This is a genomic window from Singulisphaera rosea (assembly GCF_054877945.1).
Genome location: NZ_JBTYIP020000002.1, coordinates 1 through 57,671, shown reverse-complemented (window position 1 = coordinate 57,671; position 57,671 = coordinate 1). Strand labels below are relative to the sequence as shown.

Sequence of the window (57,671 nt, the reverse complement as noted above, 5' to 3'; positions counted from 1 at the left end):
CGTCGGCATCGGCCGCCGCCTTGCGGAACAGGTCGAGCTCGGCCGCGGGGATCAATCCCCGATTCGAGCGCTCCAAGGCGATCGATAACCGGTTCCTCGCCCCTTCCGCAATCACCTCGAAGTAGCGGATCCGGGCCTTGTGATACTCGGCCTTCAGTCGCTCGTATTCGGCCGTGTCGTAGGACTTTTCGCCACGACGAGACGCCAGTTCCAGGACGACCTGGGCCTGCCTGGACTGGCTAAGGGCGACGCTGGCCTTGGATGTGTTCTTGCTGAGCTCGCTGTCCTCGACCTCCTGACGACTAATCGCCCGGCGTTGGTAGAGCTTGCGATCCTGCTCGAGGCTATATTCGCGGTAATCGAGGTCGACCTTGGCCATCGCTTCCTGCTTCTTCAGCCAGTCGAGCAGAAGCGAGTAGGCCTTCACTTCATCGGGCGAGATGGCGTGCCCCATGACGTCACGCTCGTACACCTTCAGGGCACGATAGGCCATGGTCTCGGCCTCGTGGGCTTCGGCATAGCGCAACGCGGTCCCGTCCCGCTCGAGGTCGGCGCGGCTGAGCATCCCGCGCTGGGCCAGCCGCTGGCTGCTGGCATACATGCCTCGCTTGAGCATTATCGTGTCATGCAAACGCTGGAGTTCGCGATCGAGGTCGTCGACCTCCATGCTTCGGTGGAGTGCCAGGGGGAACTGGTCGGGGTCAGCCTTGGCCTGGGCGAAGAGCGTCAACGCGAGCAGCAAGGCGGTAGGCATGGTTCGGGCCTCCCAAGGGATCGGCGATCCCTGATCTTTCATTCGGGGTCGAGCGCCTTCAGGTCTTCGGGGAGGAATTGGCCATCGATGCGGATCGGGACGCCGTCGAAGGCGATCGTCCCCCCGCCGTATTCCGGGCGTTGGATCTGCACGAGATCCCAGTGGATCTTCGAGCGATTGCCGTTGTCCGCCTCGTCGTAGGCGTTGCCCGGAGTCAGATGAAAGCTTCCGGCGATCTTCTCGTCGAAGAGGATGTCGCGCATCGGATTCAAGATCCGCGGGTTACACCCGATCGACCACTCGCCGGTGTAGGCAGCTCCCTCGTCGGTCTCGAAGATCCTCCGGAGCTTCTTGACATCCCCCCCCGCGCATTCCGCGTTCACGATCTGTCCGTCGCGGAAATCGAGGCGAATGCCATCGAAGGACGAGCCCTGATAGATCGTCGGCGTGTTGAATCGGACGTGCCCGTTCACGGAGTCGCGCACGGGAGAGGTGAAGACCTCGCCGTCGGGGATGTTCATTTCGCCCGAGCACGGGATCACCGGAATTCCCTCGATCGAGAAATGCAGGTCCGTCTCAGGCCCCGTGATCTGCACCTCGCGTGCCGCCGACATTCGATCCACCAGCGGTCGGAGGGCCTTGGAGAGTCGGGGGTAGTCGAGGTTGCAGACGTCGAAATAGAAGTTCTCGAACGCCTCGGTGCTCATACCGGCCTGCTGCGCCATGCTCGCGTTGGGCAGACGCAAGACACACCACCGGGTCTGCTTGATTCGGCACTCGAAATGGACCGGCTTCAAGAAGTGAGTCGTATAAAGATTCATCTTCTCACCGGGGACGTCGGCCATCTCATTGATGTTCCGAGCGCCCCGCAACGCGATGTAGGCGTTGACCCGCTGCATCCGCTGGAGCTCGTACTCGCCGAGGGCCTGCATCTGGCCCTCGGAGGCGTTCCGGACCAACTCGCGAAGGATCCGAGTGTCCTTGGTCTCGACGAGGGGATAGGCCCCTTTCCGGGCCGCCTTCTGCACCAACAGTCGAGGAAGTGTCGTGTCGTCGAGGTCGAAGCACTCAACGAGGAGGGTTTCCCCGGCCTGGACTCGCGTCGAGTGGTTGATCAGGATCTCGGCGAGCGTGTCCCAGCGTGGGTCGGGCATCCAGACGGCCTCCCTGCAATCCTGTCGGATGGGGTTTCGCAAGAACGAGGCCGCCGGCGCGGCATCGGTTTCGTCGATCTCCTCATTGTAACACCGGAAGGCTCGGGCGGAGTCGAGGTTCTTCACAATACTGACTGAGTGAGGGCATGGCTCTTTCGATAGGTTTCCCCCTCTCAAACGACGAAACGGTCCGACGACCTTAGGAGGTCGTCGGACCGTTGTAGGGTCGGGCTGAGAATGGCCCGAGTATTCGGCTTGGTCAGGGCTTTTTCGTCGGAGCGATCGACGCGGCGATTTCGACCGTCAGTCCGGTCGTCAGCGGAAATCGGAAGACGATCGGCTTGATCGAGGACCAGAGAAGTCGAGCCGCGGCGTCAGTGATCAGGGTTTCCTTCAATTCGATGGGGAGAGGGAAACCCGCCGGGAGGCTGGCGCGGATCGAAGCCGGGTCGAAGGTCCTTGCCTGCGGTCCACGCACCGGTGCTTCGGGAGCGGGAGTGGGAGTAGGTGTGGGAGCAGGAGTCTGGAGCCGGTTCGGAGCCTGGGGTGTGGCGCAAGGGTCCGAGGAATTCGGCAACGTCGACGGAGGAACGGCCTCATCAGGAAGCGGCGGGAGCGGGACGAGGGTCCCGTCACCGGTCCTGGCCTGGGGGAGTGACCGACTCGGCAACGACGGCACGGCCATAGCTCCTTCGCCCGCGGCTGGGCGAGGAGGCAGTGTATAGCTGAAAGCGCGGCCCGTCCCCTTGTCCGTCGTGAAGCTCGCCTGCCGGATGGCGGACTGGGCCTCGACCAACATCAATCGTTCGCGGACCAAGGCCTTCCCCTGGCCGTCGTCGACCGTGTGGGCGCCGAGACTGATGACCAAGGCCCCTCCATTCGGGATCAGCCACTCGCCTTGAGCGGTCGACTTGACGACCTCGGGGATTTCGAGCTGAGGGGTCAACTTGCTCGGTTCGGCATCCTTCTCTTTCGCGGGAATCGACTCCGAGAGCATGACCTTATGGATGGCCGCGATCCGCGTGTCGTCCACCACGACCTTGGCCAGCACGCCCTGATCGAGCTTGCGGCCGGAGATCGTGAACTGGCAGCCATCACGGACATCTTCCTGTTCGGGGGTATAAGCGACGGCGATGGCCTGATCGACGGGTCCGTCGGCATGTCGGGTCAGTTGGGCAGTCACCTTGTGGGTAACGAGTTGCGAGACGTGGGCGAGCGACTCCGGGGCCGCCGTGACTCGAGGAGCCATCACCACGCGAGCGGCTCGCCCGGCCAGCGCCGCGACCACCGCGCCATCCCCCGTCCAGACCGTCGCATTGCCTTGTCGGGCGGCCGGCTGGAGCCTCGAGTAGAGGGTTTCTCGCCATCCGAGCCCGTCCATCTCCAGGACGCGGACCTGGTACTGCATGACCGGGCCGCTGGCCCCTCGAGTATCGTCCGCTCCCAAGAGAGCCAGGCTCAGTAGACCCATCGTGATGTTCATGTGACGACCTCCATTCCGTCAAGACACTGAGGCACGGTCCGTGCCCCCCGGACATGAGCGCGGGGATGTTACGCTCCGGGGCGGGATCGGTCAACCGCACCTTGTCGGCTTACTACGGCATGACCTTGAAGGTTTTTCGACCTAAAACGACAGGTTCCTGAGGATGGCGAAGGTCCTCTCCTTCTCGTAATTTTCGGGGGTCACCGGGGTCGTCCTGATCCCCAAGACTCCTCGGATGACCAGACGAGCCGCGCGACACAAGTGATCGAACAGACTTGGGTTTATAGAATACTAGACGTGATGCTCGGAGCGACTCCGACCGAACTTCATCCCGGACGGAATTCGGTGGAACGGCATCTCGACAGGTGTTCCAATGGGTGCGACTCGGCCGACCCGACGATGGGGCCAACAGGGGCTTGGACCGGTTGAGTCGGAACAGAACACTCAGGATCGTGATGTCGATGAACCCACGCACCCTCGCCGTCCTCGTGACCATCGGGTTCAGCATACTCGGGGTCGTGGGCGACTACTTCCTCAAGCTCGCGAGTGCCAGCGAGACTCCACTCCGATCGCGTTGGTTCGTGATCGGATTCGTCGTGTATGCGTCGACGGCCTTCGGCTGGGTCTTCGTCATGAAGCATCTCAAGCTCGGGACGATCGGGGTCGTTTACTCCGTCTCCCTGATCGTGCTGTTGACGACAGTCGGCGTCGTCTTCTTCCGTGAGTCGCTCAACGCGTCCGAAGTCGCGGGACTCCTGATGGCGATCGCGTCGCTCTTCCTCTTGGTCCGATTCGCGTAGGTGCCTACGAAGGTTAGCCTCATTGAGCGGTCGCGAAACCCGATTCCTTTTTAAAAGGCGGGCCGAAGCACAAGTCTCAGCTTTTGAGCGAATTCCAGAAATAAAGAGATGCCACCGTTCGGAGAGGCCGCCACGATTCTCCCAGGGCAAGCAATTGTTTCGGGTTCGGCACCTCTCCCAACTCGTAGATCTCCCCAACGACTCGACGGAGCGCATAGTCGTCGGCGGGCAGGACATCCATTCGGCCGAGGTGGAATATGAGCAGCATTTCGACGGTCCACCGCCCGACGCCACGGATCGAGACGAGTCGCTTGACGATCTCTTCGTCGGAAAGCGACTGAATCTCTTGCGAGGACGGGACCGTTCCGTCGAAGGTTTTGGCGGCGAGATCCTTTAAAGATGCCGTCTTGGCACCCGATAGGCCTGCGGCCCTCAAGGATTCGTCCGGAGTTTCGAGGAGTTCCTGGGGGCCGGGAATTCCCTCGTCAGGGTAGAGCGACTTGACCCTGCCCAGGATCGTCGAGGCGGCTTTGGGCGAGAGTTGCTGGTGGACGACCGCCGAGAACAAGCAGGCGTAGGGGGACTCGCCCCCCTTCCTCTTGAAGACGATCGGTCGGGCCAGGCAGGCCGTGAGCCTCGAGTCTCGGGCGACGAGTGAGGGAGCGAGGCGTCGCAGATCCTTTTCCGAATTGAGGGTTGCCGGCGCCCCCATCGGAGCACCTTCGACGGCCAGCATCCAGGCTTTGGTCGATCGTCCCCCGTGCGCGGAGAAGCCTCCTGGCTTGCCCCCCGCGGCGAGTATCCTGTGGCACGGGATGATGAGCGCGATCGGATTTTTACCGAGCGCCTGCCCGACGGCCCGAGCCGCGGCCGGTCGGCCCACACCTTTCGCGAGGTCGCCGTAGCTCCGCGTCTGCCCGGAGGGGATCTCTCGTGCCGCCTCGTAGACCTCTCGAGCGAAGCTCGCCGCGCCGTCCAAATCCAGCGCGACATCCCGAAAGTCCTGAGCGGCTCCCAGAAAGTGCTTCCCGACCCTCGCGATGATCTCGGCAACCTTCGGCGGAGGTGTCGAGGCGATCGTCAGGCCTGAATCCCGCGCGAGCTTCGACTCGGTCAAACCGTAGGTTGCTTCCGGAAGTTGAAATCGAAACAGGACGGGGGTCGCCGATTCCGATTCCCGCCAGGCGATTCCGCACGCTCCTATCGGGGTCTCGAACAGGCAGTATCCCGCGGATTTCACGAGTTCCACTCCTCAACGGAACGAGGAGGCCGATCCGGCCAACTCGGTCCGTCGACCTTCCTGGCGAATCTGCGCGACCTCGGCAACGCGTGGGATCGCGATCTCGACCTTCACCAACCTTGTTGCGAGGCTTCATCAAGCCCAAGCAGGGCGACGCTAACATCGCGAATGTCCCTGTCTCGAGGCACTGACCTATTTCTCGAACATCTCAGCGACCGGGACTACCTTCACCTTCACATCGTTCAGAGGAAAATCGGCGATGATCTTATCCTCGGCGAGGATCGAGTCGAGCGTCCCTTGTGTGTCATAGGTGATCGGCGTCGGTTTGCCGGAGAGAAGGATATCACGGAGCGCGGACGCCTCCTGAGCAACGATGGCGACCTTCATCCCCGGCCGTTTCAGGTGTCGACGCACCGCGTCATTCACCTGGGCGGCGGTCAGGCGGGGGAGTCGACGGGTCAGTTCGGTGACCAGATCGTCCCGGCCGTAAAAGGCGCCATCCATTGCATAGCCGAGCCTTCGCGATAAGGTCTGCACCCAGAGCTTGCTGTAGTTCAGGAGGAAGGACCGAGTCGCTTCGAAGTCGGCCTCGCTCATCCCTTCGTTGATGAGCCGATCGAGTTCCCAGAGCGCTCCCCGGAGTGCAAAGGCCGCTTTCTCCTTCGGGACGGGTCGGAGCCAGATCGTGAACGCCTGCTGACGTCGGGGATTGTTCGGGACCGGGAAGGTGCTCATCCCTTCCTGGATGAAGTCTTCGAGGTACGAATAATCGCCGTAGTTGAGCCCGCGCTTGCCGCGGAGATCCTGCATCAGCTTGCCATTGAACGTCCGGTGCTCGCCGAGATACGAGTTGGCGACGGCCAGGGCGTAGAAGTCGTCATCTTGCCGCGTGACCTGGATCGGGAACCCGAGCGAGATCGCCGACGAGTCGGCCGGCTTCTCCACAATCGTCACCTCGAGCCCCTTGGGAATCTCAGGACGGGGCAGGGGAGGCGGTGAGAGCGTCGGAGGTGGCAGGGATAAGTCCTTCTCGAAGCGAGCGAGGAAGGCCTGGTCGGTCCCCCCGGCAACTCCGACCTCGAGGTTCCCCCTCGTGTAGTGCGCACGATAGAATGCTTTCACATCGTCCAGGGTGATCGACTTCAGTCCCTGGACGGTCCCCTGATCGACATGGCCGTAAGGGTGTCCCTTGTACAACGCGAGTTGCAAGGCCCATTTCCCAAGCTCTTCGTCGTTCCCACCGCGCAGGGTCTTCGTGAGGTAGTCCAGGGCGTCGTTTCGGAGTCGGTCGAAGTCCTCCGGGGCGAAACGCGGCGTGGTCAGCATCGCGGTCGCCAGGGTTTCGTAGGCGGCGAGGTTGTCGCGATGGACCTCGCCTGCGAAGACCGTGGCCTCTTTGTGACAGGATCCGGAGAGGGACGCGGCCATCGGGTAGAACTTTTCGAGGATCTGATCATAGGACAGATCCTTGGTCCCACCTTCCGCGATGAGAGACGCGGTCAACGCGGCGAGTCCCTCCTTGCCGGGCGGGTCGTCCTGCGTGCCGACGCGGAAGACAAACCGTAAGGCGACGAGCGGCGTCGATTTCGACGGCAACAGGAGTGCCCCCGGCCGAGAGGTCCTGCTCTTAACGGGAGCCTCGGGCTCGGCCGGCAAAGCGGGAGATCCCAGCCAGAGAAGAGCGAGGGCCGCGGCCATCGAGTAGCGGAGACGACTCGGCACGATCATTTCGAGGTCTCCGATTCGAGGTTTACGACGGTTCCATTCGACCGGGAGAAATAGCGACCGGCGACGCGACGAAGGTCGTCCGGGGTGAGGCGGTCGTAGGCCGCGTATAGGTCGTTCATGGAGTCGGGGCGGCCGGTCGCGGAGATCGCGTAGCTCACCGCGAGCGCCACGGCGTCCGGGCTGTCGAGCGAGCCGGCGAACGCATAGCGTAAGTGGGATTTGATCGCATCGAGGCGACCGGAGTCGATCGGCGTCTTGGCGGCCTCGGCGAGTGCGGCCTCGATCCGAGTGCGGACGCCGGCGACTTCTTCCGGCTTGCGGACCTGAGCCACGATGGTTAAGAGGCCGGGGTCGCGTTTCGATTCCGCGTCGGCGGCGAGGAGGGTTACACGTTGTTCCTCGAGCACCAAGGACTTGTACAGGGGGCTCGTCTCGCCGAAGACGGCCTGGGCCAGGGCACTCAGAGCTGCGGTGTCGGGATTCCTTGGTTCCCCGGCAGGGATGTGGAAACCGAGGTAGAGGATGGGGAGCGTGGGGAGGGGCCAGCCCAGGCGGGCCGAGCGTTCCGAGGTCTGTTCGGGCTCGACCGGGATCGTCACCGAGGACCGGCCCTTTTCCCAACTCCCGTAGTCCTTGCGAACCAACCGGACGAGTCGGTCGTGGTCGACGTCGCCCGCGACGACGATCGTGCAGTTCTCCGGCCGATACCAGCGATCGAAGAAGGTCTTGCTGTAGGCGAACTGGTTCGGCATATCCTTGATGTCGGCCAGGAACCCGATCGTCGTGTGCTTATAGGTGTGCGCCGTGTACGCCTTGTCCTGCATCGTCTCGTTCAGGATCAGGAACGGCGAGGACGCGCTCTTGTTGTATTCCCCAAGGACGGCCCGCGCTTCCTTCTGGAAGTCGGCCTGGTCGTATTTGAGGTTCCGGAAGCGATCCGCCTCGATCTCGACGATGGTCGCGAGTGCCGAAGAAGGGGCGGTCATGTGATAGCACGTCAGATCATCGGACGTGAACGCATTCGCGTCCGCGCCGAGCGACTTTACGACGTCGTTGTACTTATCCTGCGAGTATTTCTCGGTCCCGCGGAACATCATGTGTTCAAAGAAGTGGGCAAATCCGGAGAGTCCTTTCTCGACCTCGTTCCGCGAGCCCGTCCGGACGACCGTGTAGTAGGCGATGATCCCCGGCGAGTCGAAGGGCACCGACATGACCGTCAGGCCGTTGTCGAGTGCGGTCGTCTTGATCGGGAACGGGAAGATCTTCTCGGTCTCGCCAGTCCCTCCCGGCGCGGCCCCTACACCGATCCCAAGGACCGCCAAGGTCCAGACCCATCGCCGCATCGCTCGCTCCTTTTTCCTCTGCGACCGCGCGACCCGCGAAGCCGCCGAACGTGATCCTCGCAGGGCAATCGCGACCGCCTCGTCCCTCGCTCCATCGATACGGTCGAACGGGTCGTCCGTTGACTCTTGAACACTGTATCCGAAACGGTGAGGCCGTCAATCGTCCGGTGATCGCTCGAAGGCACGACGATGGGGCGCTCGCAACGATCCAGGACGTTGCGTCTCGACGGTGCATCGAATACCGAACCGACGTTTCAATCCTTGCCGTTGGGGCGCCCGATCTCGTCGTAGAATCCCGGCCGACGATCGGCCATGCGATCGATCTCGTGCAGCCCGGGGACTCGGACCCGACGCTTCGTGCGGGCGCGTTCGCAGTCGATTTCGGCATAAATGATCTCTTCCGCGTCGACGCTCGCGAGCGCAAGCGCCTCGCCGTCGGGCCCGTAGATCGAGCTCCGGCCGATGAAGCGGAAACCCCGCTCCTCGCCGACCCGGTTCGCGGCCAGCATGTAGACCACGTTTTCCATCGCCCGGCAGGGGATCATGTGCTCCGCCGCGCACTCGGCATGCCTCGGCCAGTTGGTGGGCAGGACCAGGAGGTCGGCCCCCAGCAGGCTCAACACCCGTCCCGACTCGGGGAAGGAGCCGTCGTAACAGATGTGCATGCCCACTCGGAGCCCGCCCACGTCATGAACGGCAAAAGGCCGGTCCCCCGGATCTGCAAAACGATCCACGCCGAGATAGGGAAGATGCACCTTACGATACGAGCCGACCAGGCCTTCCGGCCCGACCAACACGCACGCGTTGAACAGACGATCCCCATCGCGTTCGAGCATCCCGAAGGCGGCGGCGACCTGAAGCCGGGCGCAGTGTTCTTCGACTTCACGGATGCTCGGTCCGGGGACGGCCTCGGCAAACGACATCGCCTCGGCTTTGCTTTCGAAACCGTACCCGGACAGGGCACATTCCGGAAACACAACGAGCTTCGCATCGTCCTCGGCCGCCTCATGCAGCCTTGCCAGGATCTTCGCCCGATTCTCGGCGACCTTGCCGAGCTCCGGATCCATTTGCACCGCGGCGACTCGGTAGACGTGGGACGAATTCGACACGAAGCTAGCCTCCCGATAGCGATCGGAGCTTCGGCCTCCAGGCCGAATCGATCTCGCCACTGTATCAGGCCGGTCGCTCCCTCATAAGGAGGAGACGATATCAGGGCATACGCCCGATTCGTCCTCGGATGAGGAGTCGCTTGGAGCATGGACTGGAATTGATCGTTGTGCCCGACCCTATGACCGTCAAAAGGCCACTCGGCCGAGTGTCGACCTCCCCTGCGGAAGAGAGGTGGACATCGGCCGAGTTGAGTCGAAACGAGACGAAACGCGCTGCGTCCTGCGATCAGCCCACCATCTCCGGGTGGAGGTCGAAGGTGGCGGGGGCCGGGGCGCTGGGGGGCTGGTCGTCGAAGAAGAGGGCGACTCGGGCAGGGTTGGGTGGGGGTGAAAGCCAACTGCCGATCAGCCCGGCGAGGAGCGATCCCGACAGGCTCCAGATGCACGGGTCGAGGCCGCAGAGATAATAGGGGCGGAAGGTGCTCTTGGCCCCGATGTCGGGGTTGGGAGGCAGGAGGCCGGCGAGGCCGATCTTACCGAGGTCGATCATGCCGAGGAGGTACAATCCGAGGGTGATCGTGGTCCCTGTCGCCATCGCCGCGATGGCACCGGTCGCGGTGGACCGCCGCCAGAAGGCGCCGAGGAGGGCGGGCATCAGGAACGCAGCCGCCATCCCCGTGCTCGAGAACACGACGATCAACTGGAGGTACGTGGGCGGATTGATGGCCGCGACCGCGGCGATCAGGCCGACGGCGATCGTCGCCAGGTAGCTCGCCCTGGCGATCTCATGCTCCGAGGCCGTGGGCTTCAGGAACCGCTGATAGATGTCGCGGACCATCCCCGACGAGACGATCAGGAGCCAGCCGCTGACGGTACTCAGGACCGCTCCATACGGGGCCGCGAGGATCAGGCCGGCGACGTACGGGTTCGCCAAGGCGATCACGAGGCTGGGCATGACGTCGTCCGACGAGGCGAGGTTCGGCAGGATGCTCCGCGCAGCGACGAAGATGAAAACGAGCGGGATGTAGATCGCCAGGTTGTAGACGGTCAGGTACAGGATCGAGTACCGGAGCGTCTTCGAGTCTCGGAAGGCCATCAGGCGGACCATCGTCGAGGGTTGGCCCATGCCGGTGATCGCCCACATGAAGAAGAACGAGACCGCGAGTCCGAAGGGATGGAAAGTCCGACCGGCTCCCGGCCCGAAGGCGAAACTATTGCCGGCCTGCGCCATGCCCGCGACCGTGGCCTGATGGAGTCCGCCCGAGGCTTTCATCGCGAGCGGGAAGAGGAGGAGCACCCCGACGGCCATCACCAAGCTCTGGAAGACGTCGGTCCAGATCGCGGCGAGGAACCCACCGTAGGTCGTGTACGCGACGACCGTCGCGGCGAAGATGGCCAGGCCAAGGTAATAACCGCCCATCGCCTGGTCGCTGTGGGCGATCCCCGCGAACCAGTCGGCCGCCTCGAGGGGCAGGACAATCCGCAGGATGACCGCTCCTGCCTTGAACTGCGGGATCAGGTTGCAGATCAGGAAGAACATCACGAGGATGCTCGTCAAGAGCCCAAGAGCCGGGCTGCCGAACCGCTCGCGGAGGAGGTCGGGGAGCGTGATCGCGCCTGTTTTCCTCGAAATCTGGCCGATACGCTTCCCGAGGACGCCCAGGATGGTAATAGGCATGACCATGTAGGAGGCGATCCAGAGACCGACGACCCACCCGAAGCTGTAGACCATCGACGGGAATCCGACGAACGTCCCGCCGCTCATGACCGCCGCGGTCAGGGCGACCGCGAAGGCGCCGAGTGAGCGATTGCCGAGGAAGTATTTTTCGAGGAAATTCCCCTTACGGCCCGCGAAATTGGCGACGACGCCAAGGCCGAGGGAGATGAGGGTGAACAGGATGAGGGCGACCAGAGTCTGCCACTCGGCGTGGACCACTTTGGCATTAATCATGGAGGCCCCCTTCGCGGATGTCGGCCTCGAGCTCGCTCGTACGGTCCTTGCCGAGATCGTCGTCGGACATGTAGAAGCCGGCGAACCAGAAGATGAAGATCGAGCAGGCAAGCCAGGGGACGATCACGCCCCAGAAGATCCACGAGGGCATCCCGAAGATCGGATGCACGTCGTCGGGTCCGAGCGTCTGGCCGGGTCGATCGTATCCGGCCCAGTACGAGTAGACGCAGCAGTAGATCGTCGACACGACCCAGACCGCGCCGATGATGATCGCCTCGCGTCGGGAGTTCTTGAGTACGGAGTCGGTGTCTCGGGACACGGCGACGGGTCTCCGAATTCGTTGGCGGTGGAGGGGACGGGACACGTTGCAGTCGGACGGCGCCTGGCGGTCGGGGAGAGCGGTTCGGCGGGCCCTTGCCTTTTTCGCACGTCCGGCCCCCGAACGCAACCCTTGACTCCCCACAATGATCGAGTGGCCAGGATGTGTCGCGACGAAGCCTCATCGAGCGGGCGTCGTCTCCGAATCTCGTCGGAGACGACGGATCCGCATCGCATGCTCAAATCTTGATTGATTCTCCGCGTCTCCTCCCGTCCTCCGGACCGATCAACGTCGCCGAGCCGAGTCGACATGCAGTCACGAGAGGCGAGCGTGACGCGTGGCTCGATCGTACACGACGTCCCGAGAGACGCCCACTACTTCCCGAGGGCCAGCGACTTCTCGAAGAAGGAACCCATCCGCTCCGCGACATATTTTCGATCGGCTTCCCGTCGGGAGGAGTGCCTCTCGTCGGGCAGGGGGAGGAGCGAGAACGGTTTCGAGGCGGTGATCATCGCCGTCGTCAGCCGCGCGGTGTGGCGGAAGTGGACGTTCTCGTCGAGCATCCCGTGGATCACCAGAAGCTCGCCGCGGAACGTCCCGGTGTGCGTCAGAACGGAAGAGTCGCGGTATCCGTCCGGGTTGTTGGCGGGCGTCCCCATGTAACGCTCGGTGTAGCAGGTGTCGTAGCCGTCCCAGTCGGTCACCGGGGCGACCGAAACGCCCGCCTTGAAGACGTCCGGGACGAGGGCCATGGCCAGGAGGGTCATATAACCTCCGTAGCTGCCCCCCGTGATGCCGACTCGGCTCGTGTCGACTTCGGGCCAACGACTGGCGACGAACCGGACGCCGTCGACCTGGTCGCGGACCTCGACGCCCCCCATGTGCCGGTTCAATGCGGCTTCGAAGGCATGGCCGCGACGCGAGGAGCCGCGGTTGTCCGTCTTCCAGACGGCGAAGCCGAGCCCGGAGAGATACTGCGCCGTGAGGTCGGCGGAGATCGTCCACGACTCCGTCACCGTCTGGACGTGGGGTCCGCCATAGACCATGACGACGAGCGGAGCCCGATCGCCCAAGGCTTTCGACCGAGGCGCGTAGTAGGCACCGTAGAGCGTGCCGCCGTCGCGGTTCTGGTACTCGACGAGTTCCGGTGGGGTGAGCGCCAGCTCCCCGATCCGAGGGTCGGAGGCGGCGTCGTCGATCGTCTTGAGAATCTTCCCCGAACGGTCTCGGAGCGTCGTGACCGGAGGACGATTGCGACTCGACGCCACGTCGACGTAATGCTCACCATCGCGAGCGACCGCAACGCGATGGACCCCGGGCTCGTTGGTGACCTTTTCGACCGCGCCGCCGTCGAGGGACACGCGATAAAGGTGGGCTTCGAGCGGGGTCTCGCGGCCGGCGGTGAACCAAACTTCCCGCCGTCGCGAGTCGAGCGTGACCACCGAGTCAACCGGCCAATCTCCCGAGGTCAAGGTCCGGATGTGGGCACCGTCCGCCGATCGAAGCTCGAGGTGGCGGAAGCCCGACCGTTCCGAAGACCAGAGGAACTCCCCGGTCGCCTCGATCACATGGAGATCTTGGTGGAGGTTGACCCAGGTCTCGGAAACATCTTCGAGGAGCAGGACCGGTCGCCCTGACCGGGCATCGACTTTGATCAATCGCAAGGACTTCTGGTCCCTCGAGAGCCTCTGGACCAGGAGTGTTTCGGGTGATTGCCAGTTCACTCGGGCGAGATAGCTGTCCCTCTGGGCGTCCTCGAAGTCGATCCAGCGAGTTTCGCCCCCCGAAACGTCGACGACGCCTAGCCGGACCTTCGCGTTGGCGGCGCCGGCGAAGGGATAGCGGTGGGTCTCGACCGAGTAGCTCTCGCCCCCCTGGTGGACGATCGAGTAGAGCGGGATGTGCCGTTCATCGGTCTCTTGATAGGCGATCCGCCCGCCATCGGGCGACCACCAGAAGCCCGAGAACCGATCCATCTCCTCCTGCGCGATGAACTCGGCGAGGCCGTGAGTGACCCCGTCGCGGGCACCTCGAGTCAGTCGAGTCTCTTTCTTCGTGGCCAGGTCGATGACATGGAGTTCATCATCCCGAACGAAGGCCACCTTCGTCCCGTCGCGATTCAACTTGGGGTCGATCTCGGGACTGGGGGTCTCGGTGATCCGCTCCAGGGCCTCGGTGCGGCGTTGGAGGTAGAGATCACCGCCGAGCGGGATGATCGCGACGTCGGCCTCCTCGGCGCGAATGACCTGGGTGATGCCGGTCTCGCGAAGTCGTTGCCGTTCCCGACGGAGCTTCTCGGCCGCGGAGAGGCTCGCCTCGGTGTCGCCGCTCCCGGGGGGGCGGGCGACGACTCGAGGCTCGCCGGCATCGACACCCACACGCCAAAGGACCCGGCTCAGGCTCGACGATTCCGACTTCAGGAATCCGAGAGACTTCCCGTCGGGGGTGAACTCGAGGGCACCCGGGACAACCGTCCCCGGCGCGGGGAGCTTCGCGACCGCCCCGGCGTCGACCGGTCGCCGAGCCGTCGAATCCTTTCCAGGAGGTCCGGCATGGGCTGAGTTCGACATCAGGCCTCCCAGAATCACGACCGCGACCGTCGAGCGGAGGAGCGTCATGAGAATCTCATAATGAAATCAAATCATGAAATTTAAAAACACTTTATGGGCGATGTGACGAGCGCGACGCTCGGGGCTGGCAGGCTCGGGGGAAAATCGGTCGCCACCAGGTTGCCGCAATCGAAGGAGGGCAGCCGGGGGCGAGCAAGGCGGTAGTTCCTCTCGAAGTGTCCGAGCGGACGCCTTCGAGAGGAGGAGGAAACGCGGGCTTACTTCGCCCGGAGCTCGTACAGGCGCGGCTTCGGCAAGGCGGCGGCACGCTGCTCCTTGACGACCTCGGCTTCGAGCTCGTCGAGCTCGGAGAGGGCCTTGTCGACGTGCGGCGACTCGAAGCCCTGGAAGTGGAATTCGACGTTGCGCCAGCGTCGGAAATGGATCTCGTTGTGCTTGAGCGTGAGCTCGTGGACGAACTTGGCCTGCTCGACCATGGGCGTGTCGAGGACCGCGAGGTTGACCCCTTCGGCCAGTTGGGCCTTGGAGAGCTGTCCCACCGACTTGCCATCGATCGTGAGGGTATACTCGCCGGCCTCGAGGCCGTCGACCTGGAGGATCTGCTGGTCGAGTTGGGGGACGACGTCCGATGACTTGATCGCCAGGGCGGTCACGGGATCGGCCAGGTTGATGGGGAAGGGGAGGGCCTCGTCGAACTGGGTCCAGCAGATCGACGAGCCGTCGCGGTGGAGCTCGGCGAGCGCAGTCTTTTCCACCTCGCTCGAGAGTTGTCCCGAAGCGAGCTTGATCTTCACCTTGCTCACGATTGCGGGCGCGTGCCAGGCATCGAGCAAGGCCGCAGCCATCAGGAGCTGGCCACCGGGGCCGGGGTGGACGCGATCCTGATTGAGCTGGGGAGCGAGCTTGGCATCGAGATCTTTCGCCTTCTTGGTGGCGGCGACGACCGAGGTATTCAGGTCCGCGAGGTCGACGTGCGACTTCGCCGCGAGTTCCTTGAGGTAGTCGCCGTAACGCACCAGGACGGCGTTGTATCCTCCCTCGAATCCAGGAGGACGGGTCACATCGTCATAGGGAGAGGGACGAATCAAGGTCAACCGGATGTTCGGGAAGGCCCCTTTGACCTGGTCGACGATGCGTTTCATCCCGTCGGCGTAGGTCTTGAAGACCCCTTCGTCGAAGAGTCGATAGCTCGCGTCGTTCATCCCGAGCATGATCGTCATGACGGTCGGCCTGTAGGCGAAGACGTCGCGCCTGAGTCGGAGGTCGATCGGACCGCCGCCGCCGCCGGTGACGCGATCGCCACCCCAGCCCGAGTGGACGAACGTCACATTCATCTTCGGGAAGCGAGTGACGACGTAGGTCTCGGTAAATGTCGTGTAGAGGCGTTGATCGGTGATGCTGTCGCCGTAGAACACGACACGATCGCCATCCTTGAGGTAGAACGGCTCGGCCGCGGGGACGACGGAGGGAATTGAGAACAACAGCAGGGCGAAGACGATGGGCCGTCTCATGCGTGGTTCCTCTCGGCGGTCTTGCGCACGGGGATATCGGATCCCTCTCGTAGGCGTGGTTCGGCTTGACCACGTTACCGAACAGGTTCGTGGGGTGGTAGTCCCTGCCGGACCTCGGTTCACGAGAGACGGCCATGGGCCTGCTGGAGCCGATCACACTCGGTTTGTGCAATCCGACGGCTCCTGGGATCGGCCAAAGACAAGCCCGAAGCGCGAGCGAGTGAAGCCGGTCCCGGGTCATGGACAGGATTCACTCGCTCGCTCTTCGGGCTTGTATCGGAAAAATCAAGCCAGCAGGGGGCGGACCACGTTCCCGTGAACATCGGTCAGGCGCTGTTCCCGACCGCCGTGGAAATAGGTCAGCAAGGTATGGTCGAGCCCGAGCAGGTGGAGGATCGTCGCGTGGAGGTCATGGACGTGGACCGGGTTCTCGGCGGCGGCATAGCCGATCTCGTCGGTCGAGCCGTAGACGGTCCCGCCCTTCACGCCCCCGCCGGCGAGCCAGGTGGAGAAGCCCCTCGGATTATGGTCGCGCCCCGCCCCACTCTGGCTGGTCGGCATCCGGCCGAACTCGCCCGACCAGACGAGGAGCGTCTCATCCAGCAGGCCTCGACGCTTCAGGTCGGTGAGCAACCCAGCGATCGGCTTGTCGGTGTTGCCGCAGTGGAGTTCGTGGTTTTTGTTGACGTTGCCGTGGGCGTCCCAGTTCTGGTCGTTGTGGCCGCCGCCGGAGTAGATCTGGACGAACCGGACCCCTCGCTCGACCATCCGCCGGGCCATCAGGCACTTGCGGCCGAAATCCGCCGTCCGAGTCTGGTCCATGCCGTACAGGGCCTTGGTCTCTTCCGACTCGTTCGAAAGGTCGATGGCCTCGGGCGCCTTCGCCTGCATTCGATACGCGAGCTCATAGCTCGCGATCCTCGCGGCAAGCTCCGACTCGTGCGGCCGAGTGACGCGGTGCGATTCGTTCAGCTTCGCGAGGTAATCAAGCTGGGTGCGTTGTTCGTCGCGAGTGATGGGTGCCTTGGGAGAGAGGTTCAGGATGGGGTCGCCCTGGGTCCGCAACTGGGTCCCCTGGAAGCTCGCGGGCATGTAGCCCGCGCCCCAGTTCGGGGCCCCACCGATCGGTCCTCCGCTCGGGTCGAGGAAGACGACGAAGCTAGGCAAGTCGCGATTCTCGGTGCCGAGGCCATACGTGACCCAACTTCCGAGGCAGGGCTTGCCCTGGAAGATCGAGCCCGAGTTCATCTGGATCATCGCGGATCCGTGCGCGAAGCTGTCGGCGTACATCGACCGAATGATCGCCATGTCGTCGACGCAGCCGGCGAGGTGCGGGAAGAGGTCCGAAATCTCGATCCCGCTGGCGCCATGCTTCGAGAACTTGCGGGTCGAGCCAAGGAGGGTGCCATCGTTGAACGAGTCTTTGCGCGTCTCGATCTTGATGGTCTTGCCGCTCTTGGCCGACAGGACGGGCTTCGGGTCGAAGAGGTCGACCTGCGAGGGGCCGCCATACATGAAGAGGAAGATGACGTTCTTCGCCTTGGCCGGGAAGTGCGACGGCTTGGGGGCGAGGAGGTCCTCGGGGCCCGACTCGGCGGCCTTGGCCTTGCGGAAGAAACCGTCTTCCTGAAGCAGCGAGCTCAAGGCCAGGCCCGTGAAGCCCGCACCCGTTTGCCAGAGGAATTCGCGCCGAGTTCGACCGCAAGGCGTCATGCGATGCTCCCTGAGAATATGGGGTCGGCGAGGTCGGTCGGCTTCGATCGTCGGAGGGGCTGGAGCCCCCGGTCGATCGCGTTCAGTCGATCGTCAAGAATTCATTGCTGTTCAAGAGGACGAGGCAGAAGGTGCGGAGAGCTTCTCGGACCGGGTCGACGCGGTCCTCGGCCTTCGGACGCTGTCGGACCCGGCGAGCCATCTCGTCGAGGAAGTCGAGCGCGTCGCCTCGTTCGGTGGAGTTGGCGTGGCGGCCATAGGCGAGGGAGAACGCGCGATCGACCTGCTCCACGGGGTCATTGCCGGCCTCGGCGACCAACCGCCCGGCGAACCGTGCGGCCTGCTCGTGGGCGAAGGTTCCGTTGAAGTTGGCCAAGGCCTGAGGCGCCGTCGTCGTCACGCTCCGCCTCGGGCAAGGCTCTGAGGTGTCGGCCGAGTCGAGGATCTCGAGCTCAGGCAGGGGGAGGGTCCGCTTCACGAGCACGTAGAGGCTTCGGCGACTCGAGGCCCGCTCGTCGGACTTGCCCCAGCCGTTGCCGGGGATCGACTGGCCGGCGAGTACGACGGGGTCGATCGGTGGCGTCACGCTCGGGCCGCCGATCTGGAGGTTGATCGCCCCCGAGACCGCGAGGATCGAGTCGCGAATCGGCTCCGCCTCGAGTCGGCGCGGGGCCATGCGCCAGAGCCAGGAATTGCCCGGGTCGTCCTCGGCCGCCGCCGGGTTCCATTGGCCCGACTGACGATAGGTTGCCGACGTGACCATAAGCCGGTGCATCGCCTTGAGGCTCCACCCCTTCGCGACAAACTCCGACGCCAGCCAGTCGAGCAATTCCGAATGGCTCGGCTCGTCGCCCATCGTGCCGAAGTCGCTCGGGGAGGCCACGAGACCCTGACCGAAGTGATGCTGCCAGAGGCGGTTGATCATGACTCGGGCGGTCAACGGGTTCTCCGCGCGAGCAATCCAACGCGCCAGGGCCAGTCGACGTCCGGTCGAGGTGTTTCCCGCAGGGGGGACGATCGTGGGGTTGGAAGGGTCGACGGCGGAAAGGAATCCTGGCGCGACCTCGGCCCCCGGCTTATGCGCATCCCCTCGCATGAGCAGGTGGGTCGCCTCGGCCGTCGCCCCCGCGTCGGTCAAGCCCAGGGCTTTTGGCAGGGGGGCGGGACGGCCGGCTTCAAGGGCACCGATCTGCCGCTCGATCTCGGCCTTCCTCGACTTTTCCGTCGCCGAAAGTCGGGCGTTGATCTCGTCGTCCTTGATTTCAACCTTGGGCTTCGCGGCCTCGGCCAGGCGCTTCTCTTCGTCGTTTCGGCGCTCGGCGGGGATGTCGAGGGCCGCGAGTGTCTCGCGATCGAGGCCTTGCCGGTGTTCGGTCAGGATCACGTTCCGATGAGGTGTCCGCATCGCCTCCAGATCGTCTCGGAGCCGTTTCACGTCCCGGTCGATCGAGGCATTCCTCTCGTTGAACCGCTTTTGCTCCTCGGGGGTCGCGATGTCAACTTCGATGCTCGCGTTGTTGTCACGGATGTACTTCTTCCCGGGCACGAAGAACGCGGCCAATCGGTAGTAGTCGCGTTGCGTGATCGGGTCGAACTTGTGGTCGTGGCAACGGGCGCAGTGGATCGTCAGCCCGAGCATGGTCGTGCCGACCGTCTTGATGACGTCGTCGAGTTGGTCGAAACGATCGGCGAGATTGTCCGCCGGCTCATCGTCGATGGGTCCGAGCCGGTAGACCCCCGTGGCCATCCGGGTCTCGGGCGACGCGTCGGGGAGCTCGTCGCCGGCCAGTTGCTCGATCACGAATCGATCGTAGGGGAGGTCGCGGTTCAACGCCCGGACGACCCAGTCGCGATACCGCCAAGCGTTGGGCTTGCCGCCGTCGCGCTCATACCCATGGGTCTCGGCGAATCGCACGAGGTCGAGCCAGTGACGTGCCCACCGCTCTCCATAATGCGGGCTGTCGAGGAGCCGGCCCACGAGGCGATCGTACGCGTCGGGCTCCTTATCTCGCTCGAACGCGTCCACTTCTTCGGGTGTCGGGGGGAGACCGAGGAGGTCGAAGCTCAGCCTGCGGATCAAGGTCCGACGGTCGGCTTCCGGGGACGGGCGGAGATCGTGCTCCTTGAGCGTCTTCAGGACGAATCGGTCCACCGGGTTTCGCACCCAGCCCCCTGCGTCTTCATCCGGCACGGCGGGACGCTTCACGGGGGTTAGTGACCAGAGCGATTCTCCCGAGTCGGACGGTGCGGCCCCCACCAACCCGGTGCCGCAAAGAACCAAGAGAAGTCCGGCCGTCCGCATGCCCATAGACGTAAGCTCCCAGCTTTGCGCACATTCGACGTACGCGTTCCGCGGGCTTTTGTTTCTCTCTTGTTTAATATTCTTACCGCGATGTGACCGAATTGCAAGTTCGAACCGAAACGCTTCGGAGGGTGTCACATCGGTCGAACGGCCGAACGACAGTGCAGGGGAATCGACGTGTCGGACGGCTTGCCCTCTCGGCCGTTGGGAACGCACAATGAGGCGGAACACCGGGCCGCTCGTCGGCCCGTCCTCGATCGACGCGGAGTGATGAAGACGATGCGCCAGGAGTTTGGGATCGGCGTCCTGGATCAGATGCTCGGGGGTGGCCTGCTGCCCGGGACGTTGACGGTCCTGGCGGGGGCGACGGGGGCCGGCAAGACGCAACTCGGTCTGCGTTGGGCGAATCGCGGCGCGGAGGCCGAGGGGCAACGGGGCGTGATCTGCGACCTGACGAGCCGCGGCGATGCCCAGAACCACGCCGGCTATGCCGAGTCGCAGTTCGGCTGGAACCTGTCGGAATACCCGGTGGAAGGCCAACCGGACCTCGATGCGGTCTGGGACTTCTCGCGTCCGATCGGCGACTACTTCCACCCATTCTCAAAGTCTGGCCGGAGGGTGACGCGACGGGATCTTGAGGCCGACGACTGGCACGCCTGGAAGTCGGACCTCGCGCGCGTCCTGCGTAAGTCGGTCTGCTACTTCTACGAGCACTTCGTCCGAGGCACCCGCCGAGTGGTCGTCGACGGAATCGAACCGACGGAACGATTCGGAGACTCCATTCAATTTGAATATTTCGAATATCTTTATCACAACGTCCTCCGCAAGGAGGATGCCTGGGCCGCTCGGGAGCTGTTCCGTGAACACTTCCGCAGCAACAGTCCCAAAGTGGACGCCCACCCCTACAACCACAAGCAGATCGGCTGCCTGTACCTCTACACGACGCCGCACATCCTGCTGGACGACCTGATGGCGGAACCGATCGGCGAAGGCGACATCTTCTCGAACGCCAACACGATCATCCTGATGGGCCGGACCCGTGAGGCGGGAAGGCTGGGGCGTGCCCTGTACGTTGCCAAGCATCGCGGCAGCGCGTGTGGTGACGAGATCCGCCCCTACCATCTGACCGACGAGGGTCTGGTCTTCGACTAACTCGAGCTCGCCGTCTTCGCCAGGAGGTCGATCATGAGTCTGGCCATCGACTTGTCGGGGAAGACCGCCCTGGTGACCGGAGCCTCGCAGGGCATCGGCGCGGCGGTCGCACGCACGTTACACGAGGCCGGGGCGCGGGTCGTCCTCAACCATCCCGACGCGGGGGAGGGGACGACACGAGCCGACGCCGAGGACCTGGCGACGCAACTCGAGGCGATCCGGCCGCAGAGTACCTTGGTGCTGGCCGCCGATGTGAGCGTCCCCCACGCAGTGGAGGCCATGCTGCGGTCCATCCAGGGCGTCTGGGGACCGATCGACATCCTGGTGAACAACGCGGGGATTCTCCGCGACCGAAGCATCGCCAAGATGTCGGTCGAGGCCTGGCAGGACGTGATCGACGTCAACCTCACGGGGGTCTTCCTCGGCTGCAAGTTCGGGCTCGAGATCATGCGAGACGGCGGCTCAATCATCAACATGGGGAGCCTTTCGGCCGAGGCGGGCTTCCACGGCCAGTCCAACTACGCGGCGGCGAAGGCCGGCGTCCACGGCCTGACGCGAGTCCTCTCCCGCGAGTGCGCGAGGCGTTCCATTCGGGTGAATGCAGTCGCCCCCGGCATCATCGAGACGGCGATGACCTCGCAACTCCCCGAGGACGTGAAGGACGGTATGCGCAAGAACATCCCGAGCCGCCAGTTCGGCAAGCCCCAGGACGTCGCCAACGCCGTGCTGTTCCTGGCATCCCCTCTCGCAGGTTACGTGAACGGACACGTTCTCGAGGTCGACGGCGGCTGGAATGGCTAGTCGACTGGTCTTTACCCGCGAATCACTCGATTGAGTCGAAACCGACCGGACTGGCGGAAGGCTTTAGGCTCTAAACGCAAGGCTTTAGGCCCCAAACGCTTGGAACCATGTTTTAGGCCGGACCAAAAGTTCCTCCCTAGCCGCCGACTCGGGCCGTCTGGGCAACATCCCGGGCACCAAGCGTCTCGAAGCTCTTGCGCAAGAAACGCGAAACTCGACGCGCCTCCGCCGCCTCGACCCGTTACAATGCGGGTTTGCGGCCCGTCCCGGCGGGTGGCTTCGAGCGAGCGGAGGGAAAGTAATGTCAGCGGTCGATCTCGAAACGAACGCGGAGAAAGACCCCACCGTAGACCTCGTCGCGGGTCCTCCCCTCTCCTGGGATGCGTCGGTGGTCGCGACTCCGCTCGGATTAGGGTGGGATGCGGAGCCGGTGATCGTCGACTGGTTCGGTGCAGGCAAGCCCGACCTACTTGTGACCGCCGGCGGGGGCGACCATGGTCGCAGCGCCCGGATCTATCGTCACGTCGCAGGCGGCGACCTCCCCTATGCGTATGACTCGGGCACGCCGGTCGAGGACCTCGACGGCCTCCGGTGTCTCTGTCCGATCCCGAACGGCTCGCCGAGTCGCTTCGACCTCGTAGCCCTCGCCCCCGAAGGTTTGGTCCTCCTACCCAACCGCGGCAGCGCCCAATCGCCGGAGTGGGGCGAACGGACCTCGCTCGGGATCGCGGCCGACTTGGGGATCGGCATTTGCCGGATCGTCCAGATCGTCGCCCTCGACTGGGACGGCGACGGCCTCACGGACCTCCTCGTCGGGGTCGATGACCTCACGGGTTATTGGCCCGACTCCGATCGACTACCAGTCTCTCAGCAGGTCGGGTTCAACCAGAAGGGGGGCCATCCCGGCTACGATCGCGACGGCTCCTGGCGAGGTCAGGCCCCTCGAGGGCGATTGGTCTGGTTCCGCAACGTCGGCCGACTCGGAGAACCGGCGTTCGAGTTGCAGCCGGACCTCGAGGGCGATAATGGTCCGCTCGAGCTCGGACTCCACCCGGCAGGCCTGGCCGTTGCCTGGGGAGGTGGCGGTAGTCTCGAGCTGTTGTTCACGGACAGCCGCGGTACCGTCAAGGTCTTCCGTAACTTCGGCGGGCAGCGTCCGCCGGTGCTCATGGAGCCGAGGACCCTCCAGTGCGGCCACGGGCCGCTCACTTTGCCCGACGACCGTACCGTCGTCATTGCGGCCGACATCGACGGCGATCGTCGCGTCGAACTCGTTTACGGCACCTCCGACGGACGCATCTTCGCGGTCCATTCGGGAGCGACTCGGAACGACGCCAAGACCCCGGTCCCGATCCTTCAGGAAGGACCCGGCCTCTGGCTCGGCGGCCATTCGGTGGTCACGGCCGGCGACCTCGACGGGGACGGGGACCTCGACCTGGTCTTCGGCGATGCGCCGGGGCGACTTTATCTCCTCGAAGACCTCGGCACGGCCACCGAACACCGTTATGCATCCCCAGTAATGCTCGAGGCGGGGGGCATCCCATTCCGGGTCGATCCGGGACCGGATGGGATGAGCGACGGACCGATCGCCCAGAAACTTGGTTTCTCCTGCCCGACGCTGACCGACTGGACGGGGAACGGTCGCCTCGACATCATCCTCGGAGGGGCCGGTGGGGAGATCGTTTACCTCCGGAACGACGGTGCGGTCAACGCGCCTCGGTACGGGTCCCCAAGCCTCATCCGCGTCCAGGGGAGCCCGCTAATCGTCCCGCCGAGAGTCCGGCCGGCCACCGGCGACTGGCATGGCAAGGGGCAGCTCGACCTCATCGCACTCGACCTCCAGGGCAACCTCTGTGTCTTCCCGCGAGAAGGGAGTTACGAGGTCGGTCCCCCGATCCCTCTGGTCGATCGTCTCGGCCGATTCCTCCGGCTCGACGGCGGGTTCGGCCAGGCGGGCCGCTGTTCGATCTGGGCCGGGCCTTGGTTGGGCAGCGGTCAGCTCGACCTCCTCATCGGCCTCCCGCGCGGCAACCGGCACGTGATCCCGGCGATGACCGGCGTCCCGCTTGGGGATCCTGACGAGTTCCCTACGGTCCTCATCCTCGAGAATCTCGGGCACGGTCGGCTCTCTCCCAGGCCGCTGTACCACGCCGACGGACGGCCGGTGGTCATCGGCTCCGAAGGGTGCAGCCCTTGCGGCGTCGACGTTTCCGGACGAGGAGAGCTCGACCTCCTCGTCGGGGCCGACGACGGACGATTGACCTTGCTGCGCCGCGAAGACCTTCGTTGGTGACACGCGGCGCCGTCTCGTTGCGTATTCTTTAGGCCCCCTCACGAAGGCCGCAACCCGGCCTTCGAGGGGGTCGGCCCGCGCTCAATCCTCGCGTTGGGCAATCGGTGCGCGAGAACTCCGCGCCGGGCCCTCGTTCGCGTTCGGATCCAGGAGATGTCCGATGATCGAGTTGACCTCTCCCCGTCCCGAAGACGAGGGTGAGCCGAGCAACGCCGAACCCCAATGGCTGGTAGGGGAGGAACCGAAACAGTCCACCCCTGTCGCGCCACCGGCCGCCGTTGCGTCCACCCCCGGCGAGAGCTATGACCTCGAGGAAGGGGCTGTACCGGAGCCGAACGACTCCACGCCGCTCGAGATCGTTCCGCCCGTCCTGGCGCCTCCGCTACCGAGGCCCATTCCCAAGCCCAGGCCCCGTACCGATGCGATCCCCGACGAATCGGCGGACCCCGAGGATGCCGTCGACCCCGTCTGGTCTCGCTGGGGCGAGTGGGGACCGACGATCATCCTGCTCGGGGTCGTGATGGTGACGCTCGGGGCCCTGGATGTGCTCGCGATCTCGGTCGGATTCTACGGGACCGCGTTCGCGATCTTCCCAATCGGCGCGACGATCCTGGTCTTATTGTCCTATCCGATCTGGATCACCCTGGAGCGGCCGGTCCGGGTGACCGCCGAGCAAGCGGTCAACGACTTCTACTCGGCAATCTCGCACTATCTCCCACACTACCGCCGGATGTGGTTTCTCCTGAGCTCGGCGGGGCGGGACGCGGCGGAGTTCTCGACGATCGAGAGCTTCGAGGCTTACTGGAAGCAGCGACTCGCGACCTTGGCGAAGGATCCCGAGCTTCGTTACAATCCCTTGCAGTTCGAAGTCGTAGAATTTCAGTCGTTGAAGAACAGCCGACAGACGGCCGCCCAAGCCACTTACACCGTCAATGTCTTCTCCGGAAGCGGTCGGGACGATGCGCCCATCGCGGCCATTCCCATGAAGATCGGGCTGGTCAAAGGGCCGGATCGGATGTGGTACTTGAATTCGGGTACACTGCCCTGAGGTTGGGACACATTTGGGCCCCGAGGTATCCCCGAATGCCGAGGTCGCCAGGTTTTGGGAGCTAAAGGGTTACTCAGTCGCATAGGTGTGAATGTCGTGCATTTCGATCTCGAAGACGAGCGAGACTGGCCGACTCGCGAGAGGTACTGGAGGCAGAAGCTCGGCAGGATTCGCCTGGATGCCGAGCCGGTCGAGGACCAGGTCGCGAAGTATCAGCGCGTGACCTGGGCCCTTTCCGCGGTCCTTCTGATCTTGAGCCTCATCTTCGTGGGGCTGTTCTCGGCGTTCCACAGGCCCGACATCGGCGTAGCCCTGGTCGGGTGCTTGTTCCTGCCGATCGCGGTGATGGCCTGGGTCGATATCACTCTGTTGCGAGCTCGCACCGACCAGTATCTTCGCGAGTGGCAGGAGGAAATCGACCGACGAGCGGCCTCGAGATGAACCCGAATCAGGCTCATCCCGAGAGGCCGCTTATCGGAGGGACAACGTCCCGGAGCCGGCTCCGACGAGGTCATCCTCTTCCTCTTCGTCGTCGAACGAACCATCCGCCCATTCGTCGGCGTCGTCGACGCTCTCTTCCAGCTCGAGCTTGAGCCGCTTCCGGGCGGTATGGAGCCGTCGCTTGATCGTCCCGATCGGCGTGTTAAGCTCCTCGGCGATCTCGATCAGGGACTGCCCCTGGATGTAGAACGCGACCAGGACCTCGCGGTCGATCGTCTTGAGCCGTTCGAGCGCCTCCCAAAGTCGATGGGCGCGCTCCCGAGAGATCATGACGTCGAGCGGATCATCGCACCGATCGGAGCTGGCCCCTTCGAGCACGGAGGTTTCGACGCTCGGAGGAGCCGTCCGACGGGTGGCGCGATTGATCGCCATCCGGATCGTGACCTGCCGGAGCCAGCCGGCGAACCGCTCGGGCTCGCGAAGCTGGTCAATCCTTCGGAGCACGTGGAGGAAGACCTCCTGGGTCATCTCCAGGGCCTCGCTCGGGTTACCAAGTCGCCGCAGGCAGATCGAGTGGACGGTCCGCTGGAACTGCTCGACGAGTTCGCCGAACGCCTCGCGATCACCTTCCTGAGCACGACGAACCAGGATGGCCAGGTCAGTCCAGGACTCATCCCGGACGGGAACATTGCTGCACAGAGTCGCCAACACGTTGGTCGCCCCCCATACCTTTGGGGTCCAGGTCCGACCCGACGTTGGGCCTTAACGGCCGCCGGGGAACGAACCTCTTCGCAGTCCACGAATCAGGCGCCTGGCGACCAAGGTGCGGACGCGGTCGGTGGTCCTCGGCCTTCGAGATCACGAGGATCTCGAGGCGGGACGACTCGCCGAGTCACGCGCCGAGGCGCGGCGGCCGACGGTGACGGCTGGGGCGCGGTGACCTTGCGAGGTCGGGGCAAGGGTCGTCCGCACGAAGCCGACCGCCAACTCAACTCAGTGGGCTGGAATCAAACGACGCATTGCGATCGACACATTCGCACGCGTTCGTCGAGGTTCCAACGAGATTGAGTAGGGAGGTCGGGGTTCACCCTCCCGCGGCCGCGAGTATCGCGGTCGCGGGGGTCGCAAGGGTCGCCTGGGCCGATGTCCTACCAAGGCCGTAACCCTCGAGCGATCGCAGGCCCGTTTTCAACGGTTTGCGGTCGCGTTTGGCGTCTTCTTGCTTTTGCCAGAAGAGCCCGAGGAAACGTTCTTGGGATTCCGCGAGGAGACAGGCGGAGCCTCTCTCGGGAAACGACACGACGGCGAGCTCGACCCTTGGCCGTCCGACCTCGCGCCGTAATACTTGGCGCGAGGAGGTGGACGGGGATGAACTCGGGATGGCCGGAATCCCTCCGCTCCGAATCGAAATCGGAGTCGTTGGATATCCCGGCATCCCGTCGCGCAAAACGACACGATGGTCATCGTGGCGGAGGCGCAGGGTCTGATCGCCGTTGTTGACGTTCGCCGCGATGGCGAACGACCGCGTGCCGAGGTTCAGCCGGTTCAGGTTGGCCGACAGCGTCCGGTTCGTGCGGTTCAACATGGCAAGACCCTCACATCCGCCGACATAGGGCGGGATGAAGAAGTGAGGCGACTGAGAGCGCGGCGACTTCGTCGGTCGCCGGTCGGACCACCCCGTGAAGGGCGGCCGTCGCGAGTGGGGACAATTCTTGCGTCCCCTGGCATTAACGAGTCGTTGGGGTCCGTTCAGGCTCCCGATTCCTCGTGCTCACCGGGACACGCGCCCGGTGCTGGCTCCGAGGGTCGACCTTATGAGGGTCGTCCCCCGTGTTGCGGTCTTAGACATTCTATCGACGAGAGATGTTCGCGCGAAATCAGAAATTATTCCGAACTCGCATGTCGGAAACCGGCTCGGACGTCCGGCAGGCCCCGTATGGTTGCCGGAAGTCACGGCGTGACCAGGAGTTGAGAGGACCAAACCATAGGCCGTCCCGACGACTGATTCCGGCATATCGTCGGTCAAACCGGGTTTCGAGGCGCCTCGCCGAGCAGGATTCGGCGGATTTCCTGGGCGGCCTTGGTCCGGAGCTCGACATAGCCCTCGACGCTGTAGAAGGCCGAGTGTGGGGTCAGGAGGATGTTGGGATGGTGCCTGAGCCTCTCGTCATCGAGGGGCTCGCGTTCGACCACGTCGACGGCCGCCCCGGCGAGGTGTCCCGATTCGAGCGCGTCGCCCAGGGCGACCTGGTCGATGATCGGACCGCGTGCCGTGTTCACGAGGTAGGCCCCCGGACGCATCTTTGCAAGGGTCTCTGTATTGATCAGGTGATAGCTCTTTTCATCCAAGTAACAATGCAGGCTGACGAAGTGGCTTTGGGCGAGAAGCGCATCGAGCTCATGGACCCGACGGATCCCGAGCGCCTTGTCGACGCCTTCCGGCACGTGGGGATCGTAGAAGACGACATCGAGACCGAGGGACTTCGCGCGAAGCGCGGTCGCAGTCCCGATCCTCCCGCAGCCGATTAGCCCGATCGTCTTGCCCCTGAGGCGAGGCGTCCCGTAGGCCGTCCGGTGATCCCAGCCGCCCGACCGGATCTCCAGGTGGGTCGGCAAGAGGCGACGGACCATCGCGAGCAAGAACATGATGGCGTGGTCGGCCACCTCTTCGGTGCCGTAGTCGGGCACGTTGCAGACGACGATCCCCCGGCGACCGGCCGCGAGCCGATCGATGTTGTTATAGCCGACCCCGGCACGGACCACCCCTTTGCATCGGGGCGCCAACGCGAACGTCGGCTCGCCGATGAGGGGGATCTCGTGGAACGTCAGCATCGCGTCGACTTCGGAGAGCTCGGGATAGCGACATAGGCCCGGCTCGTCGGACGCGCCAGCGAACACGACCCGCGCGATGTCTTCGAGGATCGGCGTCTCGATCGTGGCCTCGTCCAGGAAATCAGTGACCAACACGGTGAACCGGGGCGTCATCGGCACTCCTCGCATAGTCGGATCAAGTTCGGACCGAGTTCGACGTCAACATCGACGTCGATGTCGGAGTCCAGGACAGCACGGCGGTCGGGTCCGAGACCGCGAATACCTCGACCTCGCTCTCAGCCCCTTCGAGACGGATCGCGACCCGATGGGGCCAGTTGAGCACCAACCCTCCAGCGAACTCCCGCATAGGCTCGGGACGAATATCCGGCAGTGGGTCCAGTCCGCAGGACCAGACCTCTAAACCCTGGGCGTTGGGGAAAAACCAGAGACACTGGTTGGTCCGTATCAGGGCGCCCGGAATCCATCTCCGGCCGGCTCGCTTTCGCGCGGGGAGCGACTCGACGACCCACTCGCTTGGGGCGAAGTAGAAGGAGCCCATGGTGTCGTCGGTCGATGGGGTGTGCCAACGCACGACCAGCGGACGTACGACCGCCCGAAATAAGAGCGTCGCAATGAACGCGACCAAACCGCCGACGAAGACGGACACCACGAAGATTGACGGGACGTAGTAGAGAACGACGAGGAACCGCCCCCTTCGCAGGCCCCTCCGGACGCGGATCCAAACGACGACCAGCCACACGAGGAAGACGCACGCCGAAGTTCGCCGTGAAAGCTTCGAGGAGTCGAGATCGACCCGAGGTTGCACCATGGGCGAAATCCGGCCTCCGCATCGAGGGTCCGAGGGTGGGACGACCCCCTTGGTCCAGGGTAGGCGCCATGCTAGGTTCAACGGCCGGCGTCAGGGGCGACCTCCGAGATGGCTCGGCGTCGATCGACACGACCCCCCGGCAGCCGACCGGTCAAGGATCCGACTATTGTGAAGGATCGGTCATCGGGAGGGAAGATAGATGCGCAGGATCAAACAACGGTTGGCCGCGGGCGAGCTCGTTCGGATGTTCGGCGTCGGCCAGTTGTTGAGCCCGAAGTTCATCGAGATCATCGGCGAGCACGGCGACTTCGACGCCTTGTGGCTCGATGCCGAGCACGCGGGCATCGGCATGCGAGAGATCGAGTGGGCCACGCTCGCGGCCAAGGCCTATGGGCTCGACAACTTCGTCAGACTCCCCGCGACCGACTACGCCGCCATCATGCGCCCGCTCGAGGCCGGGGCAGGAGGAGTGATGGTGAGCATGGTTCGCTCGGCCGAGGAGGTCGAGCAGGCCGTGCGTTGGGCGAAGTTCTGGCCGAGGGGCGAGCGAGGGATGAACGGCGGCAACCGTGATGGCCGATTCGGACTGACGTCCCTCTCCGAATACGTCGTGAAGGCGAACGAAGAATCCTTCGTCGGGATCCAGATCGAGACCGCCAGCGCGATCGCCTCCATCGCCGAGATTGCGGCGGTCCCCGACGTCGACCTCCTCTTCGTAGGGCCGGCCGATATCAGCCAGGTCCTCGGCATGCCCGGAGACTTCGAGAATCCTCGCTGTCTCGAAACCATCGAAGGCATCGCCCGAGCCTGTGCGGACGCGGGGAAGCCTTGGGGGATCGTCCCGAGAGGCCCGGAGTATGCCTCGAGGATGCGGGACTGGGGCTGCCAGATGTTCGTGGTCGGGTTCGACATCCACGCCGTCCACGCCGGCATCCGCGCGACCAAGCAGCGCTATCCGGCGTTCTTCGAGCCGAAGTGAGGGACACGAGGCGAGCGGAGTCGGCGTGACTGCGGGTGTTGAAACCAAGCGAGGCGGCCGGGATTTTTGCAAATCCCGGCCGCCTCGGCATGGATCTCGGACGGCCTCAAGAGAGTCCTCAGGCCGATCTCATCAACGGTTCTGGTTCGAGAGATCGCGGCTGCGGTTCTGCTCGATGGCCATGAGCACGCCATAGCGTACTCGACGGTACAGGGCCGGTTGATCCTGCGCCGGGATCTCGCGAGCAATCCAGGCCATCGCGGACTCGGACGCACCGCGGAAGCCTTGCGACTCCGCGATCGCGCTGAGGGCGACGGTCTGGCGTGACTTCTCGGTGTAGAGCCGGACGCATGCCCTGGCATCCTCGAACCGGCCGGTGGCGATCAAGCTGTCGATCAGCACACCGGTCAGCACCATCTTGGGCGAGGGCAGGGGGATCGCAGCGACGGCCTGAGCCGCTTCGTGATACGTCGAGGTCGCCCCGGCGTTCTGATTCGCCCGGGCTTGCAACTCGGCGATCCGGATCATGCCGTCGGTCCTGACCTCGGGTTGCGGGATCAACCGGGCGATCTGGATCGCCCGGTCGAATTGTCGTGAGGCTGCTCCCGACGTCGCGATCGCGACGAACGCCCGGTCGCGCCAGGCGGGTCGGTCGATCGTGCTGGCGACGCTCGCCGCCTTCACGAGGAGGTCATCTGCCCGACGTCGGATGAGCTCGGGCACGGACGAGTTGGGGGTCGTCGCGGGGGCCGGGGTGACGGCAGGTGTCGGGGTGGCGACCGTATCACTCGGGGAGGTCGCCGGGCCGGGCGACACCGCGGGTGCGGCCGGCTCAGGCGGCGGAGGGGGTGTGGCACCGACCTCCTTCGGGAACTCGTTCATAATCGTCAGGCTGCCGAACGCCTCGCTGTCGGCGACCCGGTACAGCATCTCATTGCGGTACGTCGGGTTCTCGAGCTTGCTGGCGAGAAACGCGGCTCGACGCCACTCGAACTCCGCGCGAGTGATGACCTTCACGCGATCGCCCGTGGCATCCTTCGGCAAAGGAGCAGACTCGTCGTCGGACGGCGCGGGTAGCGTGTCGATCTTGCCTTCGCGAAGGTACGACTCGCTGAGGTTGTCCAGCGTGTGGATGATCGAGAGCAGGCGGAGGTCTCGGATGGTCGTGTCGGAGATTTCGACGACCGACTTCGCCGCCTCCCCGAGCGCCTCGTGGGCGACCGGGAGTTGGTTGCTGAAGATCGCGACCGCCCCGATGCGCTGGTAGGTCAAGGTCCGCTCGCCCGGGTCGGCGATCTGCCTGGCGTACTCCAGCTCCTTGGGCTGGACTTTCGCCAGGCTATCCCCGACACCTTTCGCCCCGCCTTGCGGGTCGTGGGCGAACGGGAAGAGAGTCGTGTCGTCGGGGAACCGTGTGTCGACGCCCGGCCCGAAGGGGACGACGAAGTTCGGTGGAAGTCGGTTGTAGTTCGCGGGCCCTCGCGGCCCTTCCTCGCCGTTGACACCGAGCCCGGAAGACCCAGGACCAACTCCCGAGACTGAGCCCGATCGGTTGTTCTGGACGCCGGAGGAATAGCCGGTGCCGGTCCCTTCGCCGCTTCCAGACGACAACCCGGGGCCGACCTGGGCAGAGACGGAGAGGGGTATGCTGACGGCGAGCCCCAAGGCGAGGGCTGCCGGTATCGTGGTCTCGAAGCGTTTTCGAGTCATGGTCGCCTATCCTGGCCGGTCCTCGCTCCGCAGAGCCGAGGGCTCGGAAGTAGGAACCAGTCCAGCCGGGCCGCATCGGCGCTCGGTCCAGGACTCGCTCAACCTGTAATATCGCCCTCCGGCCGGCGCAGGTCAAATCGACTCGGGAATCTCGGATCGCGGTTGTCCGAATATGCGTCTTGGGTTGTCCAGGACGACCAGTCGTGCGAGTTCCAGCGCCCGATCGGCCGACCATCCTTGCGCTCGCATCGCCCCGTCGGCCAAGGTTTCCGCGAGGATTTTGCGGAACATGTTGAATTTCGGGAGGACGAACTCGAGCTTGTACGCATCCGAATAATAGCCGACCACTTTCCCCTTCGGGACCGCCTGGATCCTTGCCTTGAGGTCCGCGGCGATGAACGCCGGGATGTTCGAATACCACCAGTGCCCCATCGGCAGGACGTTGGGGAAGATCCATGCGTACGAGACGAGTTCCCCCCCCGCGTCGGGCGAGAGCGTGGAGACCGGGAAGGTCACATTCGAGAAATGGTTGAAGAGTTCGCGATAGTCGGCCAGGCTCACCCGACGATCGAACAGGTCGCGTCCGCCCGAGACACCGGCGGGGTAAATATTGCGGATCGGGCCGATCATGAGGTCGAACGGAAGCCGGAACTCCGCACAGAACTCGGCCAAGGTCCAGAACACAACGCGGCGGACCTCGTCATGTTCGTCGGGACGGAGATCCATTCGATTCAACGCCCGACGGATCGGAGTCACCGCACGCTTGGGCGAGCCAGGGCGCGGGATGAAGTCGGGCGGGAGGCTGATCGCGCAAGCGCGAGCCCCCCGACTCGTGAACCGCTGGAACAAGACGCCGATCGCCTCGCGTAGGCTGGCAAAGTCCCCGACATCGACTCCGGTCGAACGTTTGAGCCGATCGACCGTGCTCGGCTCGTGGAGCTTCAAGACGAGGTCGTCGGTTCGGAGACAAGGGACGTATTTCTTCAAATCCCAACCTTCGAGGGGATCATCGAAGTCGTTGGTCAGGAAGACGGCCTCCAGCCGGGACTTGTCCCAGACCGATTGATCCCACGAAGGGCCGTCGGCGGATCGTTCGGCACGGTCGTAGAGCTCGCCGATGTTTTGAGGCGTGATCCGATCGTGAGCGAAGCCGTGGAACGTCCGGGCGATCTCGAGGAGCCACGAGTACTGTACGGTGTTATCGATCCGATCGAGGTATTCGGCCAGGTTGCGGACCCGCACCTGCGGGGAGAGCTCCGGAGCGACCCGATCGGCGGACATCCCCGCGGAGTGGGCGAGTTCGGTATAGTAGTGGTAGCCGAGGATCTCGTCGAAGTTCCGCGCGGCCGGCCGATGAGGGTCGATGTGCGAGTGCGGATCGAAGATCGGCCACCGAGCGATCTCATCGAAGAGCTCGCGGGCCATCGGGTCGTGCGGGGCGGTCGTCTGCATCGTAAGCGGCTCGGACGGGGAACGGGTTTCGAGGTCGCGGCGGACTCTAGGACAAGCTAGCCGCCACCATGAGAGCACGCAAGAGAGGAGAAGCGGGCGGGATGAACGTGGTAGTGACCGGGGGAGGTACGATCGCGCCGATCGACGACGTCCGCTATATCGCCAATGTTTCGTCGGGGCGATTCTCCGCGATGATCAGCGAAGCCTGTCTCCGGCGCGGGGCCTCCGTCTGGCACATCCACACTCCCTCGGCACAGCTCCCCTTCTTCCGCCAGGCCGGATACCGTCTCGATGCCGACCCCGACGCCGAGCAGGCGCGTCTCGAGGACCTCCGACGCATCTGGAGCCGGGTGAAAGGAAAGCTCCACCTCGTCCCCCTGAAACACGGGACCGTGGCCGAGTACGCGGACGCCCTCGAAGGATGCCTCCGCTCCGAGACGATCGACGCGGCCTTCCTGGCCATGGCCGTCTCGGACTTCGAACCGATCCCGATGTCTGGCAAGCTCGACTCTGACGCCGAGTCGATCGTCATCCACGGCCGTCGCACGCCCAAGGTCATCCGGGCCGTCCGCGACTGGTCGCCCGACGTCTACCTCGTCGGATTCAAGCTCCTATCCGGGTCCGAGCCTTCCGAGCTCATCCGCACGGCCGAGGCCGCGAACCTGACCAATCGCGCCGACCTGACCGTGGCCAATGACCTCAAGAGCCTCCAGGCGGGACGCCACACCATCCACCTCGTCCGCTCCGGTCATCCCCCGTTATCGCTCCCCCCCGGCGACGACCTCGCCGACCGACTCGTCGATCACGTCTACGACTGGGCCGACTCCTCGGACGTCCTGTCCTGAGCAGAGCGAGGTCAACCTTCTTCGGGTCGCCGAGCCGGATTACGTTTCTCGGCATCCGCCCGGCCGAGTCGACCGAGAATGAGTGGGCGCCCGCGTTTCGGCCCTCTCACACTTTCCCGAGAACGGCGTCGACAACCCATCAGCCTCATATGTGTTCAAACCCCAATCGCCCTTGCGAGAGAATTTCGTCGCCAGTACATCCGGCCTCATCGAGTGCGTCCGCGAGCAACGGTAGGTGTTCGGACAGCCGCTCCTCGTAGATCAGGGTCGCGAGCCTACGGACGGTCTCGCCGCGGGTCAGCCAAGAGGGATTGAAGACCGACGGCCGGAACGGGTTGCCGATGACAACGTGCAGCAGAGCGATTTGGATGTCTTTTTCCAACCGCTCGGCCACGTCCTCGGCGTTCCCTGTCTGTTCGGCAACAGACGGGGCTCAACCGGTTGTGATCTCATGGACCTCGAAGGCGGCTTCAAAGGCATCCTCGTTGAGGAGTTTCCATACGGAAGACGAGAGACCCTCTCCCATATCATCGCCAGCCTCATCCATCTCCTGACCCAACGCACCGACTTCAGCTCGGGTCGCTGGCCCGTCGGCAGCAAACGACCCCGAAGAGCTGCAACTTCCGACCGCTAGTCTTACCAAGTCGATAGTAAAGCATTTCCAGAAACGATCCGCATGTTTTCGATTTATTCTCGTTGATGATATATCCCCGAGTTGGCCAGCGATTCGATAGGACTCTGACGCATCGCGACACCAAGATGACCGCAATGTCCTTGCCAAATCCTGGAACGCGCCAATCTCTGAACTTGCGATCATCCCAAGGCGAGGAACGCGGCCCCAATTCATTCCGCGAAGCGAATGTGGTCGTCAAACCCGTCCCCGAGCGCACCCGCGTGACGCCGCGTGTCACGGAATTCGACGAAACTCCTTGAATCAGGAATAGAGGTGGAGCCCCGGCCCTCACGAGAAATCGGGCCCGCCCGGAATCTCGCGCGGAATTTGTCCGGTTCCGAATGGGACGGAGTTGTAAAGGGTAGACGCGGTGAACGGACAGAATAGAGTCAGGGCGGGAATCAACCTCGCCCGTAACACCGAAGGTTCATTCCCATGTCCCCCTCAACCTCAGTGTTGCGTCGGTTGTTCGGCACCCGGACCTCGTCCGGGCGGGCTTTGTTACCGAACCGATCGGCCCGCCGGTTCCGTCCCGGGCTGGAGTCGATCGAGGATCGGGTTGTCCCGTCTAGCATGCCGCTTCATGTCGTCGGGACACAGCTCCAGAACTCGGCCGGCCAGGCCGTGGTTTTGAAGGGTGTGAACCTCGCCGGGCTGGAGTCCTCGCCAATGGGCGGCGTCAATCCGGCCGCCAACAATATTCTTAAGTCGGCCGACGAGGCCCTCAACGTCTGGCACGCCAACCTGCTCCGGGTGACCGTGTACCCTGACTTCTGGTTCGGCCACGACGAAGGTGTGCATATGGGGGAGGCGGCCGACGGCGGGGCTGCCTACCGCAACACCGTTAGCCAGATCGTCGCCAAGGCAAGCGCCGCCAACGCCTACGTGATGCTGACCGTGTGGGGGTCGGATCGGGGCCAAACGGGGGCCGCCCCGGCGCTGCACGTCATGCCGGACAGCGGCACCACACAGTTCTGGGCGGACCCGAACGTCGGGGCCGCCAAACTTTTCGCCAACAACCCGGCGGTGATGTTCGGCCCGTTCAACGAGCCAGAACTCGTCGACTGGAACACCTACAGGAACGGCGGCTGGATCAACGACGGTCCCGGGTACAACAGCCCCGGGATGCAAGGCCTGCTCGACGCGATCCGAGGGACCGGGGCGAACAACATCGTCTCGCCGGAAGGCAAGCAGTGGGCGCACGACCTGAGCGGCATTTCCCAGGGGTACGGCCTGACCGACCCGGCCGGCAACCTGATGTACCAGCTCCACCTCTACCCGAATGAGTGGCAGAAAGCCGCCGATGGCGACCAGGCCCTTCTGCCGGTCGCCGGAAAATATCCGGTGTACATCGGCGAGTTCGGCACCCTCGGCGACGCCAGCGACCCCGGCACCGTCGGGGTGGCTCAGCCAAGCCCGGCCGTCTGGACCCAGAACATGATCGCCTGGGCCAACCAGCACGGGTACAGTTGGACCGCCTGGAGCTTCACCCCTGACTCCACGCCTTGCTTGCTCGCCGACTGGAACTATACCCCGACGAGCTACTTCGGGTCATACGTCAAGTCAGCACTCGCCCAACAGGCTCCCCCGGCGACGACGCCTGCGAACGACGCGTTCACCCACCGCGCGACGATCACCGGCTCTTCGGCGTCGGTGACCGGCTCAAACGTGAACGCCACCCGCGAGGCGAGCGAGCCGACCATCGTCGGCAACGGCGGCGGCCGATCCGTCTGGTGGACCTGGACCGCACCGGCCAGCGGGCCGGTCACGATCAGCACCGCCGGGAGCAGTTTCGACACAACGCTCGGCGTCTACACTGGGACCACACTGTCGGCCCTGACCACGATCGCGGCCAACGACGACGCCAGTGGGGTCCAAACTAGCGCTGTCACCTACAACGCGGTCGCCGGGACCGTCTATCAAGTCGCCATCGACGGGTGGGACGGCGTCAGCGGCAGCATCACCCTCAAACTGGCCCAGGCCCCTCCCAACGACAGCTTCACTCGCCGCACGACGGTCACCGGCAACTCGGCGACGGTCACAGGGTCAAACGTGAACGCCACCCGCGAGGCGAGCGAACCGACCATCGTCGGCAACGGAGGCGGCCGATCCGTCTGGTGGACCTGGACGGCCCCCGCCAGCGGTTCGGTGACCATCAACACGGCGGGCAGCAACTTCGACACGACGCTCGGCGTCTACACCGGGTCGGCCCTCTCATCCCTGGTTTTGGTCGCGGCCAATGACGACGCCAGTGGCGTGCATACCAGTGAGGTGACCTACAACGCGGTCGCCGGGACCGTCTACCAGATCGCCGTCGACGGGTGGGACGGCGTCAGCGGCAACGTCACGCTCAAATTGGCCTTGGCGCCGCCCAACGACAGCTTCGCCCGCCGCGCGACCATCACCGGCTCTTCGGCAACGGTCACTGGTTCAAACGTGAACGCGACGCGAGAGACGGGCGAACCCACCATCGTCGGTAACGCCGGCGGTCGCTCCGCCTGGTGGACCTGGACCGCACCGGCCAGTGGGTCGGTCACGATCAGCACCGCCGGGAGCAACTTCGACACGACACTCGGTGTTTACACCGGAAACACCGTCTCGGCGCTGACGTTGATCGCGGCCAACGACGACGCGACCGGGGTTCATACCAGCTCCGTCACCTTCAACGCGGTTTCGGGGACTGTCTACCAGATCGCCGTCGATGGCTTTAACGGTGTCAGCGGCAACATCACGCTCAAACTGGCCTTGGCCCCGGCCAACGACGCCTTCGCACGCCGCGCGACGATTACCGGCACGACCGCCACTGTCACCGGCTCGACGGTCAACGCCACCCGCGAGGCGGCCGAACCGACCATCGTCGGCAATGGCGGCGGCCACTCCGCATGGTGGACCTGGACCGCACCGGCTAGCGGGTCGGTCACGATCAACACCGCCGGCAGCAACTTCGACACGATACTCGGGGTCTATACCGGTTCCGCCCTCTCGGCGCTGACCTCCGTCGCGGCCAATGACGACGCCAGCGGGGTTCATACCAGCGCGGTGACCTTCAACGCCGTCGCCGGGACCGTCTACCAAATCGCCGTCGACGGCTACAACGGCGTCAACGGCAACGTCACGCTCAACCTGACGCTGGCCCCGCCCAACGACAGCTTCGCCAGGCGGGCGACGATCACCGGATCTTCGGCGACGGTGACCGGCTCGAACGTGAACGCGACGCGGGAGGCGAGCGAGCCGACCATCGTCGGCAACGGCGGCGGCCGCTCCGTCTGGTGGACCTGGACCGCGCCGACCAGCGGCTCGGTCACGATCAACACCGCCGGCAGCAACTTCGACACCACCCTCGGCGTCTACACCGGGTCGGCTGTCTCCTCCCTGACGACCGTCGCGGCCAATGACGACGCCACCGGGGTCCATACCAGTTCCGTCACCTTCAATGCCGTCGCTGGAAGGGTCTACCAGATTGCCGTCGACGGGTGGGACGGGACGAGCGGGAGCATCAAACTGAGCCTGCGGTACGCCTGACGAAAGGACCACCAAGTAATAACACGGCATCAAATATTTAAATAATCGACAAAGCTTATTCAATCGGGTGCAGGCAGCTCAGAGCGGGATTCTCTGGCATCGCAAGCGGAAAACCTCGTTCCTACGGTTCGCACGAGAACGCTCCGCTGGCCGCTCTGCACTCCGAAAAACCAACGCGGAGCGTCGTCGACGCTCCGCGTTGGTTTTTCGGGTCGCGGTCGACCTTCGGGCGATAGGGAAGCGAAACGATTCGGATGGAGCAGACATCGCCGGGGAGGCATCGAATCGGAAGTCCTGTCAGCGGCTCGCTCACTTGCTCCAGCGGTTTCCACGCGGCCTTCCGAGTCGAAAAAAGAAGACGCAGAGCGTCCGAAGACGACATTCCCACGGGGAACGGGTGACTGATCTCTCACAACTTATCAATAGCGGACAACGGAGATCACGGCAATAAACACTATTTAAACATCCAGACTACTATTTACAACAAGAGACTCGTGTGCCATGTGGGCGAGATCCGATCTAAGCTCCTCAGAGGATGGCTCGGTCCATGGGATCAATGCCCGGCCTTGGATTCGATCAGCTCAAGGGCTCGGAGGACTCGCACCGGATAATCGGTCTGGATGACGTCGATGCCGTCGTGGATCGCGATGCGGTAACTCTCCACGGACTCGTTCAATCCGAGGGCGTCGCTGAAGACTTTGATTCCTTTGGCGTGGCAGTGGTCGATCAACGACTTGGAGAGGCTGGTCCAACGCGTGTCGAACGCATAGGGTTGGACTTTCTCCGCCAAGGCGTCGATCTGATCCTCTCGAGCGAGGGGCGGCATCCGGCGGAGGCGAGGCTCGACGATACGGAGCCGGGCCAGGTAGTCGGGCCCCTGGTAGACGACCGATCGGTCGATCAGGTTGCGGGTCCGGAGCGCGTCGACGAGGGCCTCAGGCGCGATGTCCTTCGCATCGACGTAGAGCTCGACGCGGTTGCCGATGGTGTCCAGGAAGGTCTCGAACCGCGGCATGGGAATTCCGATGAAGGGACGTCCGAACCATGCACCCGCATCGACGTTCACGAGTTCCGAGGCGTCGCGTCCTCGGATCGGGCCTTTGAGCGTCGTGGTGCGATTCAGGGAGCCGTCGTGGAGCAAGAAGAGCTTGCCATCTCGCGTGGTCCTGACGTCGAACTCGACGTAATCCGCTCCCAGGCGGATCGCCTTTTCGTAAGCGGGGAGCGTGTTCTCGGGGGCGTAGCGCGAGGCGCCTCGGTGGTGGGCGATCTTGACTCGCGAGGCCCCCAGCCGCCGGTGTGCTTCGTGGGCGAGGATCTCCTCCGCGTGGTCGGTCTGGAGCCAGTCGGCGCCGGCCTCGATGACGCGGCCCCAGATCTCGACGCGATCGTCATTCCCGAGTGTCTTGACCTGAACTTTGATTCCCCGACGGTGAAAGGCCTGGCAACGTTCCGAAGTCACGTCGGCGGCATCGAACTCGACGGCGGCCGGCTTCAGTTCCTCGAACGCGTCGAGGCCGAGATCCGGATGCCACTTGGGCATCAGTGCCAGGCGATCGCCACCAGGCGTGGCGCGGATGGCTCGGAGGACTTCGGGCGAGGCGAACACGACGACTTGCGACTCCATCCGGGCCTGATGCACCTCGTGGACGAGCCGGGCCGGGTCGACTTGTTTGCAGTCGAGATAGAGGTTAGCTCGTTCCTTGGCGAGCTTGAGGATCTCGTCGAGCGCCAGGACCGACGTCCCCGCGAATCGACTCGCGAACTTCGAACCCGCGTCGAGCGCCTTCACCTCGTCCAGGGTGCGGTCCTCCACGCGACCGGTACCGTTGGTGGTCCGGTCGAGCGTCGAATCATGCAGCAGGACGTGGCGGCCGTCTTTGGTGAGCCGGACGTCGACCTCGACCCATTCGACCGTGTCGGCGATCGCCCGCTCGAGAGACGCCGCCGTGTTCTCGGGCGTGACCGCGGCCATGCCCCGATGGGCCATCACCTGTACACGCCTCGAGGGTTTCACGGGCGAGAAGAACGCGAACTCGTCCGCCGATGCCTCGGGTGAAGCAACCGCGGCGAGACCGAGCAGCAGAGCACAAATCAACCGGTACATGGGTGCTAACGCCTCGAAGGTTGGGCCACTCGGTCGATTCTCGAACGAACGACACGATCAGGGGTCCGCGAGATCCTCGGGCCAGGATCGACCGGCCGCCCCTCGCGGGAGGTCCCCATGGAGGCTCCCGCGAGCGGTTATGTCCACTGATCAATAAGCGTCGGCGCTGATGACCTCGCCACCGTTCGTGGACCCGAGGGCCTGGTAGACTCCTGGACGATACAACGACGGATTGGTGACCGACCAGACCAGAGTCGACGAATCCTGTGCGGCCCCGAGCGGCGTACCCGTGGAATCAAGGGTCCAGGTCGAGATGCTGTCCTTGAGGAAGTGGACGGAGCCGTCGCAGAAGGCGAAGTTGGCCCCACCGGGGTGGAAGCTGGTCGCGGCGTTGAGGAACGCGCCTCCTTCGGTGTACGCCCCACCGCCCGCGGCGTTGCCCCAGTCCTGGGTCTTCTTCTGCACATTGATCGGGTAGAAGACCGTGAACGCCGTGTCGCCGTAATTGCCCGAGATCCACCAGTTCCACTTGTAGAAGGACTGGTTGCTATCGGTCTTGCTGAGCAGGCCGTGGGCGTGCTCGCTGAACGCGATCGTGTTGCTCGTGCCGTCGGTCACCGTGGCGATCGTGACCACGCCACCTCGGCTGAGGCCGGGCGCCCAACGGGGGCTGACGCCGTTGGAGACGATCGCGCCGTTCTGCTGCTGGAGCGAGGCGCTCGGGTTCGAGATGATCGACGCCCACTGGCCGTAGCAGCCGGCGTAGCTGGAGAAGGCGAAGTTCTGGGGCAATTTCTTCCCGTGCGTGGGAGCCTCGGTATAAATCACACCGGCGATCGCGGTGTCACTCGGGCACCACAGGGTGTTGAGGCCGACGCCCGAGACCGTTGCGTTGTAGTCGTTCCGGTAGGCCATGTTCGTATTATAGGCCGCATACAACGGCGCCTGTTCCATGTACTGGAGCAAGGCCCCGAAACAGCTCATGCCCTGGTCCGGGCTGCCGTTGTCCGGTCGTACCTGGGCGAAGGCCGCCATCGGGTAGCAGCCATTGCTGCTCTCGTAGTTGGCCAGCGCGAGTCCGAGTTGCTTGAGGTTGTTCGTGCATTGGGCCCGTCGGGCGGCCTCGCGGGCCGCCTGGACCGCGGGGAGCAGCAGGGCGATCAAGACCGCGATGATCGCGATCACGACCAGGAGCTCGATCAGCGTGAATGCGCGCCGCGTTGCGGCGAGTTGACGGAGGGAACGCATCAGGGAACCTCGGCGTGTCGAATTCGGGACGGATGAGGGCGACATCGGCGAAACGGTGCAGGGGGGACCTTCACAATCGGGTTCGGGCCCGCGGGCCCTCGGTGCCGGCCGGCGGAAGATGGCTGACGATGCGCAAGGCCAGGCCGCCGGCGGAAAGCCGTCGACGTCGTGGCCCTCCTCGATGACGGAGGGGCGGCGGCCCGCCTTGCGACGATCAGTGTGGTCGCTTCGGCAATCTCTTGGGGAGCTGGAGCTCCTTGTCGGCATTCTTGGAAGGGCCCGAGATCGAGCCCATCGGCGGCTGCCCCGGGTCCTGGTCGCTGCAACCGTGCAACGCGGGGACGGCGACGAGCGGCAAGATCGCGAGCATCGCCCGCTTGAGGAAAGACATGTCTCGACTCCCCTGGACGTCGTCGACGAAGGCGGAGACCCAGTGGCTCCTAAATAAAATAATATGCGGATAAAATTACTACAAAGTAAAGTTGTTTTGTAGATTTCATGAATATCGGGGTCGGGTCGCACACCCGGCAGCGTGCAAACACCTCGGATCGAGATGCTTGGATGTGGAGGGGCGTCCCGCCTTCCCCGAGGCGGGGTCGGCGCGAGACTTCCACGGACGCTTACACATCGTAAAGCGAATTGGTCTTGCGACAAGATCCATTATGGGGGATGTTGAAGGTGCCATTCGCCCCCTCTCGAGGAGCTGCGTCGTTCATGGCCAAGGGCACCCCCCTCGTCTCGCTGATGGTGATCCCGCTCGACGCGTCGTCGCCCGTGCCGCTATTCCGCCAGGTCTACGAAGGGCTCCGCTCCAGGATCCTTTCCGGCGTGTTGAAGGCCGGGGACCGGCTGCCGGCGAGCCGGACGCTCTCCGGCGAGCTCGGCGTCTCGCGCAACACGATCCTGAACGCCTATGAACAACTTCTTGCCGAAGGATATCTGGAAGGGAAGATCGGCTCCGGGACTTACGTGACCCGAATCCTCCCCGAGGACGCGCTGCTCGTCACGTCGGGGCAGATGCCCAGGCGCGGACCGACGGATTGCGCGGGGGAGCCCTCGAAACGGGGAGGGCTCCTCGCGAGCACCCCCGCTTGGGTCGTTCGAGGAGGGGCCACGCCCCAACCCTTCCGACCCGGCGTGCCGGCCATGGATACGCTCCCGCTCGACGTCTGGGCGTCGCTCTCGGCCCGACACTGGCGCGAGTCGACCGCCGACCTCCTCGGCTACGGCGACCCGGCCGGATACCGGCCATTTCGCGAGGCCATCGCCGCGCACCTGAGGTCGGCCCGGGCCGTCGAGTGCGACCCCGACCATGTGATCGTCGCGGCGGGGACCCAGCAGGCCCTCGACCTCGCCTCGCGCGTGCTGCTCGATCCCGAGGACTCCGCCTGGATCGAGGATCCGGGATTCGTCGGTGCCCGAGGGGCACTCATCGGCGCAGGTGCCCGACTCATCCCCGTCCCGATCGATGGCGAAGGGATGATCGTCACCGAAGGGGTCAGGCGCGCTCCCGAGGCGCGACTCGCTTATGTCACGCCCTCGCACCAGTATCCGCTCGGGGTCGCACTGAGCCTCGCGAGGAGGCTCGAGCTCCTCGGCTGGGCCTGTCGCGCCAACGCGTGGATTCTCGAAGATGATTACGACAGCGAGTTCCGATACAAGGGACGTCCGCTCGCCTCATTGCAGGGGCTCGACCGGCAGGGTCGGGTCATCTACATGGGGACTTTCAGCAAGGTCCTCTTCCCCGCACTCCGGATTTCCTACCTCGTCGTTCCGCCCTCCCTCGTGACCGCCTTCGTCTCCGCACTGGCGCTGACGGGCGGGCCCCCGCCGACGCACCCGCAGGCGGTCCTCGCCGACTTCCTCAACGAGGGGCACTTCCTCCGTTACATCCGCCGAATGCGTTCGCTCTATGCCGAGCGGCAGGCTGCCCTCGTCGAGGCCGCCTCGAGCGAGTTGGGCGGGCTACTCGAAGTCATCCCGTCCGAGACCGGGCTCCAGGTCATGGGATGGCTCCCCGACCACATCGACGACCGGGACGCGGCCCGTAAGGCCGCCGCACTTGGAGTCGTGGCCCCTCCGTTGAGCTCGTATACCGTCGAGCCGATCGCCCGCAACGGGCTGCTCCTCGGCTACGCGGCCCATTCGCCGACACGAATCCGAGAGGGTATGCGTAAGCTCGCCCTCGCCCTGCGATGAAATGAGCTCGTCGCCCTTCGGATCGGTCGACTTCCTCCCTGATTTCGTTTCAATCGACGCCTGTCTTCCGCATGCGTGGTTGGGCTTCGTCCCATCCCACTCCGCACGGTGATGCCAAAAAGCCAAGCCTCGCAAGCCCTTGCCGGTTGGGCATTGACCATGTTACGAAGAATACGTGAGGAGAGGGTCCGGAGCGGGAGGCTTCGGCCCGGGTTCGAGAATCGAGGGAGTCGGCCGCATGGAACTCTCTTCCGACCGACCGCCGGCGCAGGACCAGGGCCGGAGTGCTCCCAAAGAGATTGGCCTCGACGGTCCGCAGCCGAGGCACCGGAACGTCCCACCGGCGATGCTGACCGAGCATGCTCTCCGACGCGGCGAGGGAGTGCTTTCCAACCGCGGCGCATTCGTCTTCCAGACGGGGAAGTACACCGGCCGATCCCCGAAAGACAAGTTCGTCGTCCGAGAGCCGAGCAGCGAAGCTTCGATCGACTGGGGCGAGGTCAATCAACCGTTCAATCCGGAACGGTTTGATGGACTCCTGGAGCGAGTCCTCGAATATCTCCGAGGTCGCGAGGTCTGGATCGAAGATCTCTTCGCCGGGAACGACCCGGCCCATCGGTTGCCGATTCGAGTGGTCTGCGAACGTGCCTCGCATGCCCTCTTCGCTCACCAACTCTTTGTCCGGCCGACGACCGAGGAGCGGAGCGGCCACTTACCCGAATTCACCATCGTCGCCGCGCCCGGGTTTCAGGCCATCCCCGGGCGCGATGGGACGCGCACCGAGGTTTTCATCCTGGTTGATTTCGCTCGCAAGATCGTCTTGATCGGCGGGACGGAATACGCGGGCGAGATCAAGAAATCGGTCTTCACGATCCTGAATTACTTACTCCCGATGCGCGGGGTGCTATCGATGCACTGCTCCGCCAACGTCGGGGAGGGTGGAGACGTCGCGCTTTTCTTCGGACTCTCGGGGACGGGCAAGACGACCCTTTCGGCCGATCCCAGGCGTTCGCTGATCGGCGACGACGAGCACGGCTGGGGCGACGACGGCGTCTTCAATATCGAAGGCGGCTGCTATGCCAAGTGCATCCGTCTCGACCGCCGGGACGAGCCCGAGATCTTCGACGCACTCCGTTTCGGGAGCGTTCTCGAGAATGTGGTCATCGATGAGACGACCCGAGTCCCGGACTTCCTCGACGCGACGCTGACGGAGAACACGCGCGCGGCCTACCCGATCGATTACATCCCCAACCACGTGCCCGGCGGTCGAGGTCCCCATCCGCGCCGGATTATTTTCCTGACGTGTGATGCGTTCGGGGTCCTTCCCCCGGTCGCTCGGCTCAACCTCGACCAAGCGTTGTACCACTTCCTCTCGGGCTACACCGCCAAGGTGGCGGGCACGGAACGGGGACTCGGAGTCGAACCTTCGGCGGTCTTCAGTACCTGTTTCGGCGCCCCGTTCATGACCTTGCCTCCGAGCCGATATGCCGACCTCCTCGGTACCAAGATGCGGCAACATCAGGTCTCGGCCTGGCTCCTCAATACCGGATGGACCGGCGGCGGATTCGGCCAAGGCCGTCGGATCGCCCTCTCCTCGACAAGGGCACTTGTCGACGCAATCATGAGTGGCGCCCTCGACCACACCCCGGGAATCATCGACCCGATCTTCGGATTCGAGTCGCCGACCACTTGCCCGGGCGTCCCCGCCGAAATCCTCAACCCACGCTCCGCCTGGCCAGACCCCAAAGCGTACGACGCCGAAGCGGCTCGCCTCGCCCTCCGGTTCCGCGAGAATTTCCGGCGGTTTCACAACGTCGGACCCGGCGTGCATGCCGCCGGGCCTCGGATCGTCTAATTCCGACTTGTCGCTCCAACCGTCGGTTCGAAATCGAGGATGCGACGCGGTGAACAATCGGGCTTCACGCCGAGTCAAGCCTGAAATGCGAGCGAGTGATTGTTTCCATAGGTATGGAGCAAGATTCACTCGATTGCGCTTCGGGCTTGTTAGAGTTGATCCGGGGTCGTCTGGTGGTGGAAGAAGTGGGTGGGATCATCCCCCACGCGGGAGATACCGGCGCGAGGGAATGCACGACTTTGCAAAACTCGGCGCATGAAAAACCCGGCCGAATGAAGGCCGGGCTTTTCCATCAATCGCGGTTGAAGCAATGAGACGAGTCTAGGTGACGGAGAACTCCGTCACCCGGAACTCTCCGAGCTCAGGACCGGCTGGCGCCCTGGGCTTCGCGATCGCGACGGCGGCGAAGTCCCTGATGCGAGGAAACACCTCGCTTCGGGAAACGACCACCGCGAGCCGGACCACGACGGGGACCCGAGCCGGGTCGCGAGTTGTGACGGAAGATGGGGCGGGGAATCGTCGGGACCCCTTCCACCTCGTCGCAGTCGAGCTCTCGCGAGATGCAGCGCTCGATCTGATCGAGCAGCTTGCCCTGGTCGGGCAGCACGAGCGAGAAGGCGACGCCATCGCTCCCCATGCGGCCGGTCCGGCCGATCCGGTGGACGTAGTGCGTCGGATCCTCGGGGAGGTCGAAGTTCACGACGTGCGAGACGCCGCGGACGTCGATCCCACGGCCGACGACGTCGGTCGCGACCAGGGTCGTGAGGCGTCCGGACCGGAAGGCCTGGAGCACCCGGTTCCGCTGGGCCTGGCTGAGATTCCCGTGCATCGTGTCGGCGAGGACGCCTTCGGAGCGGAGCAGGTCACCGACGCGGTCGGCCCCTCGCTTCGTCCGGCAGAAGACGATCGCTCGCTTCGACTCTTCACGACGGAGGAGCTTGACCAGCAGCTCGAACTTACGCTCGGCGCCGACCATGATGTACGCTTGCTTGATCGCGGGGATCGTCGCGTCCTCGTTCTCGCGAATGAGGCGGACGTCGACCGGATCGACCAGATACGTGTGGGCGAGATCGCGGACTTCGGGGGGCATCGTCGCGGAGAGCAGCAACGTCTGCCGGCCGTCCGGGATCGCCTTGAGGATCGTCTCGACCGCCGGGCGGAACCCGATGTCGAGCATCTGGTCGGCCTCGTCGAGCACGGCGATCCGGACCTTGTCGAGCCGGATGGCGTGACGGGCCATGAGGTCCATCAACCGGCCCGGCGTGGCGACCACGAGCTGGCAACCGGAGCCGAGCAAACGCTGCTGGCGGATGATCGACTCGCCGCCGACGACCGCCACGGCACGGGAGCGACGCCCGTACGACAACTTCTCGAACTCGCGACAGATCTGGACGACCAACTCGCGGGTCGGGGCCAAGATCAACGCCTGAGGCCTGCGGTCCCGCTCGTCGATCTGCTCGAGGATCGGGACCAGGAATGCGGCCGTCTTGCCCGTCCCGGTCGGGGCATTGCCGAGGCAGTCACGCCCCGCGATCGCTTGCGCGATCATTTGTTCCTGGATCGGGCTGGGCTCTTTGAATCCGCTTCGGGCCAGGGCCTTCAGGGTGAGTTCGCCAACTCCAAGGCGGGAGAAACCTTCAGACACGGGGGACACTGTCGTCGTCGTCTGCAAACTGAGCTCCTTGTTACCCCGACTTGTGGCGCGGACGGGACAACCCAAATTGGTCGTCCGAGCACGGACGCGGCTTGCATGGATGTCGGCCTTGTCGCGCCAGGGGTACCGCCCCGGTTTAAGCCGGAGACGGAAGAAAGAGTCAGCGCAAAGAGACCAACGGGCAGAAGGCTCGCGAGGTAGGATCTCGGCCTCAAGCCGGTGGGGTGAAACCCTTCGATGTTTCCAACGAACGCATTCTATCACACGAGGGCCAAGAAGGCGAACTCCAATTTCTACAAATGAGTGCCGACGACGGTCTTGTCCGGGAAAGTATTCGCCGATTTTGCACCGCACGCCTTGCCGCGAGGAGAATCTCTCACCGGAGGTAGCGGAGCACTTCCCGTCGCGCTATGATCGGGCCCGATGCATCGCCCGGCCCTGACCTCTGGAAGTGAAAGGCGATTTTGTATGGATCCGACGACCCGTCGCAGATTCCTCGGGACCTTGACCCTGGCCGGACTCTCCGGCTCCGTCGGCCTCCCCCGCATGGCGAGGGCGATCGGCCCCATCGCCCGAAACCGGCCGAGCCATCTCAAGCTTAGCCTCGCCGCTTATTCATACCGAGACCAACTCCAGGGCAAGTCGCCCAAGATGGACCTCTTCGACTTCGTCAACCTCGGCGCCGACATGGGGCTCGACGGCGTCGAGCTCACGTCATACTACTTCCCGACCCAATTCGACAACGACTATCTCCATCGCCTGAAGCAGCACGCCTTCACCCTCGGCCTCGACGTGTCGGGGACCTCGGTCGGCAACAACTTCTGCGTCCCCGACGGTCCGACACGTGAGAAGGAATTTGCAAACGTTAGGACCTGGATCGACCACGCAGCCGAGTTGGATGCGCCGGTCATCCGGATCTTCGCGGGGAACGTCGCCAAAGGGGATGACGAGGCGAAGGCCGTGGAACGCGCGATCGCGGGCATGAAGGCGGCGCTCCCTTACGCGGCCGAGCGAGGCGTGACTCTGGCCCTCGAGAACCATGGCGGGATCACGGCAACGCCCGCTCAAATCCTCAAGCTGGTCAGGGCCGTTGCCGCGCCCAACTTCGGGGTCAACCTCGACACGGGCAACTTCCATGGTGATGATCCCTACGCCGAACTCGCGGAGATCGCACCTTACGCCGTGAACGTTCAGGTGAAGACCGAGATCAGTCGCAAAGGGAAGCCGAAAGAGCTCGCCGACCTTGCCAAGGTCATCGGAGTCCTTCGCGACGCCAAATACTCAGGCTATGTCGTCCTGGAGTATGAGGCGGCCGAAGACCCGATGGTCGCCATCCCTCGTCATCTCAAGACCCTTCGGCGCCTGATCGACGAGGCCAATGCCTGAGCGGCATTCGGGTTCCTCGGCACCCGGGCCTAGCGCGGCCTGGTTCGCCGAGGAATGTCCCGAGCGGAGCGGGTTGCTCCGCGCGAGACGCGTCCCCAAAGAATCCATCGTTTGGAGATATTCACCTGCAAGGACGGGTTCGAGTCGATTCGCGACGAACCTGACGGAGCCGAGTGCGATTAATCGGCGAACGGGTCGCTGCCGTTGCCGGCAATCCGTTCGTCGAGGCTCAGCCCGAATCCGTAAGGGTCGTCCATATCCTTGAGCATGTCGCAGACCATTCGCAAGGCTTGCTCGTGCTCGACAATCTGTCCGGAGTGCGTCTCCGAGTCGGCTCCCAATTCGCCGATCCGACGGTCGAGAGCCGAAACCCATTGCGTGAGGAGCGTGAGGCGTCGATTAGCGATCGACGACTGTTTGGCGAGGAGGGTCGCAAGCGTCCTCGGCTCGACAGCGTCCGTCGACAGGGCCTGCTGGACGGCCTGCTCCAAATCCGACTCTTGCCGGGCCAATTGATCCAGAGAGCTTCGAAACCGGCGAGGTCCATCGGGTGGGGGGATCTCGCGCCGCGTGTTGACCAGTTCACTCATGAAAGGCAGCCTCGTCTATCGAATAAAGGATGAATAGAGGTGAGTTGATCTCGGCAACACCGGGCGGAAGGACGAGGGTCTTCGGGCCGTTTCGCCCAGACTTGAGTCGATCGCCGCGGCCGAACGACCGCGGTCGCCACGCGTGTCGCGAGGAGGGAATGTCGTCGGAATGAAGGAGCGTATAAAGTCTGACCCGCACGCCGAGTCTGTGCCTGGGAACCTCGCACCAAGGGGCCAGCGTCGGCAACGACGTCGGACACAGCGACAGAGCATTCGGCTATCTAAAGAAATAGCCCAACTTTCGCCGGGTTTGGGAAAATCCCGCTTGCCCGAAGGCAGCTCCAGTCGAAAGCCGAGGCACGGGGTGGGTGGAAGATGGTGAGAGGGTCATTCTGAGGCTTTTCCGGCCGGTCGAGCTTCGGGGTCGTCGACGACTTGACCCCAGGCAGAGGCACGGGTTGCCCCAGGAGAGCCCAGTCGGAGAGCTCGGGCAATCGGGACGATGCAGTATTCGCGGGGACGACCGGCGTCGAGGAGCACGACCCACCGGAGCAACGGCTGGGGGGCTTCGGAAGGTCGAGAGGAGCGTGGGGCTCGCGCGAGGCCAGGCGTGTCCCGATCTCGGGAGCGAACCGCTCGAGCTCAGACAGAGCCTCCGTCGCGTGGCCAGCCACGACCCTTCCGCAGCCGGCATCGGCGGATCGGGGGACGGTCAGACCCCCGACCAGGAGCACAAATAGCGCCGCTGCCCAATGCCGCATCAGACTTGGGAGACTACTCGGCTGCATTTCGCTTTGAGCTTGCCAACGTGGACGCGGCGGAGGATTTGTACGCTGCAGATCCTGCCTAACCCTTGGATCGTATAAAAATACCATCGACGTCCACGTCGAACAAGAATCGTTCAAGAAATGACCAGTCGGTCCTTCGGCCTCTTGCGACTAGAAACGTCACGAAAGTCGTGCAGAGGCGACGGGTCTCGAATCTCTCGGCGCGGCTCGTCGCCACAATCCCGCATCTTCACGAGATCAATTGCGAGATCGGGTTGCCGTATCGTGCGATGGCCACCGGTCGTCCCGTATTTGTGCGGTACTCCTTCTGGGGGTCGATCCCCAGGGTCCGATAGAAGGTGGCGGCGACGTCGTCGGGTGAGATCCCATCCCCGGATGCCGGGCCCATCGCCTTGGCATCGCTCGCCCCGACGACCTGCCCACCACGAATTCCGCCCCCGCCCAGCAGCACGAACATCGCGCGGGGGAAGTGATCACGACCGGCGGTACGGTTGATCTTCGGAGTGCGGCCGAACTCGCCCGTCACAAAGATGGTGGTCGTCTCGAGGAGACCCTTCATCTCGAGCGAGTTGAAGAGCCCGGCGAGGGCGTTATCGAGTTCGGGGAGCAACCGGTCCTGGAGGGCCCGGAAGTTCTGACTGTGCGTATCCCAGCCGCCGACCGAGAGGCTCACGAACCGAACGCCTGCCTCCACCAACCGCTCGGCGAGCAGGCAGCTCTGCGCCAACGGCTTGTCGATGAAGAGCCCGGCGATGGCCGGGGACTCCTTGCTGACGTCGAAGGCCGACCGCGCCCGAGGCGATCGGATGATGTCGTGGGCCCTGGCCGAGAACTTGTCGAGCCCATTGACCAGGTCGCTCCTCCGCTCGAAGCCTTGGAACGCGCGGTCGAGACCCTTCAGCAGATCGCGACGCGCCTCGACATCCTCGACGGTCAGGCCCTGCCCAAGCGCGATCCCCCGGACCGAGTACGGTTTCCCGGCACGAGGGACGCTGGTCGTGCTGAACGGGGCATACTCGACACCGAGATGTCCGGGCACCTGCGGCGTGTGCGGGATCGCCACGAATGGGGGAAGGTCCGCGGGACCACCCAGCTCCTTCGTAACGACCGAGCCGAACCCGGGGTACTCGAGGGAAGAAATCGGCCGATTCCCCGTGTTCATGTATTTGGTGCCGAAGTCGTGTGCCGCCAGGCTGTGGCTCACGCCTCGGAGGATCGCGAACTTGTCGGCGCACCGGGCCAGCATCGGCAGATGCTCGCAAATCTCGACGCCGGGCGTATTCGTCGCGATCGGGCGGAACTCCCCGCGATACTCCTCCGGCGCGTCCGGCTTCAGGTCGAACGTGTCGATGTGGGACGGGCCGCCGCCGAGGTTGATGAAGATCGCCGAAGTCGCCGACCCCCCGCGAATCTCGCCCGCCTCCGCCAGCCGAAGGTAACCCGAGAGGTTCATCCCCGTGAGGCCAAGGGCCCCGACCTTGAGGAAGTCACGGCGAGAGCTGCCGTCGCAATATCGGTTCACCGCCATGCTCGGTCACTCCTTTATCAAGGGATTGGCCTGAAGCCTTCCGGCGCCGCGACGCGGCAACTCGACTGGCAAAGTGTGCCCGGCTCCTAGAGGAAATCATGACGATCTCACACGGACGTGAATCAATGATTTGTCATAAATTCTTTTGTGTTGAGCAAGGCCCAGAGCAGATCACGAAGCCCCTTCGACTCGTCGGCCGAGCGAGCGAAGTAATCGCGGGCCAACTCGAGTTCCTCGGGATTGGGCTTCCGGCTCACGGTGCGGAGATAGGCCTCGTGGATCGCACCATCGACGTCGAACGTCTGAGGTTGTAAATCCTCGGCGTCCCCTCCGGCCCGAGGTTCCATCGCACGAAGGTCGGTCCGCAGCGTCGCAGGGCGGGCCTCGAGGACATCGGATCGAGTGGATGTATCTTTTGTATCCCGAGCCTGCCGGGTCTGCGTTTCCTGGGAGGCGATCTTCTTCGCCCGCGCTTGGATTAGTCGAGGGTCGGGAGCCTTGATCCGGGCCTTGGCATTGGCCGCAGTGATCGCTTTCGCCCTGAGGTAACTCCCCACGGTCTCCGCGACCCACCCTTGAGGTCGTGTGATCGCACTGAGCAGTTCCTGATCGTTCTGGAGGTAGATCGACTGGAGTAAGTTGGGCTCGTTCGACCGGCTGCAATCGCAATTCGTTTCACGGGACGCGCGGCCGAAGACCTTGGCCGCATACTCCCTCCGGGCCACGGGGCGAATTCCGGGTGAACCCCTCGGGCCGATCGCTCGTTCGTCGGCCATCCTCGATTTGTTGCGGAGGTCTGCCGTCGAAGCCGTCGCCTGCGATACGGCGTCGATCAACACTTCGGCGGGAAGCCGTCGGATGAGCGCCCGGCTAAAGTTGCGCTCGTCGAGCTCGTTGGTGTCATTCGGCCGCCAGCTTCTTTGGTACGCCCGGCTGGTAGTGATCTCGCGGTGGAGCCACTGCATGTCGTAGCCATGTGAGACGAAGCCTTCCGCGAGATAGTCCAGGAGTGCGGGATTGCTCGGTGGGTTGGCCAGGTTCATGTCGTCGGGGGGATTGATGATCCCCGAGCCGAAGTAGATGTCCCAGACACGATTCACGAAGGCACGGGCGAAGTAGGGGTTGTCGGTCGACGCCAACCACTCCATCAAGGGAGTACGGGGGTCGTTTCGATCCACGATCGAAACTTCCTCACCTCCCAGGAGCTTGGGCGTGATCACGCGACCTGTCTTGGCCGGCTTGGTGTTCTTGGGCGAGACGGACTTGGGCGCTTTCGCCGCCGGGGCGATGAAGACCTCCCGCCAGGAGACGGTCGTCCCAACTTTGATGGCCGTCGCCAGGATCTTGTTCCGTTCGAGATTACTTAGGCCCGGCTTCAAACCAAGCTCCGCGTCGATCTTCTGGGCGACTTCGCGCGTCTCCTTCTCGGGGCCAAGGCCAACACTGATGGGCTGGAAGAACGCGGTGAATTGGCGGAGGTCGTCCTGGGTCCATTGATCGAACGGATGCTTGTGGCATTGGGCACATTCGAGGCGGACGCCCAGGAATGTATAGCTGAACGCGAGGGCTTTCTCCTCGGGTCGGCGGACGTTTCCGCGAGCCCAGAAATAAGGCATTGTCTCACGACGACTGAAATCGGCCGGATCCTTCTCGCGATGGTAGAGACTCTCTTCCTTGGCGAATTCCTCATAGGACTGGCCGGGCTTGCGGCTGGTCGCCAGGACGATCCCCGAGACGATCTCATTGTAGGGGTAATTCTCCTTGATTCGCCGATAGATCCACTCGTACCAGAAACGTGTGGGTTGGTCGGTCGTCCCTTGCTGGAGGTTCAGGTTGCGAGGCGCGTTCCCCGTGAAGTCGCAGAACAGGTTGGTCCACCACGCCGCATAAGTGGGGCGGGCCAAGAGCTCCTCAGTCTTTTTCTCCCGCTTTCCCGGCGAGACGTCGGCGACGAAGGCTTCAACCTCCTCGGGCGTGGGCAAGGTCCCGGTCATGTCGAGGCTGAGTCGTCGGAGAAATTCGCTGTCGGTGCAGACCTCCGAAGGGACGATCCCGAGCTTGCGAAGTTTGTTCTGGATGAGCTCGTCGACCTTCGTCGCGGCCGGCTCGGCCTCGACTGTCCCGGTGCCCGGATGGGAAGCAACGGGACGAAGGACCTGGGCGATGGCCACTCCGTTGTCGTAGAAGACGACGACGCTGGTATCGCCCCGCTCCTTGGCGGTGACGACGCCGGCCTCATCGACCTCGGCCACCGATTCGTCATTGGTTCGGAAGCGGGCCAGGGGGGTGACATCCTCCCGGGAACCATCGGCCCAGTAGGCGATCACTCGGAGGGAGACGGTCTCTTCGGCCTTCGATAGCACGACTTCCGACGGGATGACTTCCAGTCGCTCAAATCGTGACGGGGCCGTCACCCCCTTGGCGCCGGCTTCGACCCAGCGGACGAGCAGCTGATATTGCCAGGAGTCTTTCTCAAGCCGTTTCCCCCCCTTGTGAGGGGACGCAAGGGTCGGCTTCTGAAGAATCTTGCTCGCCTCGGGATCATCAAGCACGACCCGTCCGGACTTATCCTTGAGCAATGCGTCGTGATCCGTCTTGAAGTCGTAGCCGAAGAGCGAGAGCCGGAAGTCGCCGCGCCCCTGGAACGAGCCATGACATGAACGCGTGTTGCAACCAAGCCGTCCCAAGAGAGGCAGGACGTGACGTTGGAAGTCAGGGACCTCACTCCCTTCGGGCGACGCGAATCGTTCGGGCACAGCACGGGTCATCTCGGCGCCGAGGGTTGATGAGGCGGCCATCAGGGCGAGGGCCGCACTTATCCCGAGGAATGGGTGAATCATGCGATCTTTTCCCCCTTCTTCGCGGTCGACCGCTTTGCAGGGGAAGGCTTGCCCCCGTCGGGTCGACGCGCACGTTCGGCTTTTTTCCTCAGAGCCTGGAACCGTGAATCGATGCGTTCATCCTGGTCGGTGCGAAGGCGTTGAAGTGTGTCTTCAACCTTATTCAGCCGGGTACGGAGCTGCTCTTGCTCGAACTCTTGCTGTCGGATCTCGAGCTCGACCTGGCGCCGGAGTGTCTTCCGGAGTAGGTCTTCGAGTTCGAGAGATGGCGTGCTCGCCCACTTCGCCGTGAGCAGTTCGACCTCAGATTTGGCCTTCCAGATCTCGAGGCCGATCTCGTAACGCCTCGGGTCACGTTGCTTGAGGATTGCGAGAGAGGTGCTGACTTGCGACAGGTCGGCGATCGCCTTTCGATACTCCTCGGGCTTCATCGGTTTGAGTTGCTCGAGGAGGGTAGCGAGCTCGGGGTGATGCTCCCGGACGAACTCGAGTGCCGCGGTCTCGCGGTCCTTTGAGGCCGCCTTGGCTCGAACCGTCGACGGGGCTCCCCCCGGCGTCTTTTCGGGATCGGCCGAAGCGAAGCCGTCCCCAAATATGAAGTGTGCCAAGAGCAAGAGAGCCATCGCACGCACGGGTCAGTTCTCCAGGGTGCCGGGGCCGCCGGGCACGGTCCCCTCTGGGATTGAGGCGGCCTCGAGCAACCAGGGTGACAGAGAGTCCTCGTCGGCGTCGTCATCATCGAGGGGGGCGGCGACAGGCTCGCCAGGTGCAATCGGGGCGTCGAGCCAAGCCATCAATTCGCCATGGGCCACGGTCGCCTCCTGGCCCGGCTGCTGGAGGCCCGACCAAGCGAGCGCGACCGCTACATCGTCCCCCCTTCGCGCAGCCTCGGTCGAACTTGACTTGTAAGGACTCGGCGAGGGGACGACGAGGGAGACGATCGCGAGCGAGGCCGCCACCGCAAGCAAGACGGCCGCTCGCTTGCGGACGACCGATCGCCGGAACACTCGTCGATCGCCCCACGTCGTCCCCGCAACACGCACGGCTTCGGTCAGGGCCACCGCCTCCGCGACCGACTCTCGGGCGAGTTGGTCATACGCCAGCCGTTCTTCGAACGCGGCGGATTCCTCCGCGTCCATCTCCACCGCCACATACCGGAAGGCAAGCCAAAGGAGATCTCCCCGAGGGTCGGGCGCCATCATCACTCTCCCGGGCGCAAGTTGCGCCTCAGTTTTTCCAGGGCCAGACGCATCCGGGTCAGCACCGTCCCGAGCGGTATACCAAACTCCCTGGCGATCTCCACGAACGGCTTTTCTTCATAGATCCGCGCCCGGACGACTCGCGCCTGTTCGTCGGGTAGCTGACGGAGTGCCCGGCGAACTTCCTCGACCGCTTCGCTCCGGATCAGACGGTCCTCGGGAAGGTCTCTGCTCGACTCACCGCGCGAGGCCAGCCGGCGGAGACCGTTCTCTCGCGTCTCTTGCCGACGCCTGGCCGCCAACGCCTCATGAAATGCAACCCGGAAGAGCCAACCTTTGAACGACTCGACGCGAGCGGTGTTGCCGGATTCGACCGCCTTCACGAACGTCGCCTGCAGGACGTCGTTCGTCGTGTCAACGTCGCGAGTCACCCCGAGGATGAATCGGCGCAGTTCCTCGCCATGCGACTCGTACAAGCCCGCGACCCGTGCGGTGTCGACCAATCCGCTCGACACTTCCGACACCTCGACCGGGCCGTCCCGCGAGAGGTCGTGAATGTCCGACATCGACGACCCTCCCTATCCGGGCTCCACCTATACGATGCGCAGCTCGGCCGAATTATTTCCGAGGATCTCGAAAACCACGAAGCCGGCCCTCCTAAGGCAACCACGCCTCTCATTCTTTTATGTCAAGTCATGAAGAATCAATCTGGCAATTGCGTTCGGGACGTGGTTGATAACCTCCTTCTCACGAGTGAGTTGTGTAGACGGGATCGGCCAAGCGTCGGGCCCTTTCGCCTTTTTTCGCGAAATCACACTCGCGTGACCAATTTCGCCGATCGGAATTGTCCGCAAGAAGCACGACTCGGGTAAACGCGGCCAAGATTCGGCCGACTTCCGGTTTCTCGGGGCCGAACGCACCCGGAGTGACGCTGAATAACCTCGGAGTGGAACATACCATGGATGTGCCGGCCACTCTCGACTCGCGAATCCGCCGCTCACCGGCCCCCCCCGGATCGAAACTTTGCCGATCCTCCCGGCCGAGTCGGGTCATTCGTAAAGAATTTCCATGATCCCGCCTCGTTGAGACTCGGACGCGCGACCAGGAACTTCGAACAAGGATCTTCACTCACCTTCTCGCCACGATTCAAGGTGAGAGGACCCATCGAGTGGAGTCAGCCCTTCGGGACCTGGACGTGATCATGGAGAGACGGCTTACCATCATGGAAGGATGGCGCATGGATATCTCGAGAGGAACGGCGGCTGGCCTGGCGCCTGTTCCTCATCGTCATTATGAGCCGTCCCTAGTGGCACGGGCGAAGTTGAGCCGACTATACCTGGGTGAACCCGAATCCTGCCGGAGAGATCCCTGGCGGTTCTTGTCGATCCTTGCGCATCTCGGGCTATTCCTGGCCCTCTTCAAGCAATACAACCTCGAAGGCCGAGCCTTCCAGTCGCTCGTTGCGATTGCACTGGCCTCGCTTCCCGTCCATTACGTGTTGCCGTTCCGCTGGAAAAAGCCCTTCTTCGTCGCGGTTTCTCTCTTCGGACTCGCCTGGGTCTTCGGGGCCGTCACCGCCGCATGGGTCCTCGCCCTCGCCACGCCATTGATCGGTGTGTGCTTCCTCCCCATCGCCTGGACCGCACGCGCCGGCATCATCGGCGCGTTCGCATTGGCCCTCGCCCTGATCCGACCCGAGACCGGCACGAGCAGCGTGATCCCCGAGAGCGTGCTCCCCGTCCTC

General features: G+C 64.0%; 42 protein-coding genes and 1 pseudogene (1 of these 43 running past the window's edge). 13 read left to right on the top strand and 30 right to left on the bottom strand.

All coding sequences use genetic code 11. The features are described from left to right. The 3 genes from ACYOEI_RS03520 to ACYOEI_RS03510 all read right to left on the bottom strand — a co-directional run. On the bottom strand, positions 1–754 hold the 5' portion of the coding sequence (locus ACYOEI_RS03520; RefSeq protein ID WP_462847911.1) for an HlyD family secretion protein. 77 nt of this gene lie to the left of the window's left edge; 754 of the gene's 831 nt are visible here — the first part of the coding sequence; it begins with the start codon at positions 752–754; its stop codon lies beyond the left edge, outside the window. A 38-nt stretch (positions 755–792) separates the two neighbouring features. Continuing rightward, positions 793–1,908 carry an aminopeptidase gene (locus ACYOEI_RS03515; RefSeq protein ID WP_462847910.1) on the bottom strand — a complete coding sequence of 372 codons (1,116 nt, stop codon included), beginning with the start codon at positions 1,906–1,908 and terminating at the stop codon, positions 793–795. A gap of 259 nt (positions 1,909–2,167) precedes the next feature. Then, positions 2,168–3,391 (bottom strand): hypothetical protein, encoded by a 1,224-nt coding sequence (locus ACYOEI_RS03510; protein ID WP_462847909.1) that lies wholly within the window; start codon positions 3,389–3,391, stop codon positions 2,168–2,170. Between the two features lie 461 nt (positions 3,392–3,852). Here ACYOEI_RS03510 and ACYOEI_RS03505 point away from each other — a divergent pair, with 461 nt between their 5' ends. Next, entirely contained in the window at positions 3,853–4,191 is a 339-nt protein-coding gene (locus tag ACYOEI_RS03505) for a DMT family transporter (protein WP_462847908.1), read from the top strand. A 76-nt stretch (positions 4,192–4,267) separates the two neighbouring features. On the opposite strand, the gene ACYOEI_RS03500 is transcribed toward ACYOEI_RS03505, so the two are convergent. The 10 genes from ACYOEI_RS03500 to ACYOEI_RS03455 form a co-directional block, all read right to left on the bottom strand. Then, the gene (locus ACYOEI_RS03500) at positions 4,268–5,431 is read right to left on the bottom strand and encodes a methylated-DNA--[protein]-cysteine S-methyltransferase (protein WP_462847907.1); all 1,164 of its coding nucleotides are present in this window, start codon (positions 5,429–5,431) and stop codon (positions 4,268–4,270) included. Positions 5,432–5,623: 192 nt separating this feature from the next. Then, entirely contained in the window at positions 5,624–7,159 is a 1,536-nt protein-coding gene (locus ACYOEI_RS03495) for a M16 family metallopeptidase (protein ID WP_462847906.1), read from the bottom strand. Next, positions 7,156–8,502 (bottom strand): M16 family metallopeptidase, encoded by a 1,347-nt coding sequence (locus tag ACYOEI_RS03490; protein WP_462847905.1) that lies wholly within the window; start codon positions 8,500–8,502, stop codon positions 7,156–7,158. The genes ACYOEI_RS03495 and ACYOEI_RS03490 overlap by 4 nt, the downstream gene beginning before the upstream one ends. Before the next feature lie 254 nt (positions 8,503–8,756). Beyond that, the gene (locus tag ACYOEI_RS03485; RefSeq protein ID WP_462847904.1) at positions 8,757–9,611 is read right to left on the bottom strand and encodes a carbon-nitrogen hydrolase family protein; all 855 of its coding nucleotides are present in this window, start codon (positions 9,609–9,611) and stop codon (positions 8,757–8,759) included. A gap of 286 nt (positions 9,612–9,897) precedes the next feature. Next, complete coding sequence (locus ACYOEI_RS03480) at positions 9,898–11,562, bottom strand: sodium/pantothenate symporter (RefSeq protein WP_462847903.1); 1,665 nt, start codon at positions 11,560–11,562, stop codon at positions 9,898–9,900. Beyond that, a complete protein-coding gene (locus ACYOEI_RS03475) occupies positions 11,555–11,881 on the bottom strand; it encodes a YhdT family protein (protein ID WP_462847902.1) in 327 nt (108 codons plus the stop codon). Before ACYOEI_RS03475 ends, ACYOEI_RS03480 begins: the two co-directional genes overlap by 8 nt. A gap of 374 nt (positions 11,882–12,255) precedes the next feature. After that, positions 12,256–14,499 (bottom strand): S9 family peptidase, encoded by a 2,244-nt coding sequence (locus ACYOEI_RS03470; RefSeq protein WP_462847901.1) that lies wholly within the window; start codon positions 14,497–14,499, stop codon positions 12,256–12,258. Between the two features lie 209 nt (positions 14,500–14,708). After that, positions 14,709–15,962: an SGNH/GDSL hydrolase family protein gene (locus tag ACYOEI_RS03465; protein WP_462847900.1), complete on the bottom strand. Its 1,254-nt coding sequence runs from the start codon at positions 15,960–15,962 to the stop codon at positions 14,709–14,711. 285 nt (positions 15,963–16,247) lie between these two features. Further along, on the bottom strand, positions 16,248–17,675 hold the full coding sequence (locus tag ACYOEI_RS03460) for a DUF1501 domain-containing protein (RefSeq protein WP_462847899.1): 1,428 nt from the start codon (positions 17,673–17,675) through the stop codon (positions 16,248–16,250). An 82-nt stretch (positions 17,676–17,757) separates the two neighbouring features. Continuing rightward, complete coding sequence (locus ACYOEI_RS03455; protein ID WP_462847898.1) at positions 17,758–19,983, bottom strand: DUF1549 and DUF1553 domain-containing protein; 2,226 nt, start codon at positions 19,981–19,983, stop codon at positions 17,758–17,760. A 264-nt stretch (positions 19,984–20,247) separates the two neighbouring features. On the opposite strand from ACYOEI_RS03455, the gene ACYOEI_RS03450 reads away from it, so the two are divergent. The 5 genes from ACYOEI_RS03450 (at position 20,248) to ACYOEI_RS03430 (ending at position 25,712) form a co-directional block, all read left to right on the top strand. Continuing rightward, the gene (locus ACYOEI_RS03450; RefSeq protein ID WP_462847897.1) at positions 20,248–21,129 is read left to right on the top strand and encodes an RAD55 family ATPase; all 882 of its coding nucleotides are present in this window, start codon (positions 20,248–20,250) and stop codon (positions 21,127–21,129) included. A 33-nt stretch (positions 21,130–21,162) separates the two neighbouring features. After that, complete coding sequence (gene fabG / locus ACYOEI_RS03445; protein ID WP_462847896.1) at positions 21,163–21,930, top strand: 3-oxoacyl-ACP reductase FabG; 768 nt, start codon at positions 21,163–21,165, stop codon at positions 21,928–21,930. 301 nt (positions 21,931–22,231) lie between these two features. After that, on the top strand, positions 22,232–24,223 hold the full coding sequence (locus ACYOEI_RS03440) for an FG-GAP-like repeat-containing protein (protein ID WP_462847895.1): 1,992 nt from the start codon (positions 22,232–22,234) through the stop codon (positions 24,221–24,223). A 160-nt stretch (positions 24,224–24,383) separates the two neighbouring features. Next, positions 24,384–25,271 (top strand): hypothetical protein, encoded by an 888-nt coding sequence (locus tag ACYOEI_RS03435; protein WP_462847894.1) that lies wholly within the window; start codon positions 24,384–24,386, stop codon positions 25,269–25,271. Between the two features lie 96 nt (positions 25,272–25,367). Beyond that, positions 25,368–25,712: a hypothetical protein gene (locus ACYOEI_RS03430; RefSeq protein WP_462847893.1), complete on the top strand. Its 345-nt coding sequence runs from the start codon at positions 25,368–25,370 to the stop codon at positions 25,710–25,712. 30 nt (positions 25,713–25,742) lie between these two features. Here ACYOEI_RS03430 and ACYOEI_RS03425 read toward each other — a convergent pair whose 3' ends face one another. From ACYOEI_RS03425 to ACYOEI_RS03410, 4 genes are all read right to left on the bottom strand, one after another. After that, positions 25,743–26,423 carry an RNA polymerase sigma factor gene (locus tag ACYOEI_RS03425; protein ID WP_462847892.1) on the bottom strand — a complete coding sequence of 227 codons (681 nt, stop codon included), beginning with the start codon at positions 26,421–26,423 and terminating at the stop codon, positions 25,743–25,745. Between the two features lie 373 nt (positions 26,424–26,796). Next, entirely contained in the window at positions 26,797–27,297 is a 501-nt protein-coding gene (locus tag ACYOEI_RS03420) for a hypothetical protein (RefSeq protein ID WP_462847891.1), read from the bottom strand. A gap of 437 nt (positions 27,298–27,734) precedes the next feature. Continuing rightward, positions 27,735–28,697 (bottom strand): C-terminal binding protein, encoded by a 963-nt coding sequence (locus tag ACYOEI_RS03415; RefSeq protein WP_462847890.1) that lies wholly within the window; start codon positions 28,695–28,697, stop codon positions 27,735–27,737. Positions 28,698–28,719: 22 nt separating this feature from the next. Then, positions 28,720–29,352 carry a hypothetical protein gene (locus ACYOEI_RS03410; RefSeq protein WP_462847889.1) on the bottom strand — a complete coding sequence of 211 codons (633 nt, stop codon included), beginning with the start codon at positions 29,350–29,352 and terminating at the stop codon, positions 28,720–28,722. A 199-nt stretch (positions 29,353–29,551) separates the two neighbouring features. On the opposite strand from ACYOEI_RS03410, the gene ACYOEI_RS03405 reads away from it, so the two are divergent. Then, positions 29,552–30,331: an HpcH/HpaI aldolase family protein gene (locus tag ACYOEI_RS03405; RefSeq protein ID WP_462847888.1), complete on the top strand. Its 780-nt coding sequence runs from the start codon at positions 29,552–29,554 to the stop codon at positions 30,329–30,331. 132 nt (positions 30,332–30,463) lie between these two features. On the opposite strand, the gene ACYOEI_RS03400 is transcribed toward ACYOEI_RS03405, so the two are convergent. Next, positions 30,464–32,041 (bottom strand): hypothetical protein, encoded by a 1,578-nt coding sequence (locus tag ACYOEI_RS03400; RefSeq protein WP_462847887.1) that lies wholly within the window; start codon positions 32,039–32,041, stop codon positions 30,464–30,466. 132 nt (positions 32,042–32,173) lie between these two features. Next, positions 32,174–33,493, bottom strand: coding sequence for a glucuronate isomerase (locus ACYOEI_RS03395; RefSeq protein WP_462847886.1), 1,320 nt, complete (start codon positions 33,491–33,493; stop codon positions 32,174–32,176). Positions 33,494–33,594: 101 nt separating this feature from the next. On the opposite strand from ACYOEI_RS03395, the gene ACYOEI_RS03390 reads away from it, so the two are divergent. Then, positions 33,595–34,338: a phosphopantothenoylcysteine decarboxylase domain-containing protein gene (locus tag ACYOEI_RS03390; RefSeq protein WP_462847885.1), complete on the top strand. Its 744-nt coding sequence runs from the start codon at positions 33,595–33,597 to the stop codon at positions 34,336–34,338. A 145-nt stretch (positions 34,339–34,483) separates the two neighbouring features. Here the strand turns inward: ACYOEI_RS03390 and ACYOEI_RS03385 are convergent, their stop codons facing one another. Beyond that, positions 34,484–34,732 (bottom strand): hypothetical protein, encoded by a 249-nt coding sequence (locus ACYOEI_RS03385; RefSeq protein WP_462847884.1) that lies wholly within the window; start codon positions 34,730–34,732, stop codon positions 34,484–34,486. Positions 34,733–35,584: 852 nt separating this feature from the next. On the opposite strand from ACYOEI_RS03385, the gene ACYOEI_RS03380 reads away from it, so the two are divergent. Beyond that, positions 35,585–38,533: a cellulase family glycosylhydrolase gene (locus tag ACYOEI_RS03380; RefSeq protein WP_462847883.1), complete on the top strand. Its 2,949-nt coding sequence runs from the start codon at positions 35,585–35,587 to the stop codon at positions 38,531–38,533. A 553-nt stretch (positions 38,534–39,086) separates the two neighbouring features. On the opposite strand, the gene ACYOEI_RS03375 is transcribed toward ACYOEI_RS03380, so the two are convergent. The 3 genes from ACYOEI_RS03375 to ACYOEI_RS03365 form a co-directional block, all read right to left on the bottom strand. After that, complete coding sequence (locus tag ACYOEI_RS03375) at positions 39,087–40,640, bottom strand: glycerophosphodiester phosphodiesterase (protein ID WP_462847882.1); 1,554 nt, start codon at positions 40,638–40,640, stop codon at positions 39,087–39,089. A 150-nt stretch (positions 40,641–40,790) separates the two neighbouring features. Beyond that, a complete protein-coding gene (locus ACYOEI_RS03370) occupies positions 40,791–41,888 on the bottom strand; it encodes a DUF1559 family PulG-like putative transporter (RefSeq protein ID WP_462847881.1) in 1,098 nt (365 codons plus the stop codon). 214 nt (positions 41,889–42,102) lie between these two features. Beyond that, positions 42,103–42,279 carry a hypothetical protein gene (locus ACYOEI_RS03365; protein WP_462847880.1) on the bottom strand — a complete coding sequence of 59 codons (177 nt, stop codon included), beginning with the start codon at positions 42,277–42,279 and terminating at the stop codon, positions 42,103–42,105. Positions 42,280–42,602: 323 nt separating this feature from the next. Here ACYOEI_RS03365 and pdxR point away from each other — a divergent pair, with 323 nt between their 5' ends. Both pdxR and pckA read left to right on the top strand, forming a co-directional pair. Continuing rightward, positions 42,603–44,087: a MocR-like pyridoxine biosynthesis transcription factor PdxR gene (gene pdxR / locus ACYOEI_RS03360; protein WP_462847878.1), complete on the top strand. Its 1,485-nt coding sequence runs from the start codon at positions 42,603–42,605 to the stop codon at positions 44,085–44,087. Positions 44,088–44,325: 238 nt separating this feature from the next. Then, complete coding sequence (gene pckA / locus ACYOEI_RS03355; protein WP_462847877.1) at positions 44,326–45,942, top strand: phosphoenolpyruvate carboxykinase (ATP); 1,617 nt, start codon at positions 44,326–44,328, stop codon at positions 45,940–45,942. Between the two features lie 361 nt (positions 45,943–46,303). On the opposite strand, the gene ACYOEI_RS03350 is transcribed toward pckA, so the two are convergent. Beyond that, on the bottom strand, positions 46,304–47,614 hold the full coding sequence (locus ACYOEI_RS03350) for a DEAD/DEAH box helicase (RefSeq protein WP_462847876.1): 1,311 nt from the start codon (positions 47,612–47,614) through the stop codon (positions 46,304–46,306). A gap of 450 nt (positions 47,615–48,064) precedes the next feature. Here ACYOEI_RS03350 and ACYOEI_RS03345 point away from each other — a divergent pair, with 450 nt between their 5' ends. After that, positions 48,065–48,982 carry a sugar phosphate isomerase/epimerase family protein gene (locus ACYOEI_RS03345; RefSeq protein WP_462847875.1) on the top strand — a complete coding sequence of 306 codons (918 nt, stop codon included), beginning with the start codon at positions 48,065–48,067 and terminating at the stop codon, positions 48,980–48,982. A gap of 179 nt (positions 48,983–49,161) precedes the next feature. Here ACYOEI_RS03345 and ACYOEI_RS03340 read toward each other — a convergent pair whose 3' ends face one another. From ACYOEI_RS03340 to ACYOEI_RS03315, 6 genes are all read right to left on the bottom strand, one after another. Next, positions 49,162–49,572, bottom strand: a complete 411-nt coding sequence (locus ACYOEI_RS03340) for a hypothetical protein (protein WP_462847874.1) — start codon at positions 49,570–49,572, stop codon at positions 49,162–49,164. Between the two features lie 1,017 nt (positions 49,573–50,589). Beyond that, the gene (locus ACYOEI_RS03335; protein WP_462847873.1) at positions 50,590–51,888 is read right to left on the bottom strand and encodes a DUF1501 domain-containing protein; all 1,299 of its coding nucleotides are present in this window, start codon (positions 51,886–51,888) and stop codon (positions 50,590–50,592) included. A gap of 122 nt (positions 51,889–52,010) precedes the next feature. Then, positions 52,011–54,728, bottom strand: coding sequence for a DUF1549 domain-containing protein (locus tag ACYOEI_RS03330; protein ID WP_462847872.1), 2,718 nt, complete (start codon positions 54,726–54,728; stop codon positions 52,011–52,013). Continuing rightward, positions 54,725–55,351 carry a hypothetical protein gene (locus ACYOEI_RS03325; RefSeq protein WP_462848527.1) on the bottom strand — a complete coding sequence of 209 codons (627 nt, stop codon included), beginning with the start codon at positions 55,349–55,351 and terminating at the stop codon, positions 54,725–54,727. Before ACYOEI_RS03325 ends, ACYOEI_RS03330 begins: the two co-directional genes overlap by 4 nt. 12 nt (positions 55,352–55,363) lie before the next feature. After that, entirely contained in the window at positions 55,364–55,930 is a 567-nt protein-coding gene (locus ACYOEI_RS03320) for a transposase (RefSeq protein ID WP_462847871.1), read from the bottom strand. Next, positions 55,930–56,493 (bottom strand): RNA polymerase sigma factor, encoded by a 564-nt coding sequence (locus ACYOEI_RS03315; protein WP_462847870.1) that lies wholly within the window; start codon positions 56,491–56,493, stop codon positions 55,930–55,932. Before ACYOEI_RS03315 ends, ACYOEI_RS03320 begins: the two co-directional genes overlap by 1 nt. An 812-nt stretch (positions 56,494–57,305) precedes the next feature. Here ACYOEI_RS03315 and ACYOEI_RS03310 point away from each other — a divergent pair. After that, positions 57,306–57,671, top strand: a pseudogene (locus ACYOEI_RS03310) (hypothetical protein); the annotation flags it as partial.

Bases quoted from the DNA above. Each gene is read 5' to 3' on its own strand.
- ACYOEI_RS03515 (WP_462847910.1), bottom strand. From the start codon at position 1,908: ATGCCCGACCCACGCTGGGACACGCTCGCCGAGATCCTGATCAACCAC.
- ACYOEI_RS03510 (WP_462847909.1), bottom strand. From the start codon at position 3,391: ATGAACATCACGATGGGTCTACTGAGCCTGGCTCTCTTGGGAGCGGAC.
- ACYOEI_RS03505 (WP_462847908.1), top strand. From the start codon at position 3,853: ATGAACCCACGCACCCTCGCCGTCCTCGTGACCATCGGGTTCAGCATA.
- ACYOEI_RS03495 (WP_462847906.1), bottom strand. From the start codon at position 7,159: ATGATCGTGCCGAGTCGTCTCCGCTACTCGATGGCCGCGGCCCTCGCT.
- ACYOEI_RS03490 (WP_462847905.1), bottom strand. From the start codon at position 8,502: ATGCGGCGATGGGTCTGGACCTTGGCGGTCCTTGGGATCGGTGTAGGG.
- ACYOEI_RS03480 (WP_462847903.1), bottom strand. From the start codon at position 11,562: ATGATTAATGCCAAAGTGGTCCACGCCGAGTGGCAGACTCTGGTCGCC.
- ACYOEI_RS03470 (WP_462847901.1), bottom strand. From the start codon at position 14,499: ATGACGCTCCTCCGCTCGACGGTCGCGGTCGTGATTCTGGGAGGCCTG.
- ACYOEI_RS03465 (WP_462847900.1), bottom strand. From the start codon at position 15,962: ATGAGACGGCCCATCGTCTTCGCCCTGCTGTTGTTCTCAATTCCCTCC.
- ACYOEI_RS03460 (WP_462847899.1), bottom strand. From the start codon at position 17,675: ATGACGCCTTGCGGTCGAACTCGGCGCGAATTCCTCTGGCAAACGGGT.
- ACYOEI_RS03455 (WP_462847898.1), bottom strand. From the start codon at position 19,983: ATGGGCATGCGGACGGCCGGACTTCTCTTGGTTCTTTGCGGCACCGGG.
- ACYOEI_RS03450 (WP_462847897.1), top strand. From the start codon at position 20,248: ATGAAGACGATGCGCCAGGAGTTTGGGATCGGCGTCCTGGATCAGATG.
- fabG (WP_462847896.1), top strand. From the start codon at position 21,163: ATGAGTCTGGCCATCGACTTGTCGGGGAAGACCGCCCTGGTGACCGGA.
- ACYOEI_RS03440 (WP_462847895.1), top strand. From the start codon at position 22,232: ATGTCAGCGGTCGATCTCGAAACGAACGCGGAGAAAGACCCCACCGTA.
- ACYOEI_RS03435 (WP_462847894.1), top strand. From the start codon at position 24,384: ATGATCGAGTTGACCTCTCCCCGTCCCGAAGACGAGGGTGAGCCGAGC.
- ACYOEI_RS03420 (WP_462847891.1), bottom strand. From the start codon at position 27,297: ATGTTGAACCGCACGAACCGGACGCTGTCGGCCAACCTGAACCGGCTG.
- ACYOEI_RS03415 (WP_462847890.1), bottom strand. From the start codon at position 28,697: ATGACGCCCCGGTTCACCGTGTTGGTCACTGATTTCCTGGACGAGGCC.
- ACYOEI_RS03410 (WP_462847889.1), bottom strand. From the start codon at position 29,352: ATGGTGCAACCTCGGGTCGATCTCGACTCCTCGAAGCTTTCACGGCGA.
- ACYOEI_RS03405 (WP_462847888.1), top strand. From the start codon at position 29,552: ATGCGCAGGATCAAACAACGGTTGGCCGCGGGCGAGCTCGTTCGGATG.
- ACYOEI_RS03400 (WP_462847887.1), bottom strand. From the start codon at position 32,041: ATGACTCGAAAACGCTTCGAGACCACGATACCGGCAGCCCTCGCCTTG.
- ACYOEI_RS03395 (WP_462847886.1), bottom strand. From the start codon at position 33,493: ATGCAGACGACCGCCCCGCACGACCCGATGGCCCGCGAGCTCTTCGAT.
- ACYOEI_RS03390 (WP_462847885.1), top strand. From the start codon at position 33,595: ATGAACGTGGTAGTGACCGGGGGAGGTACGATCGCGCCGATCGACGAC.
- ACYOEI_RS03380 (WP_462847883.1), top strand. From the start codon at position 35,585: ATGCCGCTTCATGTCGTCGGGACACAGCTCCAGAACTCGGCCGGCCAG.
- ACYOEI_RS03375 (WP_462847882.1), bottom strand. From the start codon at position 40,640: ATGTACCGGTTGATTTGTGCTCTGCTGCTCGGTCTCGCCGCGGTTGCT.
- ACYOEI_RS03370 (WP_462847881.1), bottom strand. From the start codon at position 41,888: ATGCGTTCCCTCCGTCAACTCGCCGCAACGCGGCGCGCATTCACGCTG.
- ACYOEI_RS03365 (WP_462847880.1), bottom strand. From the start codon at position 42,279: ATGTCTTTCCTCAAGCGGGCGATGCTCGCGATCTTGCCGCTCGTCGCC.
- pdxR (WP_462847878.1), top strand. From the start codon at position 42,603: ATGGCCAAGGGCACCCCCCTCGTCTCGCTGATGGTGATCCCGCTCGAC.
- pckA (WP_462847877.1), top strand. From the start codon at position 44,326: ATGGAACTCTCTTCCGACCGACCGCCGGCGCAGGACCAGGGCCGGAGT.
- ACYOEI_RS03345 (WP_462847875.1), top strand. From the start codon at position 48,065: ATGGATCCGACGACCCGTCGCAGATTCCTCGGGACCTTGACCCTGGCC.
- ACYOEI_RS03340 (WP_462847874.1), bottom strand. From the start codon at position 49,572: ATGAGTGAACTGGTCAACACGCGGCGCGAGATCCCCCCACCCGATGGA.
- ACYOEI_RS03335 (WP_462847873.1), bottom strand. From the start codon at position 51,888: ATGGCGGTGAACCGATATTGCGACGGCAGCTCTCGCCGTGACTTCCTC.
- ACYOEI_RS03330 (WP_462847872.1), bottom strand. From the start codon at position 54,728: ATGATTCACCCATTCCTCGGGATAAGTGCGGCCCTCGCCCTGATGGCC.
- ACYOEI_RS03325 (WP_462848527.1), bottom strand. From the start codon at position 55,351: ATGGCTCTCTTGCTCTTGGCACACTTCATATTTGGGGACGGCTTCGCT.
- ACYOEI_RS03320 (WP_462847871.1), bottom strand. From the start codon at position 55,930: ATGATGGCGCCCGACCCTCGGGGAGATCTCCTTTGGCTTGCCTTCCGG.
- ACYOEI_RS03315 (WP_462847870.1), bottom strand. From the start codon at position 56,493: ATGTCGGACATTCACGACCTCTCGCGGGACGGCCCGGTCGAGGTGTCG.